Annotated in this window: 57 protein-coding genes, 2 pseudogenes and 1 riboswitch (1 of these 60 only partly in view); of the genes and pseudogenes, 9 read left to right on the top strand and 50 right to left on the bottom strand. The window is 62.5% G+C overall.

What is annotated here, in order from left to right:
- Positions 1 to 26: 26 nt before the first annotated feature.
- Both LB558_RS22160 and LB558_RS22165 read left to right on the top strand, forming a co-directional pair.
- Positions 27 to 1,163, top strand: coding sequence for a VWA domain-containing protein (locus tag LB558_RS22160; protein ID WP_318011664.1), 1,137 nt, complete (start codon positions 27 to 29; stop codon positions 1,161 to 1,163).
- Positions 1,163 to 2,050, top strand: a complete 888-nt coding sequence (locus LB558_RS22165) for an amidohydrolase family protein (RefSeq protein WP_224699708.1) — start codon at positions 1,163 to 1,165, stop codon at positions 2,048 to 2,050. Before LB558_RS22160 ends, LB558_RS22165 begins: the two co-directional genes overlap by 1 nt.
- Positions 2,051 to 2,063: 13 nt before the next feature.
- On the opposite strand, the gene LB558_RS22170 is transcribed toward LB558_RS22165, so the two are convergent.
- The 7 genes and pseudogenes from LB558_RS22170 to LB558_RS22200 all read right to left on the bottom strand — a co-directional run.
- Positions 2,064 to 2,471, bottom strand: a complete 408-nt coding sequence (locus tag LB558_RS22170) for a carboxymuconolactone decarboxylase family protein (RefSeq protein WP_224699495.1) — start codon at positions 2,469 to 2,471, stop codon at positions 2,064 to 2,066.
- 253 nt (positions 2,472 to 2,724) lie between these two features.
- The gene (locus LB558_RS22175) at positions 2,725 to 4,221 is read right to left on the bottom strand and encodes a sugar ABC transporter ATP-binding protein (RefSeq protein WP_224699496.1); all 1,497 of its coding nucleotides are present in this window, start codon (positions 4,219 to 4,221) and stop codon (positions 2,725 to 2,727) included.
- Positions 4,221 to 5,270: a hypothetical protein gene (locus tag LB558_RS22180; protein WP_224699497.1), complete on the bottom strand. Its 1,050-nt coding sequence runs from the start codon at positions 5,268 to 5,270 to the stop codon at positions 4,221 to 4,223. The genes LB558_RS22175 and LB558_RS22180 overlap by 1 nt, the downstream gene beginning before the upstream one ends.
- On the bottom strand, positions 5,267 to 7,390 hold the full coding sequence (locus LB558_RS22185; RefSeq protein ID WP_224699498.1) for an ABC transporter permease: 2,124 nt from the start codon (positions 7,388 to 7,390) through the stop codon (positions 5,267 to 5,269). The genes LB558_RS22180 and LB558_RS22185 overlap by 4 nt, the downstream gene beginning before the upstream one ends.
- Before the next feature lie 82 nt (positions 7,391 to 7,472).
- Positions 7,473 to 8,501: a sugar ABC transporter substrate-binding protein gene (locus tag LB558_RS22190; protein ID WP_224699499.1), complete on the bottom strand. Its 1,029-nt coding sequence runs from the start codon at positions 8,499 to 8,501 to the stop codon at positions 7,473 to 7,475.
- Positions 8,502 to 8,563: 62 nt separating this feature from the next.
- Positions 8,564 to 9,550 carry an ABC transporter permease gene (locus LB558_RS22195; protein ID WP_224699500.1) on the bottom strand — a complete coding sequence of 329 codons (987 nt, stop codon included), beginning with the start codon at positions 9,548 to 9,550 and terminating at the stop codon, positions 8,564 to 8,566.
- 228 nt (positions 9,551 to 9,778) lie between these two features.
- Positions 9,779 to 10,027 (bottom strand): annotated as a pseudogene (locus LB558_RS22200) (MFS transporter); the annotation flags it as partial.
- Positions 10,028 to 10,030: 3 nt separating this feature from the next.
- Here LB558_RS22200 and LB558_RS22205 point away from each other — a divergent pair.
- Positions 10,031 to 10,534 (top strand): annotated as a pseudogene (locus LB558_RS22205) (aromatic amino acid lyase); the annotation flags it as partial.
- Positions 10,535 to 10,543: 9 nt separating this feature from the next.
- Here the strand turns inward: LB558_RS22205 and purU are convergent.
- The 15 genes from purU to LB558_RS22280 form a co-directional block, all read right to left on the bottom strand.
- Positions 10,544 to 11,425 carry a formyltetrahydrofolate deformylase gene (gene purU / locus LB558_RS22210; RefSeq protein WP_224699501.1) on the bottom strand — a complete coding sequence of 294 codons (882 nt, stop codon included), beginning with the start codon at positions 11,423 to 11,425 and terminating at the stop codon, positions 10,544 to 10,546.
- Positions 11,422 to 12,222, bottom strand: a complete 801-nt coding sequence (locus LB558_RS22215; RefSeq protein WP_224699502.1) for a 3-methyl-2-oxobutanoate hydroxymethyltransferase — start codon at positions 12,220 to 12,222, stop codon at positions 11,422 to 11,424. The genes purU and LB558_RS22215 overlap by 4 nt, the downstream gene beginning before the upstream one ends.
- A 34-nt stretch (positions 12,223 to 12,256) precedes the next feature.
- A complete protein-coding gene (locus tag LB558_RS22220; protein WP_224699503.1) occupies positions 12,257 to 12,571 on the bottom strand; it encodes a MocE family 2Fe-2S type ferredoxin in 315 nt (104 codons plus the stop codon).
- 17 nt (positions 12,572 to 12,588) lie between these two features.
- Positions 12,589 to 13,671: a fatty acid desaturase family protein gene (locus LB558_RS22225; RefSeq protein ID WP_224699709.1), complete on the bottom strand. Its 1,083-nt coding sequence runs from the start codon at positions 13,669 to 13,671 to the stop codon at positions 12,589 to 12,591.
- Between the two features lie 49 nt (positions 13,672 to 13,720).
- Positions 13,721 to 14,902 (bottom strand): aldose 1-epimerase family protein, encoded by a 1,182-nt coding sequence (locus LB558_RS22230; RefSeq protein ID WP_224699504.1) that lies wholly within the window; start codon positions 14,900 to 14,902, stop codon positions 13,721 to 13,723.
- Between the two features lie 16 nt (positions 14,903 to 14,918).
- Positions 14,919 to 15,701 carry an ATP-binding cassette domain-containing protein gene (locus LB558_RS22235; protein ID WP_318011665.1) on the bottom strand — a complete coding sequence of 261 codons (783 nt, stop codon included), beginning with the start codon at positions 15,699 to 15,701 and terminating at the stop codon, positions 14,919 to 14,921.
- Positions 15,698 to 16,699, bottom strand: coding sequence for an ABC transporter permease (locus LB558_RS22240; protein WP_224699506.1), 1,002 nt, complete (start codon positions 16,697 to 16,699; stop codon positions 15,698 to 15,700). The genes LB558_RS22235 and LB558_RS22240 overlap by 4 nt, the downstream gene beginning before the upstream one ends.
- A gap of 62 nt (positions 16,700 to 16,761) precedes the next feature.
- A complete protein-coding gene (locus LB558_RS22245) occupies positions 16,762 to 17,706 on the bottom strand; it encodes a substrate-binding domain-containing protein (protein ID WP_224699507.1) in 945 nt (314 codons plus the stop codon).
- Positions 17,707 to 17,773: 67 nt separating this feature from the next.
- The gene (locus LB558_RS22250; protein WP_127317901.1) at positions 17,774 to 18,688 is read right to left on the bottom strand and encodes a sugar phosphate isomerase/epimerase family protein; all 915 of its coding nucleotides are present in this window, start codon (positions 18,686 to 18,688) and stop codon (positions 17,774 to 17,776) included.
- A 55-nt stretch (positions 18,689 to 18,743) separates the two neighbouring features.
- A complete protein-coding gene (locus LB558_RS22255) occupies positions 18,744 to 19,829 on the bottom strand; it encodes a Gfo/Idh/MocA family protein (RefSeq protein WP_224699508.1) in 1,086 nt (361 codons plus the stop codon).
- A 35-nt stretch (positions 19,830 to 19,864) separates the two neighbouring features.
- Positions 19,865 to 20,926: an ABC transporter ATP-binding protein gene (locus LB558_RS22260; RefSeq protein WP_224699509.1), complete on the bottom strand. Its 1,062-nt coding sequence runs from the start codon at positions 20,924 to 20,926 to the stop codon at positions 19,865 to 19,867.
- A gap of 1 nt (position 20,927) precedes the next feature.
- Complete coding sequence (locus LB558_RS22265; RefSeq protein WP_224699510.1) at positions 20,928 to 22,019, bottom strand: ABC transporter ATP-binding protein; 1,092 nt, start codon at positions 22,017 to 22,019, stop codon at positions 20,928 to 20,930.
- On the bottom strand, positions 22,016 to 22,975 hold the full coding sequence (locus LB558_RS22270) for a carbohydrate ABC transporter permease (protein ID WP_224699511.1): 960 nt from the start codon (positions 22,973 to 22,975) through the stop codon (positions 22,016 to 22,018). Before LB558_RS22270 ends, LB558_RS22265 begins: the two co-directional genes overlap by 4 nt.
- Positions 22,972 to 23,832 (bottom strand): carbohydrate ABC transporter permease, encoded by an 861-nt coding sequence (locus tag LB558_RS22275; RefSeq protein WP_224699512.1) that lies wholly within the window; start codon positions 23,830 to 23,832, stop codon positions 22,972 to 22,974. Before LB558_RS22275 ends, LB558_RS22270 begins: the two co-directional genes overlap by 4 nt.
- Before the next feature lie 81 nt (positions 23,833 to 23,913).
- On the bottom strand, positions 23,914 to 25,527 hold the full coding sequence (locus LB558_RS22280; protein ID WP_224699513.1) for an extracellular solute-binding protein: 1,614 nt from the start codon (positions 25,525 to 25,527) through the stop codon (positions 23,914 to 23,916).
- A gap of 337 nt (positions 25,528 to 25,864) precedes the next feature.
- Here LB558_RS22280 and LB558_RS22285 point away from each other — a divergent pair, with 337 nt between their 5' ends.
- Positions 25,865 to 26,893 carry a LacI family DNA-binding transcriptional regulator gene (locus tag LB558_RS22285; protein WP_224699514.1) on the top strand — a complete coding sequence of 343 codons (1,029 nt, stop codon included), beginning with the start codon at positions 25,865 to 25,867 and terminating at the stop codon, positions 26,891 to 26,893.
- Positions 26,894 to 26,969: 76 nt separating this feature from the next.
- On the opposite strand, the gene LB558_RS22290 is transcribed toward LB558_RS22285, so the two are convergent.
- From LB558_RS22290 to LB558_RS22340, 11 genes are all read right to left on the bottom strand, one after another.
- Positions 26,970 to 27,410 carry a hypothetical protein gene (locus LB558_RS22290; RefSeq protein ID WP_224699515.1) on the bottom strand — a complete coding sequence of 147 codons (441 nt, stop codon included), beginning with the start codon at positions 27,408 to 27,410 and terminating at the stop codon, positions 26,970 to 26,972.
- Between the two features lie 183 nt (positions 27,411 to 27,593).
- Entirely contained in the window at positions 27,594 to 28,052 is a 459-nt protein-coding gene (locus tag LB558_RS22295) for an aconitase X swivel domain-containing protein (RefSeq protein ID WP_224699516.1), read from the bottom strand.
- Positions 28,049 to 29,299, bottom strand: coding sequence for an aconitase X (locus LB558_RS22300; protein ID WP_224699517.1), 1,251 nt, complete (start codon positions 29,297 to 29,299; stop codon positions 28,049 to 28,051). The genes LB558_RS22295 and LB558_RS22300 overlap by 4 nt, the downstream gene beginning before the upstream one ends.
- 71 nt (positions 29,300 to 29,370) lie before the next feature.
- Positions 29,371 to 30,435 (bottom strand): ABC transporter ATP-binding protein, encoded by a 1,065-nt coding sequence (locus LB558_RS22305; protein ID WP_224699518.1) that lies wholly within the window; start codon positions 30,433 to 30,435, stop codon positions 29,371 to 29,373.
- Positions 30,435 to 31,223, bottom strand: coding sequence for an ABC transporter permease (locus LB558_RS22310; RefSeq protein ID WP_224699710.1), 789 nt, complete (start codon positions 31,221 to 31,223; stop codon positions 30,435 to 30,437). Before LB558_RS22310 ends, LB558_RS22305 begins: the two co-directional genes overlap by 1 nt.
- The gene (locus LB558_RS22315; RefSeq protein WP_224699519.1) at positions 31,223 to 32,086 is read right to left on the bottom strand and encodes an ABC transporter permease; all 864 of its coding nucleotides are present in this window, start codon (positions 32,084 to 32,086) and stop codon (positions 31,223 to 31,225) included. The genes LB558_RS22310 and LB558_RS22315 overlap by 1 nt, the downstream gene beginning before the upstream one ends.
- Positions 32,087 to 32,153: 67 nt before the next feature.
- Positions 32,154 to 33,215 (bottom strand): ABC transporter substrate-binding protein, encoded by a 1,062-nt coding sequence (locus tag LB558_RS22320; protein ID WP_224699520.1) that lies wholly within the window; start codon positions 33,213 to 33,215, stop codon positions 32,154 to 32,156.
- 56 nt (positions 33,216 to 33,271) lie between these two features.
- A complete protein-coding gene (locus LB558_RS22325; RefSeq protein ID WP_224699521.1) occupies positions 33,272 to 34,243 on the bottom strand; it encodes a PfkB family carbohydrate kinase in 972 nt (323 codons plus the stop codon).
- Positions 34,240 to 35,280 carry an ADP-ribosylglycohydrolase family protein gene (locus LB558_RS22330; protein WP_224699522.1) on the bottom strand — a complete coding sequence of 347 codons (1,041 nt, stop codon included), beginning with the start codon at positions 35,278 to 35,280 and terminating at the stop codon, positions 34,240 to 34,242. The genes LB558_RS22325 and LB558_RS22330 overlap by 4 nt, the downstream gene beginning before the upstream one ends.
- A gap of 3 nt (positions 35,281 to 35,283) precedes the next feature.
- Positions 35,284 to 36,009 (bottom strand): GntR family transcriptional regulator, encoded by a 726-nt coding sequence (locus LB558_RS22335; protein WP_224699523.1) that lies wholly within the window; start codon positions 36,007 to 36,009, stop codon positions 35,284 to 35,286.
- A gap of 210 nt (positions 36,010 to 36,219) precedes the next feature.
- Entirely contained in the window at positions 36,220 to 36,486 is a 267-nt protein-coding gene (locus LB558_RS22340; RefSeq protein ID WP_224699524.1) for a DUF982 domain-containing protein, read from the bottom strand.
- An 84-nt stretch (positions 36,487 to 36,570) separates the two neighbouring features.
- On the opposite strand from LB558_RS22340, the gene LB558_RS22345 reads away from it, so the two are divergent.
- Complete coding sequence (locus LB558_RS22345; protein WP_224699525.1) at positions 36,571 to 36,828, top strand: hypothetical protein; 258 nt, start codon at positions 36,571 to 36,573, stop codon at positions 36,826 to 36,828.
- Positions 36,829 to 37,600: 772 nt separating this feature from the next.
- On the opposite strand, the gene LB558_RS22350 is transcribed toward LB558_RS22345, so the two are convergent.
- From LB558_RS22350 to LB558_RS22375, 6 genes are all read right to left on the bottom strand, one after another.
- Complete coding sequence (locus LB558_RS22350; RefSeq protein ID WP_224699711.1) at positions 37,601 to 37,798, bottom strand: DUF3309 family protein; 198 nt, start codon at positions 37,796 to 37,798, stop codon at positions 37,601 to 37,603.
- A gap of 434 nt (positions 37,799 to 38,232) precedes the next feature.
- Positions 38,233 to 38,928 (bottom strand): methyltransferase family protein, encoded by a 696-nt coding sequence (locus tag LB558_RS22355; protein WP_224699526.1) that lies wholly within the window; start codon positions 38,926 to 38,928, stop codon positions 38,233 to 38,235.
- Positions 38,929 to 39,102: 174 nt separating this feature from the next.
- Entirely contained in the window at positions 39,103 to 40,125 is a 1,023-nt protein-coding gene (locus LB558_RS22360) for an ABC transporter substrate-binding protein (RefSeq protein WP_224699527.1), read from the bottom strand.
- Positions 40,122 to 40,886, bottom strand: coding sequence for an ABC transporter ATP-binding protein (locus LB558_RS22365; RefSeq protein ID WP_224699528.1), 765 nt, complete (start codon positions 40,884 to 40,886; stop codon positions 40,122 to 40,124). The genes LB558_RS22360 and LB558_RS22365 overlap by 4 nt, the downstream gene beginning before the upstream one ends.
- Positions 40,883 to 41,644, bottom strand: coding sequence for an ABC transporter permease (locus tag LB558_RS22370; protein WP_224699712.1), 762 nt, complete (start codon positions 41,642 to 41,644; stop codon positions 40,883 to 40,885). Before LB558_RS22370 ends, LB558_RS22365 begins: the two co-directional genes overlap by 4 nt.
- Before the next feature lie 92 nt (positions 41,645 to 41,736).
- Positions 41,737 to 42,345, bottom strand: a complete 609-nt coding sequence (locus LB558_RS22375; protein ID WP_224699529.1) for a Ykof family thiamine-binding protein — start codon at positions 42,343 to 42,345, stop codon at positions 41,737 to 41,739.
- Positions 42,336 to 42,449, bottom strand: a riboswitch (TPP riboswitch). Its footprint overlaps the gene before it by 10 nt.
- Positions 42,450 to 42,643: 194 nt before the next feature.
- Here LB558_RS22375 and LB558_RS22380 point away from each other — a divergent pair.
- Positions 42,644 to 42,973 carry a hypothetical protein gene (locus LB558_RS22380; RefSeq protein WP_224699530.1) on the top strand — a complete coding sequence of 110 codons (330 nt, stop codon included), beginning with the start codon at positions 42,644 to 42,646 and terminating at the stop codon, positions 42,971 to 42,973.
- Between the two features lie 97 nt (positions 42,974 to 43,070).
- Here LB558_RS22380 and msrA read toward each other — a convergent pair whose 3' ends face one another.
- The gene (gene msrA, locus LB558_RS22385) at positions 43,071 to 43,589 is read right to left on the bottom strand and encodes a peptide-methionine (S)-S-oxide reductase MsrA (protein WP_224699531.1); all 519 of its coding nucleotides are present in this window, start codon (positions 43,587 to 43,589) and stop codon (positions 43,071 to 43,073) included.
- An 82-nt stretch (positions 43,590 to 43,671) separates the two neighbouring features.
- Entirely contained in the window at positions 43,672 to 45,237 is a 1,566-nt protein-coding gene (locus LB558_RS22390; RefSeq protein WP_224699532.1) for a glycosyltransferase family 39 protein, read from the bottom strand.
- A 275-nt stretch (positions 45,238 to 45,512) separates the two neighbouring features.
- Here LB558_RS22390 and LB558_RS22395 point away from each other — a divergent pair, with 275 nt between their 5' ends.
- Positions 45,513 to 46,220 (top strand): hypothetical protein, encoded by a 708-nt coding sequence (locus tag LB558_RS22395; RefSeq protein WP_224699533.1) that lies wholly within the window; start codon positions 45,513 to 45,515, stop codon positions 46,218 to 46,220.
- An 85-nt stretch (positions 46,221 to 46,305) separates the two neighbouring features.
- Here the strand turns inward: LB558_RS22395 and LB558_RS22400 are convergent, their stop codons facing one another.
- The 9 genes from LB558_RS22400 to LB558_RS22440 all read right to left on the bottom strand — a co-directional run bounded on the left by LB558_RS22400 (position 46,306) and on the right by LB558_RS22440 (position 53,487).
- Entirely contained in the window at positions 46,306 to 46,452 is a 147-nt protein-coding gene (locus tag LB558_RS22400; RefSeq protein WP_224699534.1) for a hypothetical protein, read from the bottom strand.
- A 360-nt stretch (positions 46,453 to 46,812) separates the two neighbouring features.
- Positions 46,813 to 47,136: a hypothetical protein gene (locus LB558_RS22405; RefSeq protein WP_127271121.1), complete on the bottom strand. Its 324-nt coding sequence runs from the start codon at positions 47,134 to 47,136 to the stop codon at positions 46,813 to 46,815.
- Complete coding sequence (locus tag LB558_RS22410; RefSeq protein WP_127255544.1) at positions 47,136 to 47,321, bottom strand: hypothetical protein; 186 nt, start codon at positions 47,319 to 47,321, stop codon at positions 47,136 to 47,138. The genes LB558_RS22405 and LB558_RS22410 overlap by 1 nt, the downstream gene beginning before the upstream one ends.
- Entirely contained in the window at positions 47,306 to 47,539 is a 234-nt protein-coding gene (locus LB558_RS22415) for a hypothetical protein (RefSeq protein WP_224699535.1), read from the bottom strand. Before LB558_RS22415 ends, LB558_RS22410 begins: the two co-directional genes overlap by 16 nt.
- Position 47,540: 1 nt before the next feature.
- Entirely contained in the window at positions 47,541 to 47,759 is a 219-nt protein-coding gene (locus LB558_RS22420) for a hypothetical protein (protein WP_224699536.1), read from the bottom strand.
- A complete protein-coding gene (locus LB558_RS22425) occupies positions 47,756 to 48,466 on the bottom strand; it encodes a glycoside hydrolase family 108 protein (RefSeq protein WP_224699537.1) in 711 nt (236 codons plus the stop codon). Before LB558_RS22425 ends, LB558_RS22420 begins: the two co-directional genes overlap by 4 nt.
- A gap of 518 nt (positions 48,467 to 48,984) precedes the next feature.
- Entirely contained in the window at positions 48,985 to 49,776 is a 792-nt protein-coding gene (locus LB558_RS22430; protein ID WP_224699538.1) for a class I SAM-dependent methyltransferase, read from the bottom strand.
- 34 nt (positions 49,777 to 49,810) lie between these two features.
- The gene (locus LB558_RS22435) at positions 49,811 to 50,719 is read right to left on the bottom strand and encodes a hypothetical protein (protein WP_224699539.1); all 909 of its coding nucleotides are present in this window, start codon (positions 50,717 to 50,719) and stop codon (positions 49,811 to 49,813) included.
- A 455-nt stretch (positions 50,720 to 51,174) separates the two neighbouring features.
- Entirely contained in the window at positions 51,175 to 53,487 is a 2,313-nt protein-coding gene (locus LB558_RS22440) for a right-handed parallel beta-helix repeat-containing protein (protein ID WP_224699540.1), read from the bottom strand.
- Positions 53,488 to 53,723: 236 nt separating this feature from the next.
- On the opposite strand from LB558_RS22440, the gene LB558_RS22445 reads away from it, so the two are divergent.
- Entirely contained in the window at positions 53,724 to 53,993 is a 270-nt protein-coding gene (locus LB558_RS22445; protein WP_224699541.1) for a hypothetical protein, read from the top strand.
- A 76-nt stretch (positions 53,994 to 54,069) separates the two neighbouring features.
- Positions 54,070 to 54,270, top strand: partial view of a hypothetical protein gene (locus LB558_RS22450; RefSeq protein ID WP_224699542.1) — the 5' portion only. Its footprint extends 105 nt past the window's final position; the window shows 201 of its 306 coding nt (coding positions 1–201); the start codon lies at positions 54,070 to 54,072; its stop codon lies off the right edge, out of view.

Raw genomic sequence — 54,270 nt, forward strand, 5'->3', positions numbered from 1 at the left:
GGCAGGACAGAGGGGGGCGCCTCGCAATGATGCGGGAAACAGGCTTGCCCCACGCCGCAGCGCCCTTGCTCGGCTTCGGCCGGCTGCTGCGCCGCTACGGCTTCGCCATCGCTCCCGAGCAAGTCTCCGGCTTCATGCAGGCGGTGACGTTGCTCGGCCCGCGCTCGATGGCCGACATCCGCGAGGCGGCGCTCGCGACGCTGGCGCCGCCGCCCGACCGCCGCGACGAATTCGAGGCGCATTTCCAGAGCCATTTCTATGGCAATGCATCCGCAGTGGTCGAAGGGGATGCGGACGAGGAAACCCGCATCAAGGATGATGGCGGCGCCGACGACGAACGGATCGAAGCCGAACAGCGGCAAGAGGGCGGCGAACTGTCCTCGGCCCTGGAGCAGTTGAGCACGCGCGATTTCCAGCGCGACGATGACAGGCTGACCGCCTTTCGTCGCAAACTCGCTTCCGCCCTGCCCGCCCGCCGTTCCTTCCGCACGATACGCACCCACTCCCGCGGCAAGCTCGATTTGCGCCGATCGCTCAGGGAAATCGTCAGCGCCGATGGTGACGTGCCCTCGCCGCTGCTGCGCCGCCGCCAGACCGTCCCGCGAAAGCTGCTGCTGCTGATCGACGTCTCCGGCTCGATGAAACTGCACACGGCGGACTATCTCAAGCTGGCGCATGCCGCCGTGCAAGGCGCCGACCGGGCCGAAATCTTCACCTTCGGCACGCGGCTGACCCGCATCACCACGGCATTGCGCATCCGCGACCGCAGCCAGGCGCTGGCGCGCGCCGCTGCCCAGGTCGACGATTGGGATGGCGGCACCCGCATGGGACCGACGCTGCTCGCTTTCCTCTCGGTGCCGCGCTTCTCCGCCTTCGCGCGCGGCGCCGCAATCGTCATCCTGTCCGACGCGCTGGAGCGCGGCGACCATGGCGAGCTGGAAACGGCAATGCGCCGGCTGAGCGCCCGCGCTTTCCGGCTGTCGCTGGCCACACCGCTAGCCGGCGACCCGCGCTTCCGGCCGGCAACGGCGGCACTGCGCGCCATCCTGCCCGCGCTCGACGATCTGGTCGACGGCTCATCGCTCGCCGGCCTCACCGATTTCATCCTGTCGCTCGCCCGCCCTGCCCCGTCGGCGGCGGCAATCTGGAAGAGGGTTTCATGATGCAGAAAGCAATCGACGCGCATTTCCACATCTGGCGCCAGAAGGATCAGCCCTGGCTGGTCGGCCCGATGGTGCCACGCATCTTCGGCCCCTACGAGCCGATCCGGCGCGATTACCCGATCGAGGAGTTTCTGGCTGACCAGCAAGGCGCCGGTGTGGAAAAAGCCGTCTATGTCCAGACCAACTGGGCCAAGGAGGATTTCGAGAAGGAAGTCGCCTTCCTGCAGAAGACCGCTGACGAGACTGGCTGGCCGCATGCCATCGTCGGCTACACCGACATGACGGTCGACGACATCAGGCCGCAGATCGATCGCCTGAAGAAATATCCGCTGCTGCGGGGCGTGCGCATGCAGCTGCACTGGCACGAGACGCCGGCCTTCCGCTTCGCCGCCTCGGCCGACCAGGTGATCGACCCGAAGGTGCGCGCCAACGTGGCGAGGCTCAAGGATTACGGCCTGTCCTTCGATCTGCAGCTCTTCCCTGCCCAGATGAAGGACGGCCTGACGCTGGTCGGTGAAAACCCGGAGACGAACTTCATCCTCACCCACGCCGGCATGCTGACCGGCATGGAACCGGAAACCACCGAGGCTTGGAAGGCCGGCCTGCGCACGCTCTCGGCTGCGCCCAATTTCTACGCCAAGCTGTCCGGCCTCGGCACCTTCATCCACCGCAACGACCCGGCGCTGATCGCCTACATTGTCGACAACGCGATCGAGATATTGGGCGCCGATCATCTGATGTTCGGCTCGAACTTCCCGATCGAGAAGCTGTGGACCAGCCACGCCGAGCTGATCAAGGCGCACCGCGACGCGGTGGCCAAGCATGGTGCGGCGGTGGAGGCGGAAATCTTCTGGAACACGGCGGAGAAGGTTTACCGGCCGGTGTAGGGCAAGCTTCCCCTCACTTCACCTCGAACTGCGGATCGACCGGGATCTGCAGCGCCGTCACCATATGATTGGTCTGCCCAGCCAATCCAATGATCGACACCAGCTCGCCATGCTGCGCATCGGTCATGCCCTTGGCGCGTGCTGCCGCCGTGTGCGAATGGACGCAGTAGGCGCAGCCATTGGCTGTCGACACCGCGATGTAGATCATCTCCTTGGTCAACGGATCGATGGCGCTCTCCGCAACCATCACCACCTTGAGCTGTTCCCAGACGCGCTTCAGCGCCGGGGGATCATTGGCCAGCCCACGCCAGAAATTGTTGACGAAATCGGATTTGCGCGTTGCGCGGATATCGTCGAACACGGCTTTCACGGCGGGGATCTTTTCGACCTCGGCGTCGCTGAGGAGTCTGGTGGTGGCCATGGCATTTCCTTTCGTTCTCGACGGCGGACAATTGAATCGGATGCTGAACAGCCGCCGCTAATCCATTCACTTAATTTGCATATTCGCCTTTTTGCGTTGCAGACGGAACCGCCGGGTGTGTCGAGATTTAGGTCAGGCCGAGTCGAAAACGGTGGATTCCGAGAACCGGAGCGGAGCGTACTTTTCGTACGTGAGCACCGGAAGCGCAGGAACCGGCGTTTGCAGGCCGACCTCACCTGAATATCGACACACCCTAATGCACGGCCGCATACATGATCTTCTCCTCCGTGGCCTCCGCCGGCGAAAACTCCTCGACAATACGCCCTTGCCTACAGACAAGAATCCGGTCGGACAGGTTCATGATCTCCGGCAGGTAGGAGGAGATGACGACCACCGCGAGGCCCTCATCGGCCAGCCGGTTGATGATCTGGTGGATCTCGGCAATCGCGCCGACATCGACGCCACGTGTCGGCTCGTCGAAGATGACGATGCGCGGCTGCTGCACCAGCCCCTTGCCGATCACCACCTTCTGCTGGTTGCCGCCGGACAGTTCGACCACGCGCGCATTGTCGTTGATTGCCTTGATGTTCAGCGTCTTCGTCCATTCGGCTGACAGGGCGCGCATTTCCTGCGCATTGATCACCCAGGCCTTTTCGCGGCCCGCCGCCAGCAGTCCGCCGAACAGGTTTTCGGCAATGCCCATCGTCTCGAAGATACCCTCGCTCTTGCGGTCCTCGGTGACATAGACGATGCCGTCGGCCACCGCTTCGCTCGGCACGAGATAGCGCACCGGCCTGTCGTCGAGCTCGATGGCGCCGCCGCGCAAAAAGTCGCGCTTATAGATGCCGGAGACGATCTTGAAGGTTTCGGTGCGGCCGGAGCCGATCAGCCCGAACACACCGGTGATCTGGCCCTCGAAGATCGAGAAGGACGTGTTGCGCACGACATTGCTCATCGAAATGTCCTGCACCGACAGCACTTTCTTGCCGGCCTTGCGCAGCTTTGCCTCGTCGCGCTGGCGGTAGATCTGTCCCGACAATGTGCGCCCGACCATGGCGGAAACGATCCTGTCTCGGTCGAAAGCAGATGTGTCGTCGGTGACGACCAGCTCGCCGTCGCGCAGGATGGTGATGCGGTCGGCAATATCGAGCGCCTCTTCCAGCGCATGGCTGATGAAGACGATGGAGACGCCGCTCGCCTTCAGCCGGCGGATCAGCGCGAAGAAGTGCCGCTTTTCTTCCGGCGTCAGCGTCGCCGTCGGCTCGTCGAAGATGATGATCTCGGCATTGTGGTGGACGGCGCGCGCGATCTCGACCATCTGCCGCTTGGCCGCGCCCAGCGTCGCCACCATCGCGTTCGGGTCGACGGGAAAGTTCAGCGATTGCAGGAACTGCTGCGCTGAAATGTACGTGCCGCGCAGCCGGTTGAGGAATTTTTCAGTACCGAGATAGAGGTTCTGCGCCACCGTCATCGACGGCACCAGGCTGGTCTCCTGGAACACCATGGCGATGCCGGCTTCAAGCGCTGCGTGCGGCGAGGCGTAGGCGATCTCTTGCCCCTTGTGGAACATCTTGCCCGAGGTAGCGTCGACCACGCCGGCAATGATCTTGGTCAGCGTCGATTTGCCCGCGCCGTTCTCGCCGAGCAGCGCGTGGATTTCGCCTTTGCGCAGCTCGAACGTGACGTTCTTGACCGCGGGCACGCCGCGATAGTTCTTGGTGACGTTTTCCAGCCGAACGATCGGTTCCATCAAAAACCTCCCGCGTCGACGGAAAGGATGCAGTCCCCGCCCCGGGAGGCGATAAACAGAAGGCCATCCTTCTCGGCGACACTGCAAATACCATGGCGCGTGCCATTGGCGCGGCTGTGCAGGCTGAATTGCGGCTGCAGCTTCTGGTCGAGCCTGACCACCAGCCCATAGGAGCGGCTCGGCGACCACGGCTTGTGGATGCCCATGGTGCGGATGCCGCCGCATTGCAGCGGCTCGAGGAAGCTGCGGCTGGACGCCAGCGCCGGCGCGATCCAGTAGGCGGGCGGCACCTGGCTCAGCATGTCCTGCCGGTAATGCGTTTCCTGCAGCACGAATTCGATCAGCCGGTTGCGCGGCGCAAACAAGGTCAGCCACGCGCCGCCATCGGCGGACGGCGACAGCCGCGCGGGATAGCCAGGCAGATGCGCCAGAACCGTCGAGCGGTTGCCCGTCGCGCCATCGAAACGCACCAGCTGGTGACGCCAGCTTTCGCTGACCAGCACATCCTTGCCGACAGGATGCAGCCCATAGGGAAAGGCGATGTCGCCGGCCACCTTGCGGAAATCACCGCCTGCTGCGTCTCGCTTCCAGAGCGAACCGGAAGCGCCCTTCTTCATCAGATCGGCGGCCCATTGCGAAGGCGCGTGCTCGGCCGAACCGTTGGCCAGCCACAGCGTGCCGTCGTCGGCATAGGCAAGTGCGGTGATGCAGCGGATCTCGGCCGGCAGCGAAACCTCCTTGCCGGCAATCAGCAGCTTGTCGCTCTCCAACCCGAGCGCCAGTTCGCCGGATGGCGACATCGCCAGCGCGGTGAGGGGCGACGGAAAGGTCTCGACCACGGTTGGGGTCGCGCCGGCAGCAACCGAGTGGATGACGTTGCCGCTGGAGGCCAGCAGCCTGTCACCGGAAACCAACAGATTGTCGGGCTCGGTCAGCTCGGCAAACGCAGGCGCATCATCCAGCCGCGTGTTGGGGCGAAAAGCGCCGTCGAGCGGCGGGATGGTCACCGCCTTGCCGCGAAACAGGTCGAGCACAGGGTCGAGGATCATGGCTTTGCTCCCCAATAGGAAGCGGGGCTGGTCCAGTTCGGGTCGGCGCCTGCGATCTTGTAGCGGCCGATGCGGTTGTTGAGGATGCCGCCGACGAACAGATATCCCTTGTGCTCTCGCATCGAGGTGACCATCGGGTGCGCGCCGCCGGTGAGATCGCCCATCGCCTCGACGATGCCGCCCTTTTCCGTGAATTTCACCACGCCGCCGGTGTTGATGTTGGGGAACAGCCATTCGTCCTGCGGCAGCCGCCGCGTCATTCGCTTGCGCATGTCGGGATGGCGCAGCGAGAGATCAAAGCTCGGCGTGCGCATGCCGAGCCACGCCATCCAGTAATTGCCGTCGGAGGCGCGGTTGATGTTGTCGGGATAGCCCGGCATGTCGCGGATGACGCATTCGGCGGTGCCGGCTTTCGGCCCTTCCAGCCAGTAGCGATGCACGCGGCAGGCCCAGCTTTCGGCGAAGAACAGCGACTTACCGTCATGCGCCATGCACACACCATTGGTGTAGCGGTAGCCGTCGAGCAATGTCTTGGTCGAACCGTCCTTCGGGTCGTAGACCAGCAACCGGCCGGTGGCGCGGTTCTCGATCGAGTCCAGCGCCCAGTCATGCGCATCGTAGCGCTTGGTCGAGTCGGTGAAATAGATGCGGCCGTCCGGTGCGATGTCGCAGTCGTTGGGGTCACGCAGCCGCGCATCGTCGACGATCGACGTCCACGAACGCGACGTTTCGGCCGACAGGCGTTTGACCTCCCGATCCGGCGAGACTGAGTAGAGCCCCATGGCGCCGACGCAGCTGATCAGATTGCCCGATCTGTCGAAAGCGAGGCCGAGCGGAAAGCCGCCAATATGGGCAAACACTTCCGATTTGACGTAGTCCGGCGCGAAGAAGCGGACGATCTCGCCATGACGCGTGCCGCAATAGAGGTTGTCGTCGCGGTCGAGGATGACGTCTTCCGGCCCCTCCAGCTCGCCAAGCCCGATATGGTCGGCGGCCGACAGCCGGTTGTCGAGCTCGTATGATGTGCCCGAGCCGGGCGCGGCCGACTGTGTTTCGCCCATCTTCAGATAGACCGGCGCGACATAGACCTCGTTCAGCACCTTGTGCCGGTTCTTCAGCCAGCGGATGTCGATGGTCACCGCCACCGCCAGCATGATGCCGAGCACCATCTGATTGGTGCCAGTTCCGTAGCCCAAGCGGATAAGCCCGTTGGTCATGGTCAGCACAATGATGGCGCCCATCAGCCCCTTGATCACCGAGCCGCGGCCGCCGCCGAGACTGACGCCGCCGACCACCGCCGCCGTCAGCGCCATGATCTCGAGGTTGAGGCCGGTTCCCGGCCCTGCCCCGCTCAGCCGGCAAGCAATGAGGAAGCCGCCGATCGAGGCGCAGAAGCCGGAAAAAACATAGGTCATGAACACGGTGCGGCGCACGCGGATGCCGGCATTGTGCGCCGAGCGCCTGGAGCCGCCGACCGCCAGCACGTGCCAGCCCGGCCGCGAGCGGGTCAACGCGATATGGGTGATGATGGCCAGGATGATCGCCAGCCACACCGAGACCGACAGCCCCCAGAAAGTGCTGTCGCCGATGAAGTCCAGCACATCCGATGTCGCGGTCGAAAGCTGCACATCGGCGGCATAGGTGGTGACCAGGATGTCGAACAGCGCCCGCCCGAATATGAAGGTGACCAGCGTGGTCAGAAAGGCGCGCAGCCTGAGATAGCCGACGAGGTAGCCGTTGATGGCACCGAAGATGAGGCCGGTGGCGAGCGAAGCGGCCAGCGCCAGCCAGATCGATTGTTCGAGGATGAAGAAGACATAGACGGCGGAGAAGCAGGACAGCGCGAAGATCGAGCCGACCGACAGGTCGATGCCGCCGCCCAGCATCACCACCGTCATGCCGGTGACCACCATGGAGAACTCGCCGAGCTGGCGGGTCGATTCCTGCAGCGCCGTCAGCTTGAAGAAGCCCGGAATGACCGAGCCGAAGGTCGCCAATGTCACCACCAGCGCCAGGAACGGAATGGCGTTGTCGGTCCAGCGTTTGGTCAGGATTTCGCCGACGACATGGTCGGGCACGAGATTGTAGCGCCAGGACTGGAGGCGTTCGCGAAAGGACATCGGCTGCTGCTATTCCATGAGGGAACGAGGTGACCGGATCCTTCCGGCCACCTCGCTTGTATCTCAGTCGAAAAAGTGCGGCTTACTTTGCCGCCGCCGCTTGTGCCTGCAGCGCCTTCAGGTCCCAGCAGCTATCGGGCTTCAGGTCGGCCTTGGTCGTCGCCTTCTCCAGCGTGTAGATGTAGGTGTGCGAGGTGCCGGCCGGCTGGCCGCTCTGCAGCAGGAATTTGATGATGGCGTTCATGTCGCCCGACTGGCGGGCAAGATCGGTCATCACCACGGCGCCATAGGTGCCGTCCTGCAGCTTGTCGCAGTCGGCCGCCTTCTCGCCGCCGCCGGTGGTGACCAGGAACACCTTGCCGTCGAGCTTGGCATCGCGGATCGCGGCGGACGCGCCGGTGGCGTCACCATCCCAGAAATCGATGATCGAGCAGATATCAGGGTTCTGCTGCAGCATCGTCGTCGTCACGTTGCGCGAGGTCGTCGCATCCCAGTTGGAATCGGGCTTGGCCACCACCTTGAAGTCGGGATTCTTGTCCAGCACCTTCATGATGCCGGCATACTGATAAAGGCTGGATGAGTTCGCCTGGTCACCCTGCACAAGGCCGATCTTCTTCGACGAGTTCGGGCCGCAGCCCTTGATCGCCGCTTCGGCCTCGAGCTGGCCAAGCCGGTCCCAGTCACTGCCGATAAAGGCGTCGGCCGGGAAGTTGGCGGGATTGTCGACCAGGATGACATAGGTGCCGGCGGCCTGCGCCTTCTTCATCAGCTTGGAATAGGAGTTGAGGTCCGGCGCATGGATGATCAGCACGTCCGGCCTGGTGTCTGAGGAGATTGCGTCGGTGATCGCCTGTGCGCCGGCATCGACCACCCAGTTCGGGTCGCGCGTCTCGAACACGCCGCCCCAAGCCTCGACTTCGGTCTTCAGATAATGCGCCCAGCCCTGCGCCAGGTCGAAGCCCATCGCCAGCGGCACCAGCATCACGCGCTTGCCTTTGAGCGCCTGCGCGTAAGCCGCCGGGCCCGGATCGTCGGCGGCGAAGGTGGGCGCCACGAAGGCGGTGACGGCAAGCGCCGTGGCAGCGGCCATCAATGTCCTGATGAATTTCATGTCAGATCCTCTCGTTTCGATTTTCATTGCCGGCCGATCGGGATGGATCGGACCGGGTACCCCTAAATGTCGCCTTGCTGGGCGGTCTGCTCGTCACGTGGATTGATGATGCCGTCGACAATAATGGCACCGAGCAGGATCGCTGCCTTGATCAGGTTCTGGTAGAGCAGCGGAATGTCGATGATGGTCATGGCGTTCAGCAGGATTCCGATCAAAGCTGCCCCGACCAGCACGTTGCGCACCCCGCCCCGCCCACCGGACAGGCCGATGCCGCCGATCACCGCGACCAGCACGATGTCATAGAGCAGCGTCGAATTGACGACGCGCGTGTTGATCGAATGCAGGCTGGCCGCCGTCAGCAGGCCGGCGATCAGTGCGACGAGGGCGGAAAGCACATAGCGCACCACCAGCATCGGCCGCACCGGAATGCCGATGTTGCGGGCGGCAACCGGATTGTCGCCGGCGAAATAGATGTAGCGGCCCCATTTGGTGTAGCGCAGGAACAGGAAGAACAGGAAGGCCAGCCCTGCGAACACGAACACCTCAACGGGAATGTCGAGGAAGCGCAGGCCGCCGAGCAGCTCCACCCAATGACCCTGCGGCACCGGCACGGCATCCTGCGTGATCAGCTGCGAGCGCACATAGCCGAAGACAAAGGAGCCCGTTGCCAGCGTCACGAAGATCGCCGGCACGTCGGCATAGGCGACGAGAAAGCCATTGAGCAGGCCGATGGCCAGCACACCGGCCAGCACATAGGCGAAGGCCAGCCCGTCCGGCGTCCCCGAGTTCAGAAGTTGCAGGTACCAGGCGACAGACATCGCCATGATCGCGACGGCGGAGAGGTCGATGCCGCGGCCGATGATGACGACGGCCATGCCGAGCGCAAGGATGCCCAGCACCGACACGGAGCGGACGATGGCGACGAGATTGTTGGGGTCGATGAAACCCGGCAGGCCTATGGCCGCTGCGACGAACAGCACCACGGCGATGGCAAAGACAATGCCTTCCTGATTCAGGCTCCTGAAATTCGGCCAGCCGATCGTGTTCATGTCTGCGTTTGCCCCGATGGCAGCGCTGCCATCCCTGGGAAAGAACGCTAATCGGCCCAACGCCGGTTCGTCAAATGAATCCGCGCTCGGAACCCAGGCCGGCAGCAATATTCACCGAGTGGACGCATCGATTGCCGAAGCTGGCGCAATGCCCGGAAAACTCTGCGCTTTTGGCAATTGGTTACGCCATTGCCGCCGCTCGCGAAAGCGCTGCACCAAGGCGAAAGGAACCTCCGCGCCCGCACCTGGCGGCAGCACGAGAAAACGCAACGCCGCCACCAGTCCGATGGCGCCGATCGCCAGGAAGGCGATTCGAAAATCGACGAGGTCGAGAGCGGGGCGATCCCTGACGATCTGCGACAAATTGAGGATCGCCGCCGCCACCGCGACGCCGAACAGCATCGCCACCTGCTGCAGCATCGAGGACAGCGTTGCCGCCGAGCTTCGTTGCGCCGCATCGATGTCGGCGAAGGCCAGCGCGCACTGGCGCTCGCCTTTGAAACGCTCGGCCTGGCGATCGCTCAATGTGCCGCGGCCAGTGCCGCGCGCTTCATCCAGCTCACCGGTTCGGGCCGCAATGGCCTGCCGAAATATCTGTCGCCGATTGGCGGCGCCTCGGCCGGCTTCGTGCCGTTGCAGAAGACGGTGACGTCGATCCAGGCCGCCATCCGCCACAAGGCCAATCCGGTGATGCTCGACTTCCTGGCCGTGTCGGAAGGCGTTGAGGACCACGCCACGCGGACACCTCTCGCGGTTGCGAAATGCGCTGGTATGATCGTGCTATGGCGGCGGCTGATCGCCTTCGAACTGATGGCCGCCGCACAGGCCATCGACTTGCGCGACGGCTTTACATTGGCGCCACGCACCGCCGCACTTCACGCGGCGATACGCGTGCTCGTCCCCATGCTGAAAGAGGACCGGCCGCTCGGCATCGACGCAGAGGCACTTTACGCCGCACTCGCCGGCGGAAGCTGGCCGGCCTGACGCGGCTTCTCAGAAGACGACGGTCTTGTGGCCGTTGAGCATGACGCGGGCTTCGAGATGCAGCTTGACGGCGCGCGCCAGCACCCGGCTTTCGATGTCGCGCCCGACAGCAACGAAATCCTCGGCGCTCATCGCATGGGTGACGCGTTCGGTCTCCTGATCGATGATCGGACCCTCGTCGAGGTCGGAGGTGACGTAATGCGCCGTCGCACCGATCAGCTTGACGCCGCGATCGAAAGCCTGGTGGTAGGGCTTGGCGCCCTTGAAGCTCGGCAGGAAGGAATGGTGGATGTTGATCGCCCGTCCGAACAACCGGTCCGACAGGCCTTTCGAGAAGACCTGCATGTAGCGCGCCAGGATGACCAGTTCGGCCCCTGTCCGCTGCACCAGGTCCAGCAGCTTCTGTTCCTGTTCGGCCTTGTTCTCCCTCGTGGTCGGCCAATGGTGGTAGGCAATGCCCTCCATCTCGGCGAAGCGGCGGGCATCCTCATGATTGGAGACGACGGCGGCAACCTCCGCGTTCAGCCAGCCGACCCTGATCTGGTACAGCAGATGGAGAAGCGCGTGGTCGAACCTGGAGACCATGACGATGATCTTCGGGCGGCGTTCCTGATTGACCAGCGCGGTCTTCATGCCGAAGCGATCGACGCTTGATTTCAGGGCCCGCTCCAGACTGTCCCTGGTCGAGCCTGGCGGACTGATGAAGGCGATCCGCATGAAAAAGCGATTGGTCTGCCGGTCCCAGAACTGGCTGCTTTCGGCGATGTTGGCGCCATTCGCGGCAAGCTCCGCCGTGACGGCGGCGACGATCCCCGGCCGATCCTCGCAGGAAAGTGTGAGAATATGAACCGGCGCGGCCTCGTCCGTCGCATCATTGCCTTGAGATTTCACGCCCTGTCGACCCTTTTCATGAACAGGCTGAGCTCAGCCGGGTCCATATGCACCACATGCTTATCTTCGGGATAGGCCAGGCTGTTGACATCGGCAACATATTCCGAGAACGCGGCGATGCGCTCGGCCTGCAAGCGATCAAATTCGGCAGCAAAATTGCGATAGATCTTGGAGTGGCGGGGCATGTGGCCACGGTTCTGGCCGAGGATATCGTCGGCAAACAGATATTGCGCGTCGCAGCCGGTGCCCGCCCCCATCGACAGCATGATCAGCGATGTCCGTTCCGAGATCGCCTTGGCCACCTCGACCGGTACGACCTCGATCTCGGCGCCGACGGCGCCGACGGCTTCCAGCTGCTTCACCGCCGTGAAGACGTCCATGGCGGTGTCGGCGGTCTTGCCGACCGCCTTGAAGCCGCCGGTCCAGGTGGCCCGTGACGGGATCAGCCCGACATGGCCGATGACCGGGATATTGTCATCGGCCATCCGCTTGATCGTGGCGTAGCCAGCGCTGCAATAGACCGCGTCGGCGCCGGCCTTGTAGAGCCGGAAGGCCCAGCGCACGAAATCGTCCGATGTGCCGATCTCGTAGAAATTGTCGCCCGGCATGGTGAACAGGCTGGGTGCGGCGTCACGGTATTGCGGGTTGAGCACCAGTTCAGGCGGCACCGAGACGATGTCGACCCCTGCGCGCTCGGCTGCCTCGGCCTCGTCCATCGTCAGCACACGCAGCATGGTCAGCTGGCGCTTGCCCTTCATGGCGCGCAAATCCGCCACCGTCGGTCTTTTTCGGCTCATCAAAAGGGTTCCCTCAGTTGCATTCGACGGCAGGTCAGCCGATCCGGATCATCACTTTGCCAGCCTCGACCTTCACTGGATAGGTGGCGAGATTGACGCAAACCGGTGCGCCTCGGGCCACACCCGTCTTATAGTTGAAGCGGCCATTGTGCTTGGGGCATTCGATGATGTCGTCCATCACCAGCCCCTCGGCCAGATGCGCCTTCTCATGCGTGCAGTACCCGTCGGTTGCGAAGTACTCGTCATCCGGACTGCGATAGATGGCAAAGGTACGGCCGCCATGATCGAAGCGGATGACATCCTCTTCCTCGACATCGTCGACGCCACACGCTTCAACCCAGTCGGCCATCTGCTTCTCCTGCAACTCTATTCCGCTGCCGCCGGCACCGTCAGCGCATGGAACTCGTCCCGGTACGGCCTGGCCGTCGGCGGCAATTCACGCTTGAGGAAATAGTCCTCGTACTGAAGCTGCTTCAGCAGCACCGGCCAGACCTCGCGATAGGCATGCCACATCGAAGGGTTCGGCTCGGGCAGATCGTGCTTGATCAATTCGTGCAGCCTCGGCAGCGCGTGATAGGGCACCATCGGGAACATGTGATGTTCAACATGGTAGTTCATGTTCCAATAGATGAAGCGGCTGATCGGGTTCATGTAGACGGTGCGCGTGTTCAGCCGGTGGTCGGTGACGTTGTCGGCCAGCCCGATATGCTGCAGCAGGCCGGTCAGCACCATGTGCCAGCTGCCGTAGAGGCGCGGCAGGCCAATCAGCACCAGCGGCAGGAACGACCACAGATAAAGCGCCAGCACGATGGTCGCGACATAGATGGCGACATGCCAGCGCGCGGCTGTGACCACCTTGTGAAGCTCCATCTCGGGAATAAAGCTTTTCTCATCGGGCGAGATGCTGCCGAACGCATTGCGTACCAGCGTCGGCAGCGAATAGCGGAAATCGAGAATGCCGGTGAAGGCGAGTGCGGCGCGCAGCAAGTCCGGCGGACGCATCACCGCGATCTCGGCGTCGCGGCCGACGATGATCGTGTCGGTGTGGTGGCGTGCATGGCTCCAGCGCCAGGTCACCGGATTGCGCATCAGCATGAAACTGGCGATCTGGTAGACGGCATCGTTCATCCAGCGCGTGCGGAAGGCTGTGCCGTGGCCGCACTCGTGCCAGCGCGAGTCGCTGGACGAGCCGTAGAGCACGCCGTAGACGAGCAGGAACGGTACCACCCACCACGTTCCCCAGAACCAGACGATCCCGGCGGCGGAACCCAATATGGCAACGATCCAGATGATCGTGTCGCGGATCGCCGGCCCGTCCGAGCGTTGCATCAGCTCTTTCATCGCCTTGCGCGGCACATCGGTGTGATACCACTCGGCCGAGGCCAACCCGGTCTCGATCGCAAGCCGAGTGCTTTCGCCGACCAGGCTGTAATCGCGCTTTTTCTCCATCACATCGACCTCCGATTTCCGGCCCGCCAGCCGGAGCATTCGTTTCGCATCATGCCCTGCCCGCCAATGCCGGAAAATTGCCCGACGGCACAGGATAATCCTGTTGCGGCTGCCTGGCGATCGAAGCGATCCTCGCTTCAGCCATGGCGATCGCGCCGGCGCCGTCGAGCACCCGGAACACCGCGTCGTAAGAACGGCTTTCGCCATGCTCCAGCCAGATCATCTCGCCACGCTCGCGCGCCGCGAGATTGCCCAAGACATGATGCGTCGAGGGTTCGATGCCCAGCGCATACTGCCCTGCCTGGAAATTCTGCCATTGATAGGCGCAAGGCAGCTGGTCCTTGCGCGTCACCACTTCGAAGCCGAGGCCAAGATGGTCGTTGACCACTGCCACCGGCACCTCGCCATTGGCGTCAGCTGCCATCTCGTGCTGCCAGACCTGCTCGCTGAAATCCGATTGCGGCGCTGGCATCGTGCGGTAACCGACCTTCTGCGCCTCGTAGCGCTCGCCGGCATGGCCAGCCCAGACGACGTCGCGGATCGGCGCCAGATAGCGCGAACCCTCGTCGAGCAAGGGGTGGCTGACATTGACGTGATAGAAATACATGTGCGGCGTGCGGTTGAAGCCGTGGTTGACGACGCGGTCCGACAGCCGGATCTCGTTGCCGCCAACATCGGCCTCGATGCGCCGGATCAGATGCAAATCCTCGCCGAAGACCGCCGATTGCTGCACGATGCCTTCGGCCCAAAGCACGCAGCGGTCGCCATCCCAGGCCTCGCCATAGCCGGTCAGTCGCGCCGGAATGGTGCCAATGCGGCCATGCAGCGAATGGATCACGGTCTTCTTGCCCGGGTAGTTGTAGCTGTCGGCCGGCACTTCTTCCCGGCCCAATATATGGTCGAGGCCGCAAGTGACGAGCAGGCCTGAAAACGAGCGTGCCCAGGCGAGCCCCCCTTCCCCCTCATAATCGTGCAGGCCGGGATGGCGAAAACCGCTCGGCGAGTGCCAGCCGATCGCCTGGCCCTTGAAGTCGCAATCGGCGATATCGAGTGCCCGGTCGACCAGCGCCGTGAAGCGCAGGCCCGAGCCGGTGCGGAACTCCAACATGCGAATGCCGCGTTCCACCCCGTCGCCAAGCGTCATCAACCGCACGCCGGCAAATTGCGACAGCATGCCCGAACGTTCCGATACCTGCCGGCGCGAAAGCGTCTTGCCGTAGAGTTCTACCATGTGACGGCCAACTTCTTCACTTCGCTCTCGTCTCTTTCAGCAGGGCTGACATGTCGGCCCCGGTGATGATGCTTTCCACGGTCAGAAGATCGGTATCGGCAACCGTCTGCTCCGCGACGATCTCGCCGCGGCGCATGACGATGATGCGGTCGGCGACCTGGAACACGTGATGGATGTTGTGGGTGATCAAGAGCACCGAATGGCCAGCGTCACGCACCTCCTTGACGAAGCGCAGCACGCCGTGGGTTTCTTCGACGCCGAGATTGTTGGTCGGTTCGTCGAGGATGATGACCTTGGCGGCGAACTGCATGGCGCGAGAAATCGCAATCGACTGCCGCTCGCCGCCCGACAGCGTCGAGACCAGCGCATCGGCATCGAGTTTTTTCGAGATGCCGACGCGCTTCAACAGCGCCGACGCCGCGTCGCGTAATTTGGCGAAATCGAGCGGCGCGAACACGCCCAGCCACTTCAGCTTGACCGGCTCGCGGCCAAGGAAAAGATTACGCGCGATGCTGAGATCCGGCGCCAGAGATGTATCCTGGTGGATGGTCTCGATGCCGAGGTCCATCGCATCGCGTGTCGAGCGGATCGAAACCTTTTCGCCGCGCACATAGATGTCGCCACGGTCGATCGGAAACACACCCGAGATCGCCTTGATCAGCGTCGATTTGCCGGCGCCATTGTCTCCAAGCAAGGCCACCACCTCGCCCTCCTTGAGGGCAAAGGACGCATTCTTCAGCGCCCGAACGCTGCCGAAGGATTTTTGCAGATTCTGCAGGCGGAGAACTTCCATCATCAGCCCCTTGCGGCGTTCTTCTGCAGCAAAGCGTGCAGGATGAGCATGGCGAGGATGATCAAGCCGACGAAGATGTTGTAGGCGAGGCCCGGCACGCCGATCAGCACGATGCCGTTGCGGATGGCACGCAGCATCAGCGCGCCGACGATGGTGCCGAGGATCGTGCCGCGCCCGCCGGTCAGCGCCGTCCCGCCGACCACCACCATGGCGATCACTTCGAGCTCGTAGCCGGTGCCGGCCACTGGTGAAGCGGCCGAGATGCGGAAGGCGCTGATCATGCCGGCCAGTCCTGCCAGGACCGAAGTCAGGATGAACAGCCACACCTTGACGGCGTCCGCCGGCACGCCGCGCGCCACCGCCGCGTTACGATTGGAGCCGATGGCGCTGATCCAGTTGCCGAGCTTGGCATAGCGCAGCACGTAGATCGCCAGCAACGAGAGACCGATGAACCACCACAGCGAGGTGTAGAACCGGAACGAACCGATATTGAAGCTGCCGGCCAGGAGCGTCACGAAAAAGCCCGGCTGGTCCCAGGACTTCAACGGAAAACCCTGTGTGATATAGAGTGCCGCCCCGCGCACCACGAGCAGCATCGACAGCGTGACCAGAAAGGACGAAATGCCGATCTTGGTGACGATCAGCCCGTTGATGGCGCCGATGGCGATGCACAGCAGAAGCCCGGCCAGAAGGGCGACACCGATATCGACGCCGCCATTCTGCACCAGGAGCATGACGACGACCGGCGCCAACCCGAACACGGCGCCGACCGACAGGTCGAACTCGCCTGCCGTCAACAGCAGTGTCATGCCGAGCGCGATGATGCCGAGCTCGGGCAGGAACGCCATCATGTTGGAGATGTTGAGCGGCGACAGGAAATTGGCATCGGCGACGGCGAACACCGCGAGCAGGACAACGAGGATGACGAGCGAGGAGAATTGCGGCGAGCGCATAAGGCTCGATCTGCGTTTCCCGACAGGCATTTCGTCTTCTGCGGTGATCATCATGACTGCTTGAACCATGCTTTCAAGAGGCACCCGCGGCCTGCGCCGCGGGCACCGGTTTTTCACTTCGTGTCGTAGAGTTTCAGGATCGGTTCGACGCTCGAGGCGTCATAAAGGCTGAACGTGTGGATGTCGTAGCCAATCGGTTCGCCCGACGCGGCGAGCCCGAGCAGCGCCACCGGCATGAAGCCCTGCGCAGACGGGAACTGCCAGGCGGCCGCGTTGACGAAGCCGGATTTGACGGCCTCCGCGGTTTCCTTCGAATTGCCCCAGCCGACGACCGGGATCTTGCCGGCCGGCACACCGGCGCCGTCAAACACCCGCTTGACGCTGGCCGCGACGGAATCGCCGAGCGCGATGATCGCCGGCGGATTGTTGGCCACCATATAGTCGGTCATCTTGGCAATGATGCCGGCCGGGTCGGTGCCGCAGTCGACCACATCATATTTGATCCCCAACGGATCGAAGACGCTGGCGATGCCTTCGGTCTCCAGCTGCTGGTAGCTGGCGCCAGGCACTTCCACCGGCAGGAACACCTTGTCCCCCTGCTTCACCATCTTATGGTCGACAAGATACTTGGCCCAGATGACGCCCGCCTCCTTGAGATCGGCGCCGACATAGGCCTGCCGTCCGGTCGCCGGATCGTCTGTGTTGAAGAACACGATCGGAATCCCGGCCGCCTTGGCGGCCTTCACTTCCTCGGTCCACAGGCCGGGCTGCGCCGAGGTGGTGGCGATTCCGTCGGGCTTGGCCGCAAGCGCGGAATTGAAGGCCTCCTTCTGCGCCGCCATGTCGCCGCCGCTGAAGGAGATCTTGCAGGTCACCTTGAGCTGGTCGCAGGCCTTGGTGGCGCCGGCATTCCAGTCGAGCCAGAACGCATCCGACGGACCGCCATGCGACAGCAGGTAGAAGGTTTTCTGCCCATCCTGCGCCATTGCCTGCGAGGCGAATGCGATGCCCGCGAACACAGTCGCGGCCGCCGCCAGTTTCAATCCGTATTTCAGCACTACAATTCCTCCCTTGTTGTTGCTTCCAAGCCGGATGCACCGCCGGCAAAGGGCGGCGCACAGCCCGTCAGAGGCCGTTGGCGCGGAACTTGTCGTCGAGAAATTTCTTGGCCCTCGGCACGTCGTCTTCCGAAAGGTGTTCGATGATCACCGGGATGTTCGGGTTCTTCTGCGACAGGCGCTGCAGATAGAGGTCGTAGTTCAGCGAGCCGGTGCCCGGCGCGTTGAGGACCATCTCGCCAACGCCGCGGAAGGTGTGCGAGGCCAGCGCGTCGTCATCGCCGATGTCGGCATGCTTCTCGCTCTTGTCGTCGCCGGCTCGTGCGACATCCTTGGCATGCGCGATTTTGACCTTGTCGGCCAGCGTGTCGAACACCTGGTTCAGCACCTTGTCCATCTGGTCGATGTTGTGGCTTTCGAAGTAGTTGGTCGGATCCATCAGCAGGCCGAGGCCCGGATGGTCGACCTGTGCGAACATCCTCACCGTTTCCTCGACCGAGCCGACAACATTGTTGACGTAGGTTTCGAGCAGGAACATTGAACCGTGGTCATAGGCTTCCTGCGCCAGTTCGGAGATCACCTTGCGGCACATCTCAAAACCCTCTTCGGACTTGTTCTTGGGATCGCTCATCCACTCGCTCTCGGTGTTGTAGGTACCGGTCTCCGAGATCACATAAGGACTGCCGAGCTGGCGGGCGTTGCGGATGATTTCCTTCAGCCGATCGACATTCGCCTTGCGGTGCGCGAGGTCGGGATGAATGACATTGGTGTAGCCCGAGATGCAGCAGATCGGCAGGTCGTGGGCACGGAACGTGTCGCGGACTTTTTTGGCCTTGTCCTTGGTGATCTGGCCGGCCGACAGGTCGATATCCTTGAAATGAAGGTCGAGCTGCACGGTGTTGAAACCGTGGCCGCGAATTTTCTTCGCCGTCTCTTCGAGGCCGTACGGGAAATAGCCCGTGAAAATACCTGCCTGCATCATGGTGTGAATTCCTCCCTGTAAGCGATTCAGTTGTCTGGTGTTTCAGTTGCGGTGTTCAGGTAGCGATTTCGGAAAGCTTGACCGTGCGGCCCTCGTCGATCGAGCGATAGCCCGCCTCGACCAGCGCCATGGTCTTGACGTTGTCGGCGACCGACAGCGCCGGCGGCGTGCCGGTCTTCACCGCATGCTGGAGCTGCTCCATCACGCCGATAAAGGCATGCGGGAACCACATCGTGTCCCAGCTCGGGCTGACCCATTCGCCACCGGTCGTCTCGGTCGAGGCATATGTCAGCGTCGAGGCAGCGCCAGTCGGCCAGCCGATGGTGCCCTTGGCGACCCCCTTCGTGCCGTCAACGCGCCAGTTGATGTGCTGGTCGTCCTTGTAGCCGTCCTGGCGCGGACCGGACCAGACATCCTCCAGCGACACGGCAAGCACACCGGACGGGAAGCGCAGCGTCGATACCGTGATGCCGTCGGAATGGTCGAATGTCGTGCGCGGATCCTTGCGTGTCAGCGTGGTGATCTCAGAGGGGTCGCCGAACAGGAAGCGCAGCACGTCGAGATGATGCACGCTCATATTGGCGAGCGTCAGCCGGTCATAATCCTCGAGGAAGCTCTGCCAGTGCGGGATGGCGTGCATGTCGATCTGCGCGAAGACGATGCCGCCCAGCGCGCCGCTGTCCATGATCTGCTTCAGCACGCGCATCGACTGGTCGTAGCGCATGTTCTGGTTGACCGAGAGGATCTTGCCGGCCTTGGCCGCCTCGTCACGCAGCTTGACCGCTTCGTCGACCGACAAGGCCAACGGCTTCTGCGCCAGGATTGCCTTGATGTGCTTCTGCTTCAGCGCGTGGCGGATCAGCGCCGGCTGCAGGTCGGGCGGGAAAGCAAGATCGATGATCTCGACATTTTCGTCCTCGATCAGTTTTTCCGGCGTGTCGTGGACCGTGGGGATGCTCCAGCGCGTCGCCACCTTCTCGGCGCTGGCCCTGGTACGCGAGGCGATTGCCACCACCGGGAATCCAGCTTCCTTGTAGGCGGCCAGATGGCACTCGGCCATGATCATGCCGGCGCCGACGCAGCCGATCTTGTATTCCTTCGTGCGAACCTTCACGTCCGGCTCGAAGCCCTTGTGTGCCATCTGATCCTCCCGAAAGTCTTTCCTTGCGGCGGCCGTCATCGTGCCAACGCTCCGCCGCTCTGTTCGAAATAATGCACTCTGGCCGGCTCACAGGATATCGCCACCATGGCATCCGGCCGGATGTCAGGCTGGCCGCGCAGCAATGCCTTCAGCCGCGCCTGCCCGGCAGCGAGCGTCACCACGGTGTAGCCGCCAAGCGGCTCGACCTCGAACACTCGCGCCGGGCGGCCCGGGCCCCCATCCGCCCACGGTCTAACCTTGATGTCTTCCGGCCTCAGGCCGATCTCCACGGCGTCGGCGGGCGCTGCCTTGTCTTCGATGCGGATCGTGCCTTCAGCCGCTTCGACACCGCCCTCGCCGCGTGCCGATCTGAGGATGTTCATCATCGGCGAGCCAAGCAGCCTTGCCACATAGGTGCTGGCCGGGCGGTCGTAAATCTCTGCCGGCGCACCGATCTGCCTGATCTTGCCGTCCTCCAGGATGGCGATGCGGTCGGCGACCGACATCGCCTCTTCCTGGTCATGCGTGACGTAGATCAGCGTCTTACCGAGTTCGCGCTGGATGCGCTTCAACTCGACGCGCGTTTCCTCGCGCAGTCTGGCGTCGAGCGCCGAGATCGGATCGTCCATCAGATAGGCATTGGGATCGCGCACCAGAGCCCGCGCGATCGCCACACGCTGCCGCTCCCCGCCCGAAAGCTGTCCCGGCGGCTTGTGCAGGATATGGCCGATATGCAGCTTCGCCGCGACGTCGGCGACCCGCCTTGTGATCTCGGCCTCGGCGACCCGGCGTTCGACCAGGGGGAAGCGGACATTGTCGAGCGCGCTCATATGCGGAAACAGCGCCAGGTTCTGGAACACCATCGCCACGTTGCGTTCGGCCGGCGACACCGCGTTGACCGGCCTGCCGCCGATCAGGATCTCTCCCGAGTCCGGCGTCTCCAGCCCGAGCACCAGGCGCAGGATCGTGGACTTGCCCGACAGCGGCGGTCCGAAGAAGCAGAAGAACTCATTGTCGTTGACGGTGAACGAGGCGTCGTCGACGGCGAGTGTATTGCCGTAGCGTTTGGTCACATTACGGAAGACGATATCGGCCATCTCAACCTGCCTTCATCGCAAGGCCGGTAGCGGCGTCGAAGACGCGCACCGACGACGTAGTGGGAGCAATGACAGCGGTGTCTCCGATAGCCAGTCCAACATCATTGTCGAACACCGCTTTCACAGCCGCCTCGCCCTGGCCGAGATGAACGATGGTGCGCGCACCTATCCGTTCGACAAAGGTCACCGGCATTGCGAGGCCCTGCCCATTCTGCACCAACGTCGCCTGTTCAGGCCGGAATCCGTAAAGCACCTCGCCGCGTGCACCACGCATGGCCGCTGCGAGTTCGCCCGGCAGCGGCGGCGTGACACCCAGCGGTCCGAGATCGACGACCAGTCCGCGGTCGCTTTCCGCCGGCCTGCCCTTGAGCAGGTTCATGCCCGGCGCGCCGATAAATCGGGCGACGAAGACATTGGCCGGATCGTTGTAGACCTCGAGCGGCGTGCCGACCTGCTGCAGCACGCCATGGTCCATGACCGCGATGCGGTCGGCCATGGTCATCGCCTCGAGCTGGTCGTGGGTGACATAGACCATGGTCTGGCGGAACTGCCGCTGCAGCTGCTTCAGTTCGGTGCGCATGACGGCCCGGAAAGCGGCGTCGACATTGGAGAGCGGCTCGTCGAGCAGGAAGATCGCCGGCTCCATGATCGCCGAGCGGCCGATCGCCACCCGCTGCAAGATGTTGACCGACAGCCGGTCGGCCTTGCGATCGAGCAGCGGGCCCAGCTGCAGCATCTCGGCGATGGCGCCGACACGGCGGTCGATCTCGGCTTTGGCAGCCCCTCGCATTTTCGGTCCATAGGCAAGGTTCTGGCGCACCGTCATATGCGTGAAGATGGCGTAGTTCTGGAAGACGAAGCCGACGCCGCGCCGGCCCATCGGCACGCCGGCCATGTCGCGCTCACCAAACAGGATCTTGCCGCCGGTTGGTTCTTCCATGCCGGCGATCATGTTCATCGTCGTCGACTTGCCGCAGCCCGACGGGCCGAGCAGCGCCATGAACTCGCCATCTGATATTGCCAAATCCATGGTCTTCAGCGCGGTGAAGTCGCCGAATTTCTTGACCAGGTTTTGCAGGTGAATGGCGCTCATGTCGGTACCTCGCGTGCCCGCGCCATGCGCTTCATGGCAAACACAGCGACGATCGACAGCACGACCAAAATGGCCAGCGCGATCGCCGCCACATAGCCCCAGATCAGGTCCTGCGTGGTGAGCTTGTAGATGTAGACCGAGATGGTTTCGGTGGCGACGCCTGGACCGCCGCCGGTCATGATGTAGAGCGTGTCGAATATCTTGAAGTTCTCGATCACCCGGATCGCCAGCGCGATGATGATGATCGTCTTCATCTTCGGCAGCACGATGGTGACGAAGCGCTGCCACGGATTGGCGCCGAGCAGCGTCGCCGCCTTGATCTGGTCCTCCGGCACGCCGACCAGGCCGGCAAGCAGGATGAGGAACATCAACGGCGTCCACTGCCAGATGTCGGCGACCATCACCGCGATCAGCGCCAGCGTCGGATCCGACAGCCAGGCGATGGTGACGGGTGAGCCGGTCAGCGACGACAAGATGTCGTTCACCGGGCCGCCCGACTGGAACAGCATGAAAAACATGTAGCCGGCCACCGCAGGCACCACCATCATCGGCATCAGCAGGATCGAATAGAAGACGCGCTTGCCCGGGAAATCGTCGGCAAACAGTGTCGCCAGCGCCAGCCCAAGCAGGAACTCCGCCGGCACGCAGACGATCATGACGATGGCCGTGCGCTTCAGCGCGCTCCAGAAGCGCGCGTCGGCGGCGAGATCGGTGTAGTTGGCAAAGCTGTTCCACATCGACCATGCGTTCCACCAGCCGGTGCCCGACAGGGGCGACCAGTCGGTGACGCTGATGTAGAGCTGCATCAACAGCGGGAAGGCCGAGATGAACAGCACCAGGATCTGCGCAGGCAGCGTCAGCCGGAAACCCAGCCTTGCGCCCTCATCGCGCGAAACCGACTTTGCTCTGACGGCTTTCATCTCATCCTTGGAAGTCATGACAGTCACCGCGCTCATTGCTTGAGCGCCCCGAACGTCAACCCGCGCACCAGATGGCGTTGTATGGCGATGCCCATGATGACCGGCGGCACGGCCGCGATCAGCCCAAGCGCCGCCTTGGCGCCATAGAGCTGCCCGGTCATCGAGGAGGACAGAGAGGCCATGTAGACCGGGATGGTCACCCATTCGCGCGTCGTCAGAAGCAGCGCGATCAGATAGTCCGACCAGTTGAGGATGAAGACGAAGAGCGCGGCACTGGCCAGCGGCGCGCGCATCATCGGCAGCGTGATGCGGGTGAAGACGCGCAGCCGCGAACAGCCTTCGACAAGCGCTGCCTCCTCGATCTCGCGCGGCATGTCGTCGAAGAAGGTCTTCATCAGCCAGAAGGCGAACGGCAAGGTGACGATGCCGTAGATCAGCGCCAGACCCCACCAGCTATCGGTGAAATTGAGGAAAGCCCACATGACCATCACCGGGATCATGACCGCCATCGGCGGAAAGATCCTGAGCTGGATCAGCGCCAGCGGCAGGTTCTGGCCGGAGCCGAAACGCGACAGCCCATAAGCCGCGGCAGTGCCCGCCGATATGGCGATCACCGTGCCAAAAACCGCCGACAGCAGTGATGCGAGGATCGGCTTCAGCGCGTTACGGTCGAGCGCGACGATCAAATTGTTGGTCGACTCGCCGAAGACGAAACGAAAATTGCTGAGCGTCGGGTTCTTCGGCCACCAAGTCAGTTCGGCGCCGGTCGCCGACCATTCGGCGATCGGCTTGAAGGCCATCGACACCATCCACAGGATTGGCACCAGCGTCACCCCCATGGCCACGAAGATCGCGGCATAGCGGAATATCAGGAAAGGAACGGAACGCTTCATCTGGCGGCTTTGCTGGTGGCGTTGTGGGCGGAGGGGAGAAGCAAGCTCCTCCCCTCCTTCGATATGATCCAGGGAGAAGGATCAGACGATTGGATCGAGAACTGTCGGCCAGGCCTCCTTGTTGGTCTTGATGGCTTCGAGCAGTTTGTCCTCGCCGGTACGCCGCGCGATCTTTTTCCACTCTGCCTCGGTATCGGCCATCGCCTGCTCTGATGTCTTGGCCTTGGTCAGCGCCGCCATCAGGTTCTCGTCGAGCGCATTGTGGAAGGCCGTCGCGCCGGGATAGTTGATGGTCGGCACCGTGCGGGCGACCGTCTCGCGCACCACGTCCATGTGGTAGGCATGATAGGTCTGGCGCACCAGCGGATCGGAGAAATCCGACAGCCGGAACGGGTCCAGATAACCGCCGGGGTTGGCGCTCATCCAGGCGTAAATGCGGGCCGAGCCCAGCCATTGCAGCAGGAGATAGGCGACCTCCTGGTTCTTCGACTGTGACGAAACCATGCCGGTCAGCGAGAACCACAGCACAGAACGGCTGATCAGCTTGCCGTCGATCTCGCGGCCGGGCGGCAGCATCGAGCCGATCTTGCCGGTGACGGCTGAATCCTTGTTGCCGGCATTGTCGAGGAACTTCGGCAGGTTGGAGAAGGCGCAGGTCATCGCCGCACCACCCTTGGCAAAGTTGCCGTATTGCTCCGGCCAGCCCCAGGAGATCGCATCCGGCGAATGATGCGCGAGCGAAGCGACATATTCGTTGGTGGCGGCAATGCCTTGCTCTGAATTGATCATCGGCTTGCCGTCATCGCCAAACAGGAACTGGTTGGGCGAAGCCATCGAGACATAGCGCTGGTACCAGTTGGTGTAGCCCCAGCCCTGGTTGCGCAGGTCGGTCGAGCCGAACAGCCCCTTGTCCGGGCGCTGGAAGAAGGCGGCGATGTCGCCATGCTGCTTCCAGGTCTTCGGCGGCGCCAGATCGTAGCCGTATTTGTCCTTGAAGGCCTTCTTCTCGGCTTCGTCACCAAACAGATCGGTGCGATAGACCCAGGTCTGGAAGTCGCCATCCAGCGAGACGCCATAGTTCGAGCCGCGGTATTTGTTGAGCAGCGACACGCCCTTGGCGCCGTTGACATAACCGGTCGTGGGGTCGTCCCACTCGGGCTTATGCTGCGCGACGAAGTCGTCGAGCTTGGCGATGCCGCCGGTTTCGGCGAGGTCGCCGAGGCGGTTCCATTCGGTCGAGTAGATGTCGTAGGCCCCACCCTTGGTGGAGATGTCCTGCATCGTCTTGGTGAATTCCTGGCCGTTCGGCAGACCGACGATTTCGATCGCGATTCCGGTTTCCTTTTCCCACAGCTCCTTGATCGACGGCGCACCGGCCGGGAACGGCTGCGTGAGCTGGCCGATCGAGCCGTCGGACAGGCCGAGCACGATCTTGGCCGGCGCCTTGCCGGCGCCCTTCAGCGCCTTGGCTGCCTCGATGGCACGGCCTTCCGGCGTGTCGGCGCCATACTGGTAGCGCTCGGCTCCATCGAACCCCGTCGGGCCGCCGATCATGCCGGGCGCCAGCGCGTCGGCCGCATAGGCACGGCCGGGACGAATGAATTGGGGTGCGATACCAGCGGCGGCCATGATCACAGCCGCCTTTCCTCCGGATGCCAGCAGCCGGCGCCGCGAGATGCGGATCAAGTCAGACATTGAAACTCCTCCCTCCGGGCCACGTTTCCTCCACGACCCTCATGAGGGATATTGACGGCAGCGTGGCAAGGCTGTCAACATCATAAATAATCAAAACACCTCACAATATTGCAAGCAGGGCGGAGAAATGTGCAAAACCGGGATCCATACCGTACTCCTGATGCCTCGATTTGATGGAAACCGCCTCTCCCCAACCCTGCGCAGCCCGGCCGGATCATTTGATTTAGCGCGGCGGCTTGCACATCGGCCAAGGGCGGATACATCATTTCCCATCAGAATCGCCGATGGCGGGGAAGCCGTCGCCAGCCGACCCGACGCATGCAGGAGATGAAAGACGGTGCGGTCCACCCTGACTGACATAGCCCGGGAAGCCGGTGTCTCGGCCGCAACGGTCGACCGAGTGCTCAACAACCGCCCCGGCGTGCGGGCCCGCACGCGTGAAATCGTGCTCGAAATGGCGCAGCGGCTTGGCTACATCGCCGAAAGCCCGAACGGGGCGCCGCCGCGGCCCTTGCCGGGCGATGTCATCCGGCTAGACTTCGCGCTGCCCGCCGGCACCAATTCCTTCATCAAGATGCTGCACCGCCAGATCGAGGCCCAGGCGCAGTCACGGCCAGACCTCGATGTCCACATTGCCACCATCGAAGGGTTCAACCCTGACGGTCTCGCCCGCCTGCTGCAGGATCTGCGCGGACAGACGCAAGGTGTCGGCGTCATCGCCCTCGACCATCCGACGGTGCGCGAAGCGATCCGCTCCCTATCGGCCAACGACATCAAGGTGGTGACCATCGCGTCCGACATCCTGCATGTGCCCAGGGTCGCCTATATCGGCATCGACAACCGCGCCGCCGGGCGGCTGGCCGGCTATCTGCTCAACCGCTTCATGGGATCGGGGCGTCCGGGCAAGGTGGCGCTGTTCGCCGGCTCGCTGTCCTATCGCGGTCACGAAGAGCGCGAGATGGGGTTCCGCCATATCCTGGCGGAGGAATCCCCCAATCTGCAGATCGTCGAGATGCGCGAAATGCTCGACGACCGCGAGAAGGCTTATTCGGAGGCATCCGCCCTGCTGGAGCGGCACCCCGACCTTGCCGCGATCTACAATGTCGGCGCCGGCAACACCGGCATCGCCCGCGCGCTCAAGGAGCGCGGCCGCGCCCAATCCATGGTCTTCCTCGGCCACGAGGTGACGGACGGCACCAAGGATCTTCTGCTCGACGGCACGCTCGACGCCGTCATCGACCAGAACCCGCGCGTCGAGGCCCGTGAGGCACTCAACACCTTGACCCATGCGGTCCGGGGATTGCCCTATGAACTGCACCAGCCCAGGCTGCAGGTGATCTTCAAGGAGAACATCCCGGAGATTTGACGGACCAGACGAGCGGGGCAGCGCGGTAAAGCGCCCGCCCCGCTCGATGCTTCTGATCTATTGGACGGCAGCGACTTCAGCCGCAGCGCCATCGACAAAGCTCTTGTCGAGCCATTTGCCATAGTCGATCGAGCCCTTCAGGAGCCCAGCGCTGGCCATGAATTTCTCCTCGCCCTGCAAAGGCGGCGACCGCGTCGTCCGTGAGTTTCGGATCCTGGTGGAACACGCCGTCGGCATAGGTCTTGCGGACGGATTTTTCCGACGACTTGGTCGCCTTGACAAAGGTCTTGATCGTCTCGTCCGGATGGGCGTCGGCCCAACGCGAAATCTCGATATCGACCTTGAGCAGCCGCTTGACCAGATCGGGATATTTCGCCGCGGAGGCGTCATTGACCGAGATGACGTTCGGTACGTTCCATTCCGGATGGGTGCTGGTGTCGAACAGCACCCGCGCCTCGCCGTCGGACAGAACCTCCAGCGCCGCCAATGCCATCGACCGCGACTGGCTCGCCCGCATCAAGGACCTGCTCGCCACCGCGGTCCAGGTCTATGTCCGGCATCCCGAGATTGTCTGGACCGGCGATCTCGCCAAGACCAGCCTCGCCCGGTTCCGTGAGATGATGGTGACGGATGTTCGCGACCCTACCCCACATATGTGCCGCATCCGCCTCGCCGGCGAGAATCTGAGCCGTTTCGCCAATTACTGGCGGCGTCGCTCTGCGGGATTGATGGCTGGCTTAACGTCGATGGTCGCAGCGCCGTCCTCACCAACACCAATCATGATCCTATCGCCAGAGGCGATGCCGGCGACATCGCACACCACCAACGGCATGCGGATGTCATAAAGAAATTCGGCAACGATGGCGCCCACCGCCAGGATCGGGTCCGGCCGCTCCAGAAGGATCCCGGCTGGCGCGGTTCCCCTGCGGATCGCCTCGGCCAGCACCGAGGATGAAGACGATGAGCCGCGCCCGCTCGGCATGACCAGTATCTTGCCGGCGACATTCTGGCCGAGGCCGGGATGCGAATGGTCTGTGATCTCGCCGGTCTCGGCATCGATACCGCCCCAGAAGCTGAGCGGTTGCGAAAACACCAAAGCCAGGCCATCGGCCTCACCGGTCAGTTGAAAGGTGCCGGTTCGTTCCACCGGTCGCGTCATGAGGCGCTCCGCACGACATGCCCGACCGCAGCGGAGCGGATGCAGTCCTCCATCTCAGCGAAGGCGACGGACACGCCGATATTGCCCGGCGCGTAATGCGCCCATTTGCCGGAATTGGTCATCACCGCGCCGTCGAGACGCTCGAGAATCGCAGTGACATAGGTGCAGGTGTCGGCGACCGGAATCAGGCCGAACGCCTCCATGCCATCAAGCGCGCCCTCCTCCTGCAGCCGCGTCAGCGTCGCGCGCCCGGTGTTGACGTAGATCGGGATGCGCCTTCCGGGTGCTGCGTCGCGCAGCAACGGCAACAGTCGCATCCATTCGGCATGCGAAAAATGCGGCGTGCCGAGCGACACGGCCGCCAGCGGCGCGCCATCCGGCACGCTCGACAGCCTGGCCAGCGCATGGTCGATATCGGCGCGGGTGATGCGGATCGTCTCGTCAGGCACATGGCCCTGGAATGCCTCATCGAGCGCCATCGCTTCCGGCGTGATGCCGACCGCATGGAACAGCGCCACCGCACCGGTCGTTGCCGCCGCCGCTCCCAGCGCCTTCAGCTGGTCCTCGTCGCGCGGCCGCGGCAGGCCGGCAATCACCGGAACGCGGTCGCCACTCGCCTGCCCGATGAATAGCCCGACGCCGACGAAAAGGCTGTCGCTCGGCTCGCCGTCCTGAACATCCAGCTCAAACAGGATCCGCCCGCGCCGGTTCTCGCTCAGATGCAGACCCCAGGCCGGCGCGCGCCCAGTCATGGCGCAGCACAGATCGATGAAATCGCCATAGCGGTTGGTGCGCGCGCCGATCACCGAATTGGCAAAGACGATGGCGTTGGATTCGCCCCAGGCGATCTGCTCGCCGAAACTCGGGCGAAATCGCGTCTGGTAGGGCGCGCAAGTGAAGGTCGCCTGGCAGCCAAGCTCCAGATGCGCCTTCATCAGCCGCCGCGCCGGCACCTCTTCCGCCGCCGGCATCTTCACCATGCCGGGATGGATGAGGTCGAACGAGCCGACATTCAATGTCGTCGGCACTTGGACACGGCCGCCGCCTTCGACCAGCCGCTCGACGAAATCGAGCCCCGCCTTGCCGTGGTAGAGGCAGCCGTCGATATGGGCGCCCGTGATGTCGAGGAGGCCGCGCGCGCCGATCGAGTTGGAAAAGGCGACCAGGATTTTCATGGCAGCGGCTGCGGATGGGCCTTGCTCGCCGTCGAGCATGGATCGGTCCTGTGCGGTCAGTTCCAGGGTCATCGGTATGCTCCGGGCTTGTGCCCAGTTATGCTGTCCCTGATTGTGAACAGTCTGGCAAGACCCAGCGAGGATCAGTTTACCGCGATCAACACCGTGCTTTCCGGCGACCAGCGCAGCACCACCTCCTGGCCCTCAGCCAGTCTGTCTGCACCGGTATTCTGCACAATCACCTTCAGCGTCTGGCCGCCACGCTCGACGAAATAGGTGCTGTTGTTGCCGGCGAAGATGCGCTTGGAGACCTGCCCCTTGAGCATGTTGGCGGTGCCATCCGAAGCCTCGGCATCCGTGGCGATGCGGATGCGTTCGGGTCGCACGGCGCAGCACGCCTTGGCGCCGGCGGCAAGCTTGGGCCCGGCGCCCGCGGCAATCGCCGTTCCGTCCGCAAGCCTGATGCCATCGCCTGTGGTGTCGCCGCGAAAAATGTTGGCGTCGCCGAGGAAGGTGGCGGCGAATTCGCTTTTAGGCCGGTCGTAGATCTCCTCCGGTGGTCCTTCCTGCACTAGCCTGCCGTCGCGCAGTATGCCGATGCGGTCGCTCATCGTCAGCGCCTCTTCCTGGTCGTGGGTGACGAAGATGGTCGTGATGCCGATCTCGCGCTGGATGCGCTTGAGCTCGATCTGCATATCGACGCGCAGCGCCTTGTCGAGCGCGCCGAGCGGCTCGTCGAGCAACAGCACGCGCGGCTTGGTGACGATGGCGCGGGCGAGAGCCACACGCTGTCGCTGCCCGCCGGAGAGTTGGTGCGGCCGGCGCCCACCAAGCTTACCAAGCTGCACCAGATCGAGCGCGCGCTGCACCTCCGTCGCAATCACCGCCTTGGCCTCGCCGCGCACCGACAGGCCGAAGGCGACATTGTCGGCGACGCTCATATTGGGAAACAGCGCATAGTTCTGGAACACCATGCCGATGCGCCGTTTTTCGACCGGCACCCGCTCGACGCTCTCGCCACCGATGGTGATGCGGCCGGAATCTGGAAAATCGAACCCGGCGATCTGCCTGAGCAGTGTGGTCTTGCCGCTGCCCGATGGCCCTAGCAGCGCATAGAAGCCGCCATCGGCGAAGTCGATGGAGACATTGTCCAGCGCCTTGTGCGCGCCAAAGCTGCGCGAGACATCAGATACCTGCACGCCGGCCACTATTTCTCTCCGCCGAATTTGAAGAAACGCGCCGTGAGCAGCATCAGCGCCATCGACACGACAATGATGATTGTCGAGACCGCATTGATCTCGGGCGTGAACCCTTTGCGGATCGCGGCATAGATTTCGACCGGCAGCGTCGTCTGCCCCGGCGTCGCCAGGAAATAGGAGACCACGAACTGGTCAAACGAGACGGCGAAGGCAAACAACCCGCCGGCGATGACGCCGGGCATGATCCAGGGCAGCGTGACACGCCTCGTCACCTGCCACTGGTTGGCACCGAGCGAGCGGGCCGCCTCTTCCAACTCCGGCGCGAAGGTCTGCAGCCGGGCCGAGACGACGACGATGACATAGGGCAGCGCCAATGCGACATGGCCGAGCAGAATTGCATGCAGGCCGCGGCCGATGCCGACGCCGAAGAAGAAGATCAGCATCGCCGTGCCGGTGATCAGCCACGGTATGGCAATTGGCGGAAACAGCAGCGCCTGCAGGAACTTCTTGCCGCGAAATTCATAGCGATAGAGCGCCAATGATGCCGCCGACCCGAGCACGACGCAGATGACGGTGGTGATGACCGCGATCTCGACGCTGTTCCAGGTGGCCGAGATCAATTGGTTGTTCTGCCACAGCGAGGCGTACCATTCGGTCGTCCATTCGAACGGCAATTGGTAGAAGGGCGAGACGTTGAACGACATCAGCGCCATGATGATGATCGGCAGATAGAGAAAGGCGAGCAGCAGCCAGATGTAGAGGCGGCCGAGCCATTCGAGGATGCGGGTTGTTGCCATCACGCAGCCCTCCGCAGCACCGGCGAGGCAACCGCCAGGATGACCAGCACCACCGCCAGCAGGATGAAGGACAGAGCGGCACCGAGCGGCCAGTTGAACACGGCGACGAACTGGTCCTCGATGACCGTGCCGTAGAAGGTGCCGGTGCGGCCGCCGAGGATGCGCGGCTCCATGAACGAGCCGACGACCGGCACGAAGATCAGGGCCGCACCCGCGACCAGTCCGGGCATCGACAGCGGGATGATCACCCGCTTCAGCACCTGCAACCGTGAAGCGCCAAGCGAGCGCCCGGCCTCGATCAGCGAGTCGTCGATAGCCTGCAGCGTGAGATAACAGGTCAGCACCATGTAAGGCACATAGGAGTGCACCAGCCCGATAATGACGGCCGGATAAGAGTACATCAGGTCGATGTTGATCTTGAACGGCAGCACGGCGTTGAGCGCAGTGTCGAGAATGCCGCCCTCGCGCAGCACCATGGCCCAGGAGAAGATACGTACCAACCCGTTCGACCAGAACGGCAGGATGACAAGCAGGAAGATCGCCTCGCGGCTGCGCCCCTTCAGCACCTTGGCGAGCACGTAAGCGGCGGGATAGCCGATGACGATGCACCACAGCGTCACCTCGAGACCGAGGCGCAGCGAGGCCAGCAGCAGCGTCAGATAGAGGCTTTGCGAAAAGAAGGTGGCATAGTTGCCAAGGGTGAATGCCCACGGCTTTCCCGACAGCGGCAGCTCGGTCATGAACGAGAAAAAGACCATGGCCGACAGCGGCAGGAAGATCGCCACCGTCAGCCAGAGATAGGCTGGCGCCAGCAGCGGCAATGCCGATCTCAGCCCGCTTCGCGACGCTGTCGCAGCTGCCATGAAACCCTCCTCCCCAGAATTGAAGGAACCAGCCGGCGCGAACCGCCGGCTGGTCCGGATGTCGGCTCTATTTCACGTCCACCTTCAACTGCTGCCACAGCGCCAGATAGGCTTCGCGCTGCGCATCGGTGATCGGCGCCTGGAACTGGATGCGCTTGGCCACTTCGGGGTCGCCCATGACCTTGCGGTTGAAGGCATCCTCGGGCAGCGCTTCCACCGCCTTGGTGTTGGCGGAGACGGGAGCGCCGACCTTGGTGACCCATTCGACGTAGAATTTCGGGTCGATCATGTAGTTGATGAAGGCCTCGGCACCGGCGACGTTCTTGGCGCCGACCGGAATGGAAAACGCGTCGAGCCAGGCGACGGCGCCCTCCTGCGGCACGACCAGCGAGACCGGTAGCTTGAAATGCGTCTTGGCGCGATCGGCCGAGCCGCTCCAGTAGGTGCCGATGTCGATCTGGTTGGAGGCGACCATCTGGTTCCAGTCGTTCTCCGAGCTCCAAAAGGTCTTGATCTGCGGCATCAGCGAGGTCAGCTTCGCCTTGACCGCATCCATATCCTTGATGTCGTTGATGTTCTGGCCGGTGGCGATGGCGCCGAACTGCACCGCTTCGACGGCATCGTCGCGAATGACGACGCGGCCCTTGTGGGCGGCATCCCACATTTCGGCAATGCTCGTCGGCGGCTTGTCGAAGGATTTGTCGTTGATGGCGAGTGCGGTGAGGCCCCATACCCACGGCACGCCGTAGACCTTGCCGTCGTGGATGAGCATCGGCGATCCCGCCTTGTCCTTGCTGATATCGGCGTAGTTCGGCAACTTGGAGACGTCGATCGGCTGGATCAGCTTGCCGTCCATCGCCTGGTCGTTGAAGGCGGCGTTGATCATGACCACGTCGTAGAGGCCGGGATTGGTCCGGATCTTGGTCAGCATTTCCTGTTCGGAATTGAAGAAGTCGTTGATGACCTTGTTGCCGGTCGCCTTTTCGAAAGCCTCGACGGCCCACGGCTCGTCGGCGCCGTAGCCCTTCCAGTTGAGCACATGCACTTCGTCGGCCTTGGCGGCGAATGCGAGTGCGGAGGTAAAGACGGCGGTCGCCGTCAGCAGAGCAGTCAAGTCAGGCATGCGCATGGTTGGTTCCTCTCTGTGGGTTTGCCCGGTTCCCGGGCTTGTCAGGCTTTCAGCTGTTATGCATTGGCCTTCTGTGTCCGGTCTGCATCCGACGGGTCGGCGGCATGGCTCAGGAATGTCTGGATTTCGCGGTTCGTCGGCGCCGACGAGCCACCATGGCGGGTAACCGATATGCCCGCAGCAGCATTGGCATAGCGCGCTGCCTCGAAGGGCGGGCCGCCGCGCGCCAGCGCGCTGACGAAAGCGCCGATATGGGTGTCGCCGGCGCCATTGGTGTCGATGGCGTTGACGTTGAAGCCGGCAATGGTCTGCGCTGTGCCATCGGCCAACCTGACATGGCAACCCTTCGCGCCAGCGCGAATGATCACGCCAGCAGCCTTCGGGCAGTGGTCGGCGAGAAGTCGTGCCGCGAGGCCCTCGACATCACCCGGGCCGGCAATCTCGGCGGCTTCCGTCGTGTTGCAGCTCAGCCATGTGGTGCGCGCGAGCACCCGCGACAGGATGGGACGCGGAATCTCCATGATGACCGGCGTCGGGTCGAAGACGAAGGGAATATCGGCCGGAAGTGCCTCTATCCAGTCGGTGAGCGCATCGCGGCTCTTGGGATAGCTCAGCGTATAGCCTGAAGTGAACACCCAGTCGCCCGGCGCCACCGCGACCGGCGCCATCATGTCGAGGCTGAGCAGGCTCTCCGCACCTGGCCACGAGACGAAGGTGCGTTCGGCGTCGGCCGAGATCATGGCGACGCAGTTGCCGCTGTCCATCAGTGGCGATGGCGGCGTCAGCGTCGCGATGCCCTCAGCTATGAAAGCGGCGCGCAGGAAATCGCCATTGGGTCCGCTGCCGAGTTGGCCGCCGAACACCACCTGCATGCCGGTGCGGCTGGCCGCGACCATCATGTTGAAGCCGCCGCCGGCGACCTGGGCGAAGCTCGACGCCGTCTTTTCCATGCCGGGCGCCGGCAAGGCGTCGATACGGTAGACATAGTCGACCACGGCACTACCGATATGGACGAGGCGACCGCTCATGCCGCCGCGTCCTTGCCGGAACCGATTTTCGCCACCCTTGCTGCCACGAGGTCGGCGGCGAGCGCGCGAACCTCTGACATGTCGAGGCCGACAAGCCGGGCGATATGCTGTTGCGGCAATCGGGAAAAACCGCTGCAGGCGCCGGCCATGCCGGCGGCGATGGCGCCGATCGTATCGGTGTCGCCGCCGAGATTGGCGCTGATGACGGCTGCTTGCCAAGGGTCGCCACGCGCGACTTCCAGCACGGCGAAGGCCGCCGGAATGGATTCCTGGCTGGCGACGCCGGTGCCGACCAGATCGGTGATCAGCCGAATGGCATCCCTGATCGCCTTGCCGCGCACGATGTCCTGTGCCCAGACGATACGCGCGGCAATGTCGCCGCCGGTGACCCAATGACCAAGCGTCGCCCCTCGCCTCGCCGCCGCGACGGCGCTGGCGGAAGCATCGCGCCAGCCACCGCCGGCGACGCCGCGGCTGACAGCAGCAGCGACGGCAGCAGCGGAAGCGATAGCAATCGAGGTGTTGTGCGTCGCCCGGCAGGTCTCCGCCACCTTGGCGACGAACGCCTCCAATGGTTCGAGCGGCATCATGATGCCGACAGGCGCGATACGCATCGCCGCACCGTTTGTGTCGCCGCTACGTCCCGCTTCCTCTGCCGGCACGCCATTGTTGATGGCGTCGATGGCACGCTTGGTCGACGGCCCCAAAAGGTCATAGCTGCCGCGCGCCTTGACCTCGCGCTCCCAGTCGAGCAGCGCATTGACCCAGCGCGCGTGGTCGAAACGGTCGCCGGGTTCGACCAGGATGCGACCGAGCAGAAGCGTCTGCTCGGTGTCGTCGGTGATGGTTCCGGCGGCCAATCCCTTCGACACCGGATGATCGGCGAAAGGCGCGATGAAATCCTCGACGTGGCCATAGAGTTCGGCAATGCGGGCCGGCGACAAAAGCTGCGTTGGCATGCCGAGCGCATCTCCCAGCGCTCCGCCGACTAGCGCTCCCATGGCGCGATCAATGGCCTTGCTGGTTGCATCAGACATCGCTCAGAACCTCATATGCAGCGCGAAATGCGCCGGATTGAGCAGGCTGGTGACATATTCGATCGGCCGATCGTCGGCGGCACGCGTCAGCCGGCGGCCGCGCAGGAACGGCGTGCCTTGCGGGCAACCGAGGATGGCCGCATCCTCGGCATTGAGCATCTCGATCTCGACCCATTCCTCGCCATGGTCGGGAATGAGGCCGGCGGCGCGCAGCGTCTGGTGCAGCGAGCCCTCGCGCAATCCGCGCAACGGCACGTCCTCAAGCTCGGAGGACAATGGCAGCCGGCTGCGTTCGATGGAGATCGCATGGCCGTCGCTGGCGTTGGTGCGCAACCGGTCGACGGCAATGAAGAGCGGGCTTTCGATACCAAGCAGTGCAGCCAGATCAGGGTCTTCGATGACCTCCAGCCGCAGCGTCCGCGTCTCGGCATTGGCGCCGGCATCGGCCAGCGCGCGCGACCAGCCAATCGCGTCGTCGACCGGCTTGCCGTCGAAGGTGACGAACGAGCCGATGCCGACCTTGGTCGTGATCAGCCCGCGGCTGGACAGTTCCCCGAGGCCCTTGCGGACCGTGTTGCGGCTGACGGAGAAGCGCTGGACAAGTTCGTTCTCGCTTTGAAGGCGGTCGCCGAAACCGAGAACGCCGGAACGGATCTCATGTTCGAGGACGGTGGCGATTTGCTCGGGCTTGCCCGTGCCGGGAGACAGTTGAACCGCGCGCCGCTTCATATAGGTACCTGTTCAGTGAACCTGTATAATCCTGTTCAATACCCGGGTAGAAATGCCGTGTCAACAGATGCCGAAACAGGCCCAATGAACCCCGAATTCGGATTGTCCGCAGAGCGCGTCGAACCGGCCGGTTGCCATAACCCGGAAAAGCCGGACCGAGAACAATCAAGAGGATAGAGCCGATCCTTGATTCAATTTCACCGGGGCAGGCTACGGGATCGACACCTCACGCGGCTCAACGAGGATATCCGCCTCGATAGCCGCGTTGATGAACGCCGCCCTTGCCGCCGAGACTTCTTTCTTTCCCTCGAGCACGGCCAGACAGACCTTGCGGGCAACCATATGCTTTTGGCCGGTCGCAACCGGCCAGCGGTTCAGCAGGATGTCGGCAGCCTGAGCGACCCGCTCCACGTTGATCGAGTTTCGCGATCGGCCGAGCGCAATCCTGACCGGCTCATCGAAACGCTGATCTTGCACGATGCCACTCCCCAAAGTCGGCATTCATCGATTCGCGGCCTTCACCCCCGAGCAATGTGATAGGTTCCGCGCCAAAGGTGCAAGATGTCCGATTCCAGTGGCCAGAAAAATCCCAGGCTGATCGTCGTGGTCGCGTTCGATCGCGGCGAGGATGGCGAGCTGTTCCCAGCCGTTGGACCCGCCGACCAGCAGAGCGAAGACCGCGCCATACGCACCGCCAGGGCTCTGGCGGCAAAGCATGCCGACGTCATCGCCTGGAGCCGCGAAGCCGACCCGACGCTGGGCGAATACGGCCCGCCGAACACGCTCTTCGTCAGCGGCGACGTACCTGACATGGAATGATCGATCGACGCCGAGGGGGAATTCAAGACCGCCTGGATGGCTATGAAGGAAGAAGACCGCGCAGGCATGATGAAGCAATGTGGCGACGAGGCCATTGCCAAGTCTCATGACGATTTCTGCAAGATGACCAAGCAGCTCGGCGGCGCGAACTGACGCAGCACGACTGGGTCGCATGCCCGAAAAGAACAACCGGGTGAAGGCGGGCAAGTGCCCGCCTTTTCCTGTTCAGTGGCAAGCCCAGCAACGCAGCTGCCAGGACATTACCGCGCTGGGGATTATGGACGACAACGGCCAGGCAAAGATATGCTGTCGGCGCTTGGAGTGGCAAAACGCTGCTCGTTTGGCTTGTGCCATGTTTCAACCCATCGTGAACGTCGAAGACGCTGGCGCAGGCGATTGTCAACACGATCACCGAGCCGTTTCTGGTTCTCGATGAGCAGTTTCGCGTGCTGGCGGCCAGCCGCTTCTTCTACAGCACATTCACGTCTCAAATTTCGCAGAGTGTCGTCCGCAACGTCAGCGGCATTGGCAGCCTTCCGCAACTCAACGATATCAACGGCCGGTTCCCTCGACCGCCAAGCAAAAGCCCGCCACGGTAAACCGGAGCGGGCCTTGGAGGAGGACAAGGGGTGGGACCCTCTCCTCTTGTTTCCACGGGGGGTGTGGACCGCAATGACCATACGAAAGTTTTGCAGAGTGCAGGATCACAAGCCGGCTTGCCTGCATCACAATCCGGTGCACGCCGATATTGGGGGCGCTCACGAGATTGCGATCAGTTGGCGATAACCCGGCTAGATACGCCCGAGCACGACAGCACGATGATGAGCAGCACGAGCCCAAAGCCGCCGCCGCCATAGCCGGTACCGTAGAACGGACCGCCACCGAGGCCGCTGAAGCCGCCAAACAGCGCAACGATAAGAATGATGATCAGTATGGTTCCAGGCTCATGGCCTTTCCGTAGGCGACGAATTTCAGTTTCACAGAGAGAATACTGAAATTAAAGGTGGTATACATCAGCAAAATTTGCAACATAAAATGCTAATAAAATTTGTAATATTGGTTATTTGCAGAAATAACGCGCAGATCCATTGATGATCGAACGTTTCTCCGCTTATCCTATTGCGGCGCCGCGCACCGCGCCGAACAATGCATGAGCCTCTCGCAGAGACAGCAAGACCGCCACGATGATTGCAAGTGCCCAGGGTCTGTTGATGGTCCGGATGCGGAGTGAGACGCGGCACAAGGCAGAACGGGCCTGCCTGAGACAGAACCGGAATGACAACCGCCAATGTCTTGAGGTTGGGCCTAGCAGACTGACACCAATCTACGCGGGAGAAAGCGCGCGCAGATCACGCGAAGGGTGCCAGCGTGATTGCAGACCGAACGATTCTGCGCGCCAGCTTGTCAGACGACGCCGTAGAACAGCCTGTAGTGGACGCGCTTCATATAGTCCCGGTACTCCGGCGTGGCGGCCAGCAGCGCCTCTTCGCGCAGGATGCGGTGCACCTGGAAGAAGGTGATCACCGCGTAGACGGCGAGATTGTAGAAGGAAAAGGCTGACATCAGAAACAGGACATGGCCGGTAAGATAGCCGGCATAGATCGGATGCCGCACCAGGCGGTAGGCACCGCCGGTCATCACGCCGCGATTGCCCGGCAGAATGGCGAACGAACGCCCCAGCGACATCTTTCCCCAGATCACGAACCCCAACGCCAGCGCCTGCAGCGGCGCCGCAACATAGACCGGGATGATGGCCACGCCCGGCTCAAGGTCGATGAAGCCGACACCGAAGCTGGCGATCACGGAGACAACCACGGTGAGCGGGTTCCAGTCGCGAACCTTCGGCCGCCGCGACAGAAGCAGCCACGTAAAGGTCAGGATCTCAGAAATCGCCAACAGCGCCACATTGATGCGCGTCGGGTCGAGCATCAAGTGATATACGCCGCGGTAGACGAACATGCCCGCGAAGGCCAGCGCGCAGATCCGAAAGAAACCTTCGCGCAAATCGACCAGGATTTCGCGCTTGCGGGCTGCGGACAAAATCCTGCCGTCACTGACGTGCGAAAGTGCCTCGCTTTTTGATATGAGCAATGCAAACACCCCGATGATCCCTCAGGGCGACCTTTGCACGCAACCATTGCCGGGCAGTTAATCAATAAGATCAGATCGGTATTAAACTGCCTGTCGGGAGCCCAGGGCGCCACATCCAGACGACCCTGCTCCAAGCGATCGCCCAGAATAGACTGGCAACCCAGGTCCTTTGGTTCTGCCAGGCTAGCTCAGATAGTCGTTGCGGAAATAGCTCCCGAAATCCGGGCGTTGAGCAACCAGCTTGCCGTCGGCATCGCGCAAAATGCCGGAGGCGAAGAGATAGTCTCCGATCGCTTCCATCTTGGCCGGATCCATCGTCCCGATGGCGCCGCTTTGGCTGCGTAGATAGTGGCCGTCGATCAATGCCTTCAGCGAGGCGTGGATCAGCGCCGGATTGGTCAAGGCATCCTTGTTTGCTGCGATCAGCAGGCCTGCCGCATCTTCGGGGTGGCCGACCGCGAACTGGTAGCCGCGCCGTGTCGCCTGGACGAAGGCGGCCGCGGACTCAGGGTTAGCCTGGAGATAGGCTTCGCTCGAAGAGATCAGTGTCGTGTGCTCGTCAGGCACGCCATAATCGGCATAGACGAAGCTGCGCTGTTTGACGCCCTTGAGTTCGGCCTCGACACCCTCCCAGGTCGAGACTTCAAGCGTGAAATCGACCGACCCATTGGCCAGCGCCTCATAGGCTGAGGTGCCGAGCGTCACCGTCTCGAAATTGCCCTTGCCGCCATCATGGCGGATGATGGTCGATATCAGCGCGTTTTCCCAGGCACTGCCGAAGCCGCCATAGATCAAGCCGTCAAGACTCCTTGGGCTTTTGATCTCGTTGCGTGCCGCATTGAACACCACGCGGCCGGTTTCGGACTGTACCACCGCATAGACGCCCTTCAGATCCGCCCCGGAGGTTTTCTGGGTGAACAGGCTGATGGTGCCGTTGATGCCGAAATCAGCGACGCGGTTTGCGACCAGCGTGCCCGCACCGGTATCGCTATAGGGCAGGATGTCGACCGCGAGCCCGGCCTCGCGATAAAACCCTTTGTCGCAGGCCACAAACAGTCCGATGTGGTTGGTGTTGACCGTCCAGTCGAGGGCGACGGTGACCTTTTTTGCCGCCGATTGTGCTTGGGTTCGACTTGCTCCGGCAACGAGCGGAAGGCCGGCGGCAAGGGTCAGCAGCAAGGCCTGCCGGCGCGTCAAGTCAGTCATGGCCGTGTCCTTTGGATGGATTGGGGGTTGAGGATGATGTCGAGAATCTCGGCCTCGAGCGCGCTTGCCTGCCGCGCGTGTTCTCCGCCAAGGCTGCGCGGGCGCGGCAACGGCACCTTGATTTCACGCACGATGCGGGCCGGACGTGCCGACAGCACATAGATGCGGTCGGACAGGAACACGGCTTCGCGCACGTCATGGGTGATCAAGAGCGCCGTCCAGCGGTGCTGCCGCCACATCTGTTCGAGCCAGCGCTGCATGGCGGTGCGGGTCAGCGCGTCGAGCGCACCGAACGGCTCGTCGAGCAAAAGCATGTCGCGCTGCTGGACCACCGTGCGCAGCAAGGCCGCGCGCTGGCGCATGCCGCCGGACAGCTGCGCGGGAAAATGCCGCTCGAAGCCGGCAAGCCCGAATTCGGCAAACAACGGCGCAACGCACGCCCGCGCCGCCTGTCTCCTCATGCCTTGCACTTCGAGCCCGAGCGTCGTGTTGTCGAGAATGCGCCGCCACGGCATCAGCGCGTCGCGTTGCGGCATGAAGGCGAAGTGCCTGCCGTGGTCATCGAGGCGCGCGCCGTCGAACAACATCTCGCCCTCGCCATGCTCGGCGCCGGTCAGAAGCTGGAAGAGCGTCGACTTGCCGGCGCCGGAGGGCCCAAGGATCGAGACGAATTCACCAGCGCCGACGCTGAGCGAAATATCGGCCAGCACGTCGAGCCCACCGAACGCCTTGCGCACATGCCGCAGTTCGAGCCGGCTCATCGCCGCGGCCCCTTCCCCTCGGTTTTCTTGCCGGCTCGCTCCCAAGGCATGGCAAGGCGCTGCAGCAGTACAGTCAACCCAAACAGAATAAGAGTCAGCGTCGCGCTGACACCGACAGCGGCAAGAACCAGATCAGGGCGGAAATTGTTCTTGGCGTTGAGCATGTAGATGCCCAGTCCCTTCGCGGCACCGGCATATTCGGCGAAGATCGCGCCAACCACCGCATAGGTGATGGAGATCCTCAGGCCGGCGAAGAAATAAGGCAGCGCCGAAGGCAGCCGCGCCAGCAGGAAGATACGCCAGCGCCCTGCCCCCATGGCGCGCAGCATTTGCCCGATCTCGACCTCGGTCGACTCATAGCCCTCGACCAATGCAACCAGCATCGGAAAGAAGGTAACCAGCGCCACCAGCATGATCTTGGGCGCCAGCCCGAAGCCGAACCACAGCACCACCAGCGGCGCGATCGCCACCAGCGGCAAGGTCTGGCTGACGATGAAGACGGGAAATAGCGCACGCCGCAGCGGCTGGTAGAAGTCGACCAGCATCGACAGCACGAAGGCGGCGCTGAGCGAACAGGCAAAGCCAAGCAGCGTGGCGCCGATGGTCGGAATGGCGTTGTCGGCCAGCGCCTCGCGATTGAGCATCGCTTGTTCGAAGACGCGTAACGGCGCAGGCAGTATCGTCGGCCTGATGCCGGAATAGGTGGCATAAAGCTGCCATGCCAGCAGGAGCAAACCGACCGAGATAGTGGCCGGCATTGCCTTGATAAGAAAGCTCGCGATCGGGCGCGAAGCGACTGATGATGAGACCACGGGAGATAACCTTTGACGGCCGCGAGAGCGGCGCGGCTTCAGACAGCCGACGGGCTGTTGGCCGAGACCGTGACGTCGAGGGTTACGTGGCCGGCGCCTGGTCCGAAGCGGCAGAAAGCCTCGTCCAGCGCCGAAAAGATCGCACCGGCATCACCGCGCAGTTTCGTGCAGAAATGCTTCGAACGCTCATAGACGCCGGACTGCTTGAGAAAATCTATGCAGCCGTAGATCTCTTCCATGTGGTCGTCGGTGCCCATCACATAGAGCGAGAACTGTGCTGCCGCCGGCTGGCCGGTGACAGCAGCATTGCGCACCGCCGCGATGGCCGCATCCTTGCGCGGGCCGAGTGGCCCGACGGGCCCGCCAAGTGCATCGGAGCGGCAGATCGGATCGTCCGGCTCGCCAGGGCAGCCGCGCGAGATGGTAGTCGACAACACGCAATGCTTGCCGCTGCGTGCCGCCGCCACGAAGAGGTCGCGCATGGCAGGAAACAGCACTTCGGGCGGCCCGACCAGCAGGGTCGAGGTGTCGTCGGTCTCGATCCTGAGCTTGTCGCGCCAGGGATCGAGCGCACCGAGCGCGCCAAGGATGACGCCGACGAAATCGTCGGTCATGGGGTATAGGGAAATCTGTGCGCCTGAAAACATCGCCCGCCTCGCTCCGCTGGTATTACCCAGATCAGCTTCTAGGGTCTGTGGGCTTGCCGCCCCCGTCTCAGCCCCGACCGTACGGAGCACCCCTGTGGATGTGCGCCTTAAAGCATCATTCGAGTTGAAGGGAAAGCCGTTTTTTTAGCACACTGCGCCAAAAGGATTGCGCCAGTCGGGGTGCGCCTGAGCGGAATTTTGTCGGGAACCTTCACTGCCGCGACCGGTTGTCCCGATAGTCGCGATGCGATCACCTTCGTAAGAATGAGCGACGAGTTCACAGAAATGGAGACAAACCATGTTCATGAAAATCCTCGCAGCTTCGGCTCTCACCATTGGCCTGGCCACATCAGCCATGGCGCAAAGTGCTGGCGATAACAGCGCGAATGGCGGTGGCAGCGGTCAGTCGGTGACGGTCGACCCAAAAACCCCTGCTTCGCCGAGCCCGGTCGACCCCGACACTGTCGACCCGGGCACGACCAACAGCACGACCGGCACGGTTGGGAACATGAATTCAAACGCGGATCAGAATTGCCCGGCAAGTCCGCAAGGGGCGCAGGCAGATGCCAACGGCACCTCCCCAGGCACCACCTCGCCGACAGTCAACGACAACCATTGCGGCAAGTAATCTGTTGCACGCAATCGAACCAAAGCCGCGGAGCACAACCTCCGCGGCTTTCTTCTACCACCAAGCAAGGATCGGGTTTTTGGCACAAGCTTGAACTCTACGAAACCGCCTTTTCGCGGACCGGCAGCTTCCAGCCCGGCCTGATGAAGTGGCAGGTGTATCCGTTGGGATATTTCTCCAGATAGTCCTGATGCTCGGGCTCGGCTTCCCAGAAAGGGCCAACGGGTGCGACTTCGGTGACGGCCTTGCCCGGCCACAGGCCCGAGGCATCGACATCGGCGATGGTGTCCTCGGCGACGCGCTTCTGTTCGTCGCTGGTGTAATAGATCGCCGAGCGATAGCTCATCCCGACATCGTTGCCCTGGCGGTTGCGGGTCGTCGGATCGTGGATCTGGAAAAAGCGTTCCAGCAGCGTGCGATAGCTTATGACGGCCGGATCGAAATTGATCTCGATGGCTTCAGCGTGGCTGCCGTGGTGGCGGTAGGTGGCGTTGGGCACGTCGCCGCCGCTGTAGCCGACACGGGTGGAGATGACGCCGGGATAGCGCCGTATCAAATCCTGCATGCCCCAGAAACAGCCGCCGGCAAGGACTGCACGTTCGGTCGAAGTCGCCATGTCACGTCTCCTCAAAAGCAAGTGGTCTCGCCATAAATGGGCATTATCACCTGCTTCGTCCAGCGGACGCGGTGGATCTACTTCAATTGCTCGGTTGGGCGAGGCTGTCGATCAAACCCGGCTGCTTCACGCCGGGCGGAATGGCGGCAAAGCTGATGGCCACCGGTGGTGCCCTGAGCGACCAGTCGAAAAGAACGGTCTTGACCGGGATATTGCGCAGCCACGCCAGCAGCCGAGGCGGCACGCCACTCCCGGGCCAGACCAGGAGCATGCCGTGATCGCGCAGCCGCTGGCTGGTGATCCAGGGGGCGAGCCGCATGTCGAGGTCCGTGAAGATCGACGGCTTGTCATAGGCGTTGAGGCCCGCCAGCAACGCGATGCGGGTATCGCCGCCGACGATATCGAGCCGACCGGGCACTGCCGCGTGCCAGACGGCCTCGGCTTCGTCCGAGATCTGCCGCGCCGGCCAGCAGACGGCATCCATGCGCCCGCGCAAATTGCAGCTCGTCCAGCGGATGCCCGCATAGGCGCTGGACATGCCGACAATGCAGACGAACGCGCAGATCGCCAGCCGTCGCATCTCGATGGCGCCGAGCCGATGACCCAGCAAGGCGATCGCCACAATGCCTACAAGATTGTACATCGGCGCGCCCCAGGCCTCGCCGGCGCCGGTGAACAGCGAGGCCACCATGACAAGCACCGCCGGACCAAGCCCCATCCACACGAGATAGACCAGCGTGCCGCGCTCGACGGGCTGCTCCGGCGCGGGCGAACGCCGCAACAGCCCCGATATCGCCAGCACCAGCAATAAGCCGCAGAGCCCCGCTATCTGGACGCCGATATAATAGAGGCGGGCGCGGTGGACCAACACCCATTCATCGCGGCCGGCGACATAGGTCAGCGGCAGGAAATCGATGCGGTAGAGTTGGACGGCCAGCGGCGCGGCGGCGGCGAGGAAAACCGCGAGCCCAAGCCAGGGCCAGGGCGTGGCGAGCCGATTGCGTGCCCGTGTGTCCGACAACAGCCAGACCGCCCCGAAGAGCAACAGCAGCCCGGTGGAAAACTTGGCATAGAGCCCGACGCCCGACACCAGTCCGAGCGCCAGCCACCAGCCCGGCCCACCGCCACGGCCTGCACGCCACAACAGCCAGCAGATAGCGGCCCAGAAGGGCATCTGCGCGTAGTCATGATTGAACTGCGGTGTCGGCCAGCCGAAGAAATACAATGACGGCATCAAAAGCACCGCGGCCAGCGCGCGGGTTCTCCCGAGCATGTCGCGGCCCAGCAGGTAGACGAAGACGAAGGTCGCCGAGACGACAAGTTGGGCGAGCAGATATTGCGGCCAGCGGAACGATCCGGTCAGAAGATGGCTGATCTCGAGCAGCCAGCCGGGAAGCTGCGGATGCTTGTAGGTCAAAAGCACCCATTCGCGGCCCCACATGAAGCTCTCTACGACATCGCCGGGCGGGGCGGCATCGACGAGCGCCGGCACCACGGTCCAGCACAGGATCTGCGTCAGGCATAAAAGCGCCAGGCCGGCTTCTGGATAGCGCGTCAGCCCCGGCCAGATCGACGACTGCCGCCAGTCGCCTGGAACAGAACTGCCGACCGGCAGCCAACCATTCATGGGTTCGTCGATTCGCGTCATGCGGTGGATAAATCACACCGGACGGTTTTTCGAACAGCCCAGAACTCGAAGCTTACGAAAATGTATACTTGGCCGACCATGGCAAAACCAAGATTGAGGCAGAGTTTCGCGCCACCATGCCGCCTCTCCCAGCATCACATGCCAGCAAGACAACAATGGAACACGCTATCCCGCAGCACCCTGAACATGCCGGGCATAGCGAATGGGCGTGATCGCGGCAGGCATCGCCTACCTGATCGGTTCCTGTCCCCAAGAAAGCATCCAGGATTTGAAAAATGCGCCACCACCATGCCGTCATTCACTACCGCGCGCTCGATTTCTGGATGGCCCGTGCGGCCGTTCTCATCATCATCTGCCTGCAGCTTCTGGTCATCAACAATCTCTCATTCGGGCCGCGCTGGCTGGCGCCCGCGCTGGAGGCCGCCCTGCTGCTGCCCCTGTCGGTGGCCACCGCCTGGACACAGGCCGCCACCCGGAAGGCGGTCGAGGACCACGAGTGGCATGCGATCGGCCAGTTTCGAGTCATGATCCGCAGAACAGCGCTGACCATGACCGCCATCATCAGCATCATGAATTGCGGCTCGCTGGTCCTGCTGGTGCATGCCTTGCTGGAGGGCCATGCCGGCAACAGCGGTACGACGCTGCTGATCGACGCACTCAACATCTGGGTCACCAACGTCATCGTCTTTGCCTTGTGGTTCTGGAGCACCGATCGCGGCGGCCCGCCGACCTGCGGCCTTGTCAAGCTCGCACAGGCCGACTTCCTGTTCGCGCAGATGACGTTGAACGACCGTGAGCTTCGAGACTGGCTGCCCGGTTTCGTCGACTATTTCTTCCTCGCCTTCACCAATGCGACGGCATTTTCGCCCACCGATACCTTGCCACTTTCCCAGCGCGCCAAGCTGCTGATGATGGCCGAGGCCATGATCTCGCTGCTGACCATCGCACTGGTCGCGGCACGCGCGGTCAACATCCTCGCTTGATCGGCCCGACACGCGAAAATAGCCCGCCCGCGAACCGGAACGGGCTTTTTTGGGTTGTCTTCGATGGTTGGAATGCAGCGCCAGACTAGTGGCGCTTGCCCAGCCTGTAGCCGTTGCCGCCCAGCAGGTTGGCGCCGAGCCCGCTCAGAACGCCACCGACGATATTGGTCTTGTTGCCGTTCAGAATGCCTGAGACGACATTGCCGCTCAGGATGTTGTTGCCGCTGAGCACGTCGTTCAGCGCGGTGATCTTGCCAAGGTCGATGGACGGCGAAACATTGATCAGGCTGCCCGAATTGCCTCCCCAGCCGCCCGAACCTCCGCGCCCACAACCTGCCTCGGCGGTTCCAACGGACGATGCAACTGCAACAGCGGCTTGCGGCGGCGAGCGATCTCGAAAGACCAGTCAGTTCGAATCCCGTTCAGCAATGGCCGGTCGGAAAATGCAGAAATGCCCGCCCCGGCGTGAGCCGAAACGGGCAGCGGTCGGTCGTGGAAATAAGAGCCACGCCGTGCCAGGTGGCGTTTCAGCGTGGCCTCGGGGCGGCTCTGTTGCGGGCCTCGGCAATCCGCCAGCAGACAACCCCAACAGCTACTCGTCCCGCGCGCGGCTGACTCTCCGCACCACGAACTCGAACAGGACGTCCGAGATCCACATCGCGCAGACGCCGATCAGGAAGGCCGCGGCCAGCGTGGTGGTGTCGTCGGCGGGATCGGGCATCGGCAGGCCGGCGATCCTGGCGTAGGAGACCGCCGGCAGCGTCAGATAAGCTGCCGCAAGCGCGCCGCAGATCGGCGAGGCCACCATTTCGCGCAGCTTGTAGCGATGCCGCGACAGCGCGCGCAGAACGCCGCCGGCGAGACCCGCCGCCACGACCGGTCCCTTGATGCCGAGCAGGTCGAAAAGATCGTTCATCATGGCCTCCAGCCGCAAAGCTTCTGGCCCTTTTCGTTGTGAGCCAGGATCGCCGCCACCGACGCGTCGGAAAGGGTGGCCGCCTCTGCCCTTGTCGGCCGGATGGGATGTCCGGCCGCGCAGAACGATCCGCCTGATGTGGTGCAGCCGGCCAGCATCAGCGAGAGCACTATGATCTTGACCATCTGGTGAGCCTCCCCCGGTTTACATCCGGCGCCCGGCCGGCGACGGCGTCATCGATCTTCTGGGCTTCGGTGCGTGCCGCGGCGTCGGCGGCATCCTGCCTGGCCTTCTGGCTGGCCTTTCCCTTGGCATAAGCTGTCCAGACACCGGCAAGCGCGGCGCCCATTGCCAGAAGATACGGCCAGGCCTGGCCAAGCAGCGCGAGGGCGAGTGTTCCCATCTCATGTCTCCTTGGCCGGCGGCGCGACCATGCCGCGCGGCCCGTCACGCACCGCGTTGATGATGATCTTGGCAAGGGCAATGGCGCCGCTGATCTGAAGCGCGGTGCGGTCGCTCACGCCGAGCAGCGTCCAGTCGAAGCCGGCGAGAGCGCCGCCGCAGATGATGGCGATCAGCGTGTTGAGGAGATTGTGCAGCGCATTGGTGTTGAACCATGTCATCGAAACAGGCTCCCGAAAAAATCGGCTACCTGATGCCGGTAGGCCGCGAGCGCTCCGGCCATGAGAACGAGGATGCCGGCCGCGGCAGCCGTCTTGCCGCCGGGCGCCGGCTGCTCGGGCCGAACCGACGGCGCCCCATTGGCCGATGTTTCGACCCTGGGCGGCACCGGCGCGGTCACCGACACCGCGGGGCGCTGCGCCGACATCAGCAGGGCCTGAACACGCACCGACCTGACCCGATCGGACCAGCCGCGCCCGAATGTTGCCCATGTCGGCAACCGCTTGAGGAACGCCAGCCGCGCATCGCAAAGCGCATCGATGGTGACGCCGGCCGGCTTTGCCTTGGCCGCCGCGACGGTGACCGGTCCGATCCGCCCGTCCTGGGCAACGCCGACGGCCGCCTGCAAATATTTGGCCGCCCGGCCAGGCCCGCTGTTGACGGCGAAATCGAACACCGCATGGTCGACGCCATCGGGCAATTCGGCGCCGAGCACAGCGTCCCAGTAGAAGCGGCGATAAACGGTGGCGACCTGCGCGTCGCTGATCGCACGCAGATCCGCCTTCGTCGCGTCGGCATTCACATAGCGGCGGAAGCTGGCAAGCGTCACACCTTTCATGGTGGCGCCGCCGGGATCGGCCGGATTGTCCGACCACCCGCCTTCCGATCTGAGAACAAGCGCAAGCGCCCGCGCGAAGTTGCGGTCCATGGTGTTTCCTTTCCGCCCTTCCGGGCAGTTGTTCAGTTTTTGATTTTTGGTATGTTCGCCGGGTGGAGGTTAGGCTTGGCGCGGGCGATTATGATTCTGGATATCATTCGCCAAGTCGGCAGATACAGGCTTTAAGATTCAGTATCGGCAAGAGACTCGTGCGCCCGGCAAGTCATTGACGCACCTAGGACGCGTAAAACCACATATGCCTGACATAAAACATTTAGTTTTAGGAGTCCTCATCGGCGCCTTCTCTATCGCGTGGGTAGTTATTGCCACGATAGGGGTGCGGCGAGAGACGCGCGTGTACAACAAAAGCCTGAGAGACATCGATGAGAAGCTCCGTCAGGATAAGGATCAATGAATGAGCCTTCGGCGCGTTGACGCTACGGAAATGATCAACAGGACTTCAGTCGAAGCGCCGAGTCACGTTCATGCCGCGACGAAGATGATCCCGCGACAACCCGTTCTGGATACAAGTAACTGAGGTCGGGGTTCGAAAATTCAGCGAATTTCAGCTAGTGCTTTTTGAAGACGAACAGCTTTGTGTGAAAGGATACTGGGCTGAGCACTAAGTCGATCGCGCGTCGTAAGGTCACCATCGGTCGCGACCGGCTCTCATACAATGGTTCAAGCAGGGGCTTCAACAAGTTGCTTTCCCGCATCAACCCCAGATATCCGCCCCTGGACCGACTTTCCAAAAGCCGGAACCCCATCCCGCTGATCGTTCTAATTGTGTCGTTCGCGGTGAAGGCAAATTGGTAAAATCGGGCCATGTCCGCGGCACTCACATCTTCGTATCGACCGAGTCGTATCTTTAGACGCCTCAATGGCGACACGCTGGGGACAGTTAGGAAAAGGAGTCCGCCAGGTTTCAGCACTCGGCGTGCCTCCTCGATGATCGATGCGTAACCATCCTTGAAGTGTTCGATCACCCCCAAGGACCACACCCCTTCGAAAAAGGCATCCTCGAATGGCATTTCTCGCACGTCACCGAGAACGATATTAAGTTCGGGGGCGTGCTTTCTGATCATAGCGATGGTTACGGGGGCAAAGTCTAAGCCGTATGCCTCGAACCCTGCGTGATGGAGCCCAAAGACTGTGTTTGCCAAACCGCAGCCTGCATCAATCACTCGATCAGGGGGGCTTAAATACTTTCGGGTAACATGCTGGACAAAGACGCTCTTTTTCCGAATGTCCGCTGCTGTTAGAGATTGCGCCCAACGATCGTCCCAGAATCCTTCGTCGGCTGGTTGGTCGATGAATACAAGACGATCATGCTGCCGATCGAGATATACCTGCTCCACCATTCATTTGCCTTCCCCAAGGCTGCTCAACATCAGTTCATTTGCCATAGTCTCGATCCACAATCGGAACAGCCGGAACGCTGGTATGGAAGCGGCCGAAGAGCAGTACCCACACCAAGACCTGAATCGTCACGAAACCGACGAATGGCTGCCGCGCCTGCGCAAGAACGTTCTCCAAGGCATTCCGGTGCGCATAGACTCCAATCACGCTGCCGAGGATGATCCAGAAGAAGAACCACATACCCTTACTTTTGAGCGAAGCATGATGCAACGCCACCAACGCTCCGCCATAGATCAACCCAAATACGATCACAACGGGAATACCACCAATCGCCCATGCCTGCCCCCAGAATGTGCCAGCCAAGCCGTACAACGCCTGCGAAAATATCTGGGTCTGGAGCACCGTGTTGAACCCAGTGCTGTCGAAGCCGAAGGCCGACGGCTGAATTAGCAGTTGCGCCAAGGTATCACGAACCGTGTTCCACCATGGATAGGTCGTGCTACTCTTAATCAGCCCTTCGATGTTTTCATGAGTGCCGAAGGCTTCCCAGGAGGCCACCATAGCCATCGGATCAGAACCGCCTGTCAGCATCCTGCCAAACGGCAGGTCGCGTTTGTAGGCCAGATAAAAGGGCTTCATAAAGAAGATGATCGCAAGCGTCGCCAGCCCAATCGCCCATGCCTTCCAATGCAGGGCGGCCTTCGTTATCGGCCATTCCCACAATAACACGATGGCAAACGCCATTGCCAAGATCACCGGGACAGTCCTATCGCCCGCGATCGCATTAAGTGCGACCATTAAGGCAAAGATGGCTTGATAAATACGAGCGCCGCGACCCCATGGCCTATCGAAATAGACCGATGCCAGAAGACCGAGGCCGCTGACCCAACGCCACACGATGGAAATGAGCCCACCGACGGCGTCATAGATGTCGGCACGCTCCATCGCGTACCACTCAAGTCCAGCCCTGTTTGCCATCCATGCATAGCAGGCTAAAGAAATGATCAGCGCGCACCGAATGAACCAGGTGACCCGCATCGGGTGCAACTGGTAACTAGGGGGACGCCCCCCCCCCCACAGACGAAGGCATCAGCAGCAGCGCCAACCCGAACCCTAGCCAAGCAGCGACCATCACCAGAATTGCTTCCGACGACGCCGGTTCGAGATATGGCACCAATCCTTTCGCGCTCACAGGCCGCGTGAAGCCAATCAGCGCTGGCACCGAATAAGCAAGAAGGCCGACATAGCCAATCGCTACAACAGACACCCGATTGTGGCGGGCCACAAGTATAAAGGTGGTCACGGCCACCATTGACCACAGAGCGAAGACCATATCTTTCGTTCGACCATTTGAATCAAAAAAGCAACCTAGGCGATTCGGTCATTCACAACGACAAAGTCTACAACTCGAAATCGCCCGCCCAGCCGACTGTCGCGCTGACCACCCATGAGCCCGTTGCGTAAGCCTCCAGGGTTACGCGCTCGCCGGGATCGAGAATGAGATATTTTCCTGCACCGCCGCCCTTGATCGTGTCCGTCCCGTTGGGCTCGATGTTCATGACATGGGTTGCGTGCACTCCGGCAAAACCGATCCGAAGGCCAGGCACGGCAGGTGGCAGCGTATGTGTCCACGTCGCGCCGGCGCCGTTGTTGTGGCAGAGTGCCCGGTTGTGAAGCCCAGACAGCGTTGTGTTGACGGTCAGATTGATCGGCACACTCGACGTACCCTGCAGGCCGGGATTGTCGCCACCAATGAACCGGGTTACGATGCCGGCCGTGATGGAACTGACGGTGCCATCGCCAACCCATTCCGTCATGTCAAAGCCATCGACCAGCATTTCGTCTATCGCGCCGCCGGTGGTCACCCGAAAGGCAACGCCAATGGAGGTCGAGTTCTTCAGGGCGATGTCCCTGAGACTGGCTTTGCGCAGCCGTTGGCCCACCGAAAGGTTAAACCGGATGCCATGCGACTGGGTGTTTCCCCTGATGCCAGAAAGGCTAAGGCTCGCCGGTGTCACTACGTTCGCAACGACAATGGCGTCGGTCGAGCAGTTCATCAACGTGCCCGGGCCGATCGCAAGAGGCGTCTGGTAGGGCGCGGCGATTACGGCTTTGGCACCTGACGTTCCGCCCGTGATCGTCTCGCCAGCCGGAAAGATGCCGGCCGAACCGCGCACATAGATGCGCCGGGTCGCGCTGCTTGCCGTTTTGGCAATCGCAGAGGTGCCTCCAGTGATTGTTTCATCGGCCTGAAACGTCCCGCTTATCGGCAAGACCCTCAGCACGTTGGCAAAGAAGTCCACCAAGATGCCCGTCGCGCCGGATGAGGCGCCTGTCACCGTCTCACCGAATTCATAGTCGACGGTTGAACCGGCGATGACGATTTCAAAATGTTGGAACCGCAGGGTTCCGGTCGAGCCAGACGTACCGCCGCTGACCGTTTCGCCAGTCGCAAACGATCCAACTTGCGAGCTGAGGGCGAACTGATATTCGCCGTTTGGCTCCAATTGCAGGGCGGTGTTGTAGCGATCGATGTACCAGTTATCGAGTCGGCCCGACTGCATCTGAACGCCGAACACGTTACCGGCAGAACTACCGGAGAGCCGGTTGCCTATTGCCTTGACATTCGAAATGACGATCTCGCTGTTGGCGTCAGTCGCGGCTACGCCTACCAGACAGTCATTCGCTACCACGTTAGTTATGATCCCTCGTGGATCTCGCGCACCGGTCATCTCCACCCAGACACCGGCGGAAGGGCTGCCGAGATGTGCATCGGCGAAAACCCCGTCGACCAGTACGTCCGTGGTGTTTAGATTCCCCGTATAGGTCAACACGACACCGTCGCGTTTGCACTTCGCCGACCGGATGTTACGCACGATCGGCTTGCGGACGCCGGCCACGTAAACCGTGTCGCCAAACTCGCCGCCGGTTGGCGTGACGATGTTATAGCCGTCAATGTCCTCAATCGTCGGACTGTCGACACAGAGCGCCATAACACCGGCAAGGCCAAGATTGCGAACCTTCACGCCGCGGATTGTCGGCCGCTTCCGGCGTGCACCAGTGGAGAGGCCTACGCGAATACCAATAGAAGCCTGGTAGCCGGCATGTGATCCACCATCGATCGTGAGGTCCCCGTCTATCAGGACGTCATCGGCAGCGATATCGATGACGGGATGGTGGCCGGTAACAACACTGACTGGCGCACGCAGGATCAGGGCAGAGCCGCCCAAGCATTCGACGCGCTTCTTCGCTATCGAGACCGTGTGGTTGCCGTCGGTCTGGTAGGAGCCGTCAATCAGCACATGCGGATAGCTGCCCGCGAGCAGTGCACTGATAGCAGCCGTGGCATTCGCACCGCCACCACGCGCCCCGAGCATTGATGCCGTCACCGGGGTCGAGGCGAGCGTATAGCCTGTCGTCGTCATGCCATCGCTCAGCGTGATCACCAAATCCCCGACATTCGTTCCATTCTTGCGGTACACAGCGCCGCTGCCTGCCACCTGAGAGCTGTCGTAGAAGGCGGTGCGGATATATGTGGGTGCTATCGGCGGGGAAAATGCCTCCGCCGTCGCCTTGGTCGCGAATTGCGGATCGAGCACGGTTGTCATGGCGCCCGTCGCTACGTCTGCAGCGGCCTGGGCCTGGTCGATGATGCCTTGCGCGGCTGCCTGGATATCCCGGACTGTGTCGTCGGACTGGTAGAACGACAGCACAATGTCATCGGTTCCGATAACAGGGTTCAGCGTCTGGAAGGCAAAGCTGCACTCACCCCGTCAACAGTTTTCTGAGAAAAAATTCCTAGTTCGGTCGAAACTCCCGCTCTGACCGACGCTGGCAAGCGCGAAAAACCCTGCTTTTGCCGGCGGCTGGTCATAAGCCTGCAGGTGTGAAATCATTCGTCGAAGCTCATGGAATGATTTCCCGTCGCACGGCCTTGTGGGAGAGGACGATGGACAGACCAGCCATGGCATCCGTGTTCAGGATGCGGCATGCACCGGCCACGGTTTCCGGCGTGCGCAGCACCGGCCAGGGTCAGGCCGATCCAGTCATCCGTGTGCGTTCGCTGGGCGAAGCCATCCGTTTCGTCGCCAACGCTCACCCCCAATACGACATCAGCGCCGTCGCCATCAGCTGCGGCGATCCTTCGGTCACGCGCCTTGGCAGCTTGGAGGTGAAGGTGCTGTGGCGCGAATATGGCGAGCGCCTGACGCAGGAATAGGCCGCTTCCGCGCGCCTTCCGGATCGGAAACGCCGCTGGCGCGTTTCAACTGCGATCAATGGAGGGAAAAAACGCCATGAACGTCGCCAACCTGCAACTCGAAGGCCTGCTCATGGCCGTCGCATCGATCAACCATGTCCTGGTTCGAAAAGGCATACTGACGGCCGAGGAGATCGACATCGCCTTGCGCAAGGCCGAGGCCAGCGAAACCAGCGAGGAGCGATCCGAAGGCATGTCGGCGTCCAGCCGCGATGCCGTCAACTTTCCGATACGGCTG

The organism is Mesorhizobium sp. CO1-1-8, assembly GCF_020164875.1.
Taxonomy (GTDB): Bacteria; Pseudomonadota; Alphaproteobacteria; order Rhizobiales; family Rhizobiaceae; genus Mesorhizobium.

What these genes read in the sequence shown, in the direction of transcription:
- LB558_RS22265 (WP_224699510.1), bottom strand. Translation starts at nt 22,019, where the DNA reads ATGAGCGCCATTCACCTGCAAAACCTGGTCAAGAAATTCGGCGACTTC.
- msrA (WP_224699531.1), bottom strand. Translation starts at nt 43,589, where the DNA reads ATGGCGACTTCGACCGAACGTGCAGTCCTTGCCGGCGGCTGTTTCTGG.
- LB558_RS22330 (WP_224699522.1), bottom strand. Translation starts at nt 35,280, where the DNA reads ATGTCTGATGCAACCAGCAAGGCCATTGATCGCGCCATGGGAGCGCTA.
- LB558_RS22295 (WP_224699516.1), bottom strand. Translation starts at nt 28,052, where the DNA reads ATGACGCGACCGGTGGAACGAACCGGCACCTTTCAACTGACCGGTGAG.
- LB558_RS22215 (WP_224699502.1), bottom strand. Translation starts at nt 12,222, where the DNA reads ATGAGCCGAAAAAGACCGACGGTGGCGGATTTGCGCGCCATGAAGGGC.
- LB558_RS22380 (WP_224699530.1), top strand. Translation starts at nt 42,644, where the DNA reads ATGTTCATGAAAATCCTCGCAGCTTCGGCTCTCACCATTGGCCTGGCC.
- LB558_RS22360 (WP_224699527.1), bottom strand. Translation starts at nt 40,125, where the DNA reads ATGACTGACTTGACGCGCCGGCAGGCCTTGCTGCTGACCCTTGCCGCC.
- LB558_RS22160 (WP_318011664.1), top strand. Translation starts at nt 27, where the DNA reads ATGATGCGGGAAACAGGCTTGCCCCACGCCGCAGCGCCCTTGCTCGGC.
- LB558_RS22325 (WP_224699521.1), bottom strand. Translation starts at nt 34,243, where the DNA reads ATGAGCGGTCGCCTCGTCCATATCGGTAGTGCCGTGGTCGACTATGTC.
- LB558_RS22195 (WP_224699500.1), bottom strand. Translation starts at nt 9,550, where the DNA reads ATGAACACGATCGGCTGGCCGAATTTCAGGAGCCTGAATCAGGAAGGC.
- LB558_RS22320 (WP_224699520.1), bottom strand. Translation starts at nt 33,215, where the DNA reads ATGCGCATGCCTGACTTGACTGCTCTGCTGACGGCGACCGCCGTCTTT.
- LB558_RS22290 (WP_224699515.1), bottom strand. Translation starts at nt 27,410, where the DNA reads ATGCGGGCGAGCCAGTCGCGGTCGATGGCATTGGCGGCGCTGGAGGTT.
- LB558_RS22335 (WP_224699523.1), bottom strand. Translation starts at nt 36,009, where the DNA reads ATGAAGCGGCGCGCGGTTCAACTGTCTCCCGGCACGGGCAAGCCCGAG.
- LB558_RS22370 (WP_224699712.1), bottom strand. Translation starts at nt 41,644, where the DNA reads ATGCCGGCCACTATCTCGGTCGGTTTGCTCCTGCTGGCATGGCAGCTT.
- LB558_RS22420 (WP_224699536.1), bottom strand. Translation starts at nt 47,759, where the DNA reads ATGACATGGTTCAACACCAATGCGCTGCACAATCTCCTCAACACGCTG.
- LB558_RS22250 (WP_127317901.1), bottom strand. Translation starts at nt 18,688, where the DNA reads ATGATGCAGGCAGGTATTTTCACGGGCTATTTCCCGTACGGCCTCGAA.
- LB558_RS22230 (WP_224699504.1), bottom strand. Translation starts at nt 14,902, where the DNA reads ATGGTAGAACTCTACGGCAAGACGCTTTCGCGCCGGCAGGTATCGGAA.
- LB558_RS22190 (WP_224699499.1), bottom strand. Translation starts at nt 8,501, where the DNA reads ATGAAATTCATCAGGACATTGATGGCCGCTGCCACGGCGCTTGCCGTC.
- LB558_RS22280 (WP_224699513.1), bottom strand. Translation starts at nt 25,527, where the DNA reads ATGTCTGACTTGATCCGCATCTCGCGGCGCCGGCTGCTGGCATCCGGA.
- LB558_RS22315 (WP_224699519.1), bottom strand. Translation starts at nt 32,086, where the DNA reads ATGGCAGCTGCGACAGCGTCGCGAAGCGGGCTGAGATCGGCATTGCCG.
- LB558_RS22405 (WP_127271121.1), bottom strand. Translation starts at nt 47,136, where the DNA reads ATGAACGATCTTTTCGACCTGCTCGGCATCAAGGGACCGGTCGTGGCG.
- LB558_RS22255 (WP_224699508.1), bottom strand. Translation starts at nt 19,829, where the DNA reads ATGGCACACAAGGGCTTCGAGCCGGACGTGAAGGTTCGCACGAAGGAA.
- LB558_RS22260 (WP_224699509.1), bottom strand. Translation starts at nt 20,926, where the DNA reads ATGGCCGATATCGTCTTCCGTAATGTGACCAAACGCTACGGCAATACA.
- LB558_RS22225 (WP_224699709.1), bottom strand. Translation starts at nt 13,671, where the DNA reads ATGGAGAAAAAGCGCGATTACAGCCTGGTCGGCGAAAGCACTCGGCTT.
- LB558_RS22430 (WP_224699538.1), bottom strand. Translation starts at nt 49,776, where the DNA reads ATGGTGGAGCAGGTATATCTCGATCGGCAGCATGATCGTCTTGTATTC.
- LB558_RS22180 (WP_224699497.1), bottom strand. Translation starts at nt 5,270, where the DNA reads ATGATCCTCGACCCTGTGCTCGACCTGTTTCGCGGCAAGGCGGTGACC.
- LB558_RS22375 (WP_224699529.1), bottom strand. Translation starts at nt 42,345, where the DNA reads ATGTTTTCAGGCGCACAGATTTCCCTATACCCCATGACCGACGATTTC.
- LB558_RS22300 (WP_224699517.1), bottom strand. Translation starts at nt 29,299, where the DNA reads ATGACCCTGGAACTGACCGCACAGGACCGATCCATGCTCGACGGCGAG.
- LB558_RS22185 (WP_224699498.1), bottom strand. Translation starts at nt 7,390, where the DNA reads ATGTCCTTTCGCGAACGCCTCCAGTCCTGGCGCTACAATCTCGTGCCC.
- LB558_RS22170 (WP_224699495.1), bottom strand. Translation starts at nt 2,471, where the DNA reads ATGGCCACCACCAGACTCCTCAGCGACGCCGAGGTCGAAAAGATCCCC.
- LB558_RS22415 (WP_224699535.1), bottom strand. Translation starts at nt 47,539, where the DNA reads ATGGGAACACTCGCCCTCGCGCTGCTTGGCCAGGCCTGGCCGTATCTT.
- LB558_RS22275 (WP_224699512.1), bottom strand. Translation starts at nt 23,832, where the DNA reads ATGAAGCGTTCCGTTCCTTTCCTGATATTCCGCTATGCCGCGATCTTC.
- LB558_RS22395 (WP_224699533.1), top strand. Translation starts at nt 45,513, where the DNA reads ATGCGCCACCACCATGCCGTCATTCACTACCGCGCGCTCGATTTCTGG.
- LB558_RS22435 (WP_224699539.1), bottom strand. Translation starts at nt 50,719, where the DNA reads ATGGAGCGTGCCGACATCTATGACGCCGTCGGTGGGCTCATTTCCATC.
- LB558_RS22165 (WP_224699708.1), top strand. Translation starts at nt 1,163, where the DNA reads ATGCAGAAAGCAATCGACGCGCATTTCCACATCTGGCGCCAGAAGGAT.
- LB558_RS22220 (WP_224699503.1), bottom strand. Translation starts at nt 12,571, where the DNA reads ATGGCCGACTGGGTTGAAGCGTGTGGCGTCGACGATGTCGAGGAAGAG.
- LB558_RS22175 (WP_224699496.1), bottom strand. Translation starts at nt 4,221, where the DNA reads ATGGAACCGATCGTTCGGCTGGAAAACGTCACCAAGAACTATCGCGGC.
- LB558_RS22270 (WP_224699511.1), bottom strand. Translation starts at nt 22,975, where the DNA reads ATGAGCGCGGTGACTGTCATGACTTCCAAGGATGAGATGAAAGCCGTC.
- LB558_RS22390 (WP_224699532.1), bottom strand. Translation starts at nt 45,237, where the DNA reads ATGACGCGAATCGACGAACCCATGAATGGTTGGCTGCCGGTCGGCAGT.
- LB558_RS22240 (WP_224699506.1), bottom strand. Translation starts at nt 16,699, where the DNA reads ATGATCACCGCAGAAGACGAAATGCCTGTCGGGAAACGCAGATCGAGC.
- LB558_RS22410 (WP_127255544.1), bottom strand. Translation starts at nt 47,321, where the DNA reads ATGGTCAAGATCATAGTGCTCTCGCTGATGCTGGCCGGCTGCACCACA.
- LB558_RS22365 (WP_224699528.1), bottom strand. Translation starts at nt 40,886, where the DNA reads ATGAGCCGGCTCGAACTGCGGCATGTGCGCAAGGCGTTCGGTGGGCTC.
- LB558_RS22345 (WP_224699525.1), top strand. Translation starts at nt 36,571, where the DNA reads ATGTCCGATTCCAGTGGCCAGAAAAATCCCAGGCTGATCGTCGTGGTC.
- LB558_RS22445 (WP_224699541.1), top strand. Translation starts at nt 53,724, where the DNA reads ATGGACAGACCAGCCATGGCATCCGTGTTCAGGATGCGGCATGCACCG.
- LB558_RS22310 (WP_224699710.1), bottom strand. Translation starts at nt 31,223, where the DNA reads ATGGCAACAACCCGCATCCTCGAATGGCTCGGCCGCCTCTACATCTGG.
- LB558_RS22425 (WP_224699537.1), bottom strand. Translation starts at nt 48,466, where the DNA reads ATGGACCGCAACTTCGCGCGGGCGCTTGCGCTTGTTCTCAGATCGGAA.